This is a genomic window from Mycolicibacterium stellerae, from assembly GCF_003719305.1.
Lineage (GTDB): Bacteria > Actinomycetota > Actinomycetes > Mycobacteriales > Mycobacteriaceae > Mycobacterium > Mycobacterium stellerae.
Genome location: NZ_RARC01000004.1, coordinates 112,546 through 167,427, shown reverse-complemented (window position 1 = coordinate 167,427; position 54,882 = coordinate 112,546). Strand labels below are relative to the sequence as shown.

The window sequence follows — 54,882 nt, the reverse complement described above, 5'->3', positions numbered from 1 at the left end:
AGTCCTTCGCTGCCGAGTCGCGCAAGATCGCCAAGGCACTGGCCCACCGTCCCGCGGGCGAGATCAAGCGCGTGATGCGCGGCGTCACCACCACCGAGGCCGTCTCCGCCTTTGCGCGGTTGTGGGTTTCTGACGAGCACTGGACCGCCGCCGACAAGGTGATGAAGCGCGACAAGTAAGTCTCCTCGCGCTGAGAAGGCTAGCCGCCAAGCACCCGAATCGGGTTCGTGCCGTCCCACTCAGCCGCGGCGTCGTGGATGAATATCGCGTTCGCAGCCGTTACCTCGGTGAGCTCGGAGATCTCGATGACGGCCGCAGGCGCATTCGGTGGCTCGACGTAGGCGAACCGCACTCCGTAGCCTTCGCCGCCAGACCACACGACTGGCCAGCGGGCCTTGTTCACCTCGCTCATCGTGGCTGCGAAATCCGTTGTCCAGTAAGCCAGCTGGTGTAAGCCTGGGCCATGGGCCGCGAGGAACTCGGTGAAGATGCTCGGCGTGGTATCCAACTGCTGGATCAGCTCGATCTGCATCTCGCCGCTGTTGGCGCAGGCGAGCGACAGCGTGGTCTCACACGGTTCGCCGCGATAGTCGGCGCGCAGGGGCAGGCCGCGGATCACGAACCAGGGGCCGACGCCGAGCTCCAGCCATCCGGCCATCGCCTGGTCCAGATCGGTTACCACGTAACCCATCTGGCGAACCGGACCCGGCAGGGCCGTCATGAGGCGCTCGGATGCACGACGACACGCGGCGGCCCCTGGCCTTTGCGCACTTGCTCGATGGCGCCAGGCACGTCGTCGAGCCCGATGATCCTGCCGATGCAGGGTGACGGATCAAGCCGGCCCTCGGTCACCGCGTTCAGCGTGCCGTACCAGTCTTGGGGATGCGGTCCGCCGCCGAACTGCATCGTCACGCCCCTGTGGGTGGCAGCGGTGCAGTCGATCGTCCCCGCGTCGTACCACCCACCCGCGGAGTACACCCGCGCCATGAACTCGCAATTCTCGACGATACTCTGCAGCAGACCGTTGCGGCCGACACATTCGAAAATGACCTGGGTCGTCTGGAAGTTGTTGGTCCGAAACGTCTCTCGCCATACCTCGTACGGATCGCGCGATGACGGGTCGACCAGGATGTCGGCGCCGAACTTCTTCGCGTAGGCCAGCCGGTCGGCGCTGTAGTCGGACACCACGATCGGGGCGACGCCGCGTGCGGCCAGCGCGGCCACGGTGGACAGGCCGATCGCGCCAGCGCCGATCACCAGCGGCAGCTCGCCGGGCTTGATTCCCGAACAGCGAACGTAGAACTCGCCCACCGCGAAAGCGTCCACCACCGCCACAGAGTCGTTCGGGACGTCGTCGGGCACCTTCCGTGCCATCACCTCCGACACCAGCATCAGCTCACCGAAGGCACCTGGCGCATCCGGATGGTGCCCGATCACGAGCGGCTCCTCGCCGTGCCGGATCATGATCGGCAGGCTGGTGACGCGCGCACCGACCGGGATGTCTCCCGAGCAGTCCGGACCGTGGCCGACGACTTCACCGATGAACTCGTGGCCCATGATGGTGTCCCGGTCGGAGTCCCACACGAACCGGTCGGCCGAGTTCGGATGGTCCATGTAGTGCACGTCGGACGCGCAGATCGCCGCGCTGAGCGGCTTGATCAGCAGTTCGCCCGGCCCGGGCGACGGGTCTGCCGTCTCGCGCACATCCAGCTTCCCGTCACGAAGTACCACCGCGCGCATCTCAGGTCTCGCTCTTGCTCGCGAAATCGATTGAGGCTGCGCTCATCATCTCGACCAACGTGCGACGGTCGACCGTCCATATCTGGGATGCCACCGCCCGGTTGTTCTCGCCGACGACGTGGACGGGCCCGTTGCCGATGTTCTCCGTGATCTCGCGTGCGACGTCCTCCGACAGCATCTGCATCGCAGGGTCGTACCGGATACCCATCCGCTGCAGCGCGGGCGTATATGTCGCGCCGAGAGGTGTGCAGCACACTTCGACGCCGAACTCACGCAGCTCGGCCCAGAGCCCCTCGGCGAAATTGTGCTGAAACGCCTTGACCGCCGAGTAGACCGCCAGGGTCGCCGAGCCCGCGACACAAGCCAGTGATGCGACCAGCACGATGCCGCCCCGCCCGCGATCGCACATGGCGGGCGCGAATTGGTCCACCAGCGCGACGGGGCCGATGCAGTCGAGCTTGATTTGCTTGAGCGCATGGTCGAAGCCGTTTTCCAGGAACGAGGTCGTTCGATCGGTTGCGCCTGCGTTGTAGATGACAAGCCCGATCTCGAGCCCGTCAGTCGCTGCGGCCAACTTCGCCGCCACCTCTGAATCCGTCAAGTCCTGTACAACAGCTCTGGCCTCGACGCCATGGCGTTCGCGCACTCCCGCCGCGACTTCGTCGAGCAGCGCCTCACTACGGGCGATCAGCACGAGATTCAGCCCGCGTTCGGCCAATTGGTCGGCCAGGCTGGCGCCGACTCCCTCAGACGCGCCTGCAATGACGGCCCACGGACCGTAGCGCTGCGCGAAATCATCCGTCACGATGGCGCGCCACCCCCGGTGAGCATCCGCGGAGTGTTGGTGGTGCGACGGCGAATTCGCCATCCGTCGGTGCCGCGCACGAGTTCGTCGTCGTAGTGTCCGATGACGTCGACCCATGGGCCTTTGTCGTCCGGAGTCACCATGAGCACGGCGTGTACGTAGGTGCGTGCGGTCGCCGTGTCGCCGTTGACGTCGATGACGAAGTTCGAGAGTCGGTGATATGTGGGCCCCATCGGGTTGTGCAGCTGTGCGAACAAGTCGGTGAAGGCGTCGGGGTCGGTGAACGTTCCGACCTCGCCGTAGTCGAGGTCGACCTCGTCGGTCCAGCAGCTGCGGAACAGCGCCCAGTTCTTCGAATCGATTCCGGTTGCGTAGCGGATGAGCACGTCGGTGATCGCTGTCCTGTCGGCATCCACACGGGCAGGCTAACCCAATGCCATGGTCTGGACCGCGTGTTCTCTCTGGACGAGAATGTCATTTCCGATTAGTGTCAGCCTGGTGTCGACACCGCAGAAGGCGCTCGCGCCCGAGATCTCAACCTGGCCCGACGAGAGCCCGCAGCTGATCGGCAGCCGCTGCGGTACGTGCGGCGCCACCACCTTCCCCGTCCAGCAGCGCTGCCCCAGGTGCAGTGGCGGCGACATGTCCGATGTGAACCTGCCTCGTCGGGGAACGCTGGTCGCGTGGACGACGCAGGGCTTTCCGCCGGGAGCGCCGTACAAGGGTCCGACCGGCAAGGACTTCGTCCCCTTCGGAGTGGGACTTGTGCAGCTCGACGACGTCATCCGCGTCGAGGGCCGGCTCACCGAGAACGATCCGGAGAAGCTGCAGTTCGGCATGGATGTCGAGCTGACCATGATCCCGTTCACCACCGATGACGAGGGCAACGAGCTCGTCACGTTCGCCTTCCAGCCGGTCTAGAGAGGACGCCATGACCAACGACGTCGCCATCATCGGCGTGGGGCTTCACCCCTTCGGCCGGTTCGACAAGACCGCGATGGAGATGGGCGCCGACGCGATCCAGTTCGCGCTCGAGGACGCGGGTGTCGAGTGGAAGGACATCCAGTTCGGCTTCGGCGGTAGCCATGAGGTGTCGAATCCGGACGCGGTGACCAGGCTGGTCGGCCTGACCGGGATCACGTTCACCAACGTCTTCAATGCCTGCGCGACGGCAGCGTCGGCCATTGCGCAGACCGCCGACACGATCCGACTCGGCAAATACGACATCGGCATCGCCATCGGGTTGGACAAGCACCCCCGCGGCGCGTTCACCGACGATCCGGCAAAGCTGGCACTCCCTCAGTGGTACGCCGAGAACGGCCAGTTCGTCACCACAAAGTTCTTCGGGATGAAGGCCAACCACTACCTCAACAAGCACGGCATCTCCCAGGAGACGCTGGCCAAGGTGGCCGCCAAGAACTTCCGCAACGGCGAGAAGAATCCGAATGCGTTCCGCCGCAAGCCGATCTCCGAGGAGGAGATCCTCAACTCGCCGGTGCTGAACTACCCGCTGACGCAGTACATGTTCTGCGCCCCCGACGAGGGTGCTGCCGCCGTCATCATGTGCCGCGGCGACATCGCGCACCGTTTCACCAAGAAGCCGGTGTATGTGAAGGCCACCGAGATTCGGACCCGCACCTTCGGCGCCTACGAGGTGCATGCGACGTTCGCGCCGCTCGACGAGGATGCCTCGCCGACCGTGTATGCCGCGAAGGCCGCGTACGAGACGGCGGGCATCGGCCCCGACGACGTCGACGTGGCCCAGCTGCAGGACACCGACGCGGGCGCCGAGGTCATCCACATGGCCGAGACCGGGCTGTGCGCCGACGGTGAGCAGGAGAAGCTGCTGGCCGACGGCGCCACCGAGATCGGTGGCACAATGCCCGTCAACACCGACGGCGGGCTGATCGCCAACGGCGAGCCGATCGGCGCCTCCGGGCTGCGGCAGATGCACGAGCTGGTGCGCCAGCTGCGCGGCGAGGCAGGTGACCGCCAGGTGCCCGGCGAACCGAAGGTGGGTCTGGCGCAGGTCTACGGCGCGCCGGGTACCGCGTCGGCGACGATCCTGTCGGTCTGACCGCCGGAAAATCTAGCCCGCGATCGCCGAGCCGACGAAGTAGCTACCGAGCAGGCAGATGCCGATGAGAACGACCCACCCGTCGGTGAGTCGACACAGCAAGGCCGGAGCGTGGCGCACCTCCATGAACTCCCTGAAGATGATGCGCACCTTGATGAGTGCGATGACGATCGCGCTCACGGTGACGACCGTGCTTGCCTTGAGTGTTCCGTTCTGATCGACCGAGTGATCCAGCCAGACGTATACCAGCGTCATCGCCGTCAAGATCGCCCAAACGACAAGAAGCCTCTTATTGAAAGTGGTGCTCACGAATCACCTCACGACGTAGAGCAACGCGAAGATCAGAACCCACAGGAAATCGATTGTGTGCCAATAGGTGGCGCAGGTTTCGACCAGCTGCTGTGATCGCCGAAGCGGACTTGACAATTGATAGATGAGAACGCCAAGCACGACGAACCCGATCAGGACGTGTATGCAGTGGATCGAGGTCAAGAAGAAGTAGTGCTGGAAGAACTCGTTGCTGGTGAACGTGTTTCCCATCCGAATCTCTTTGATCCACTCCAGGATCTTCGACACGAGGAACAGCAGCCCGAAACAGATCGTCAGGTAGGCATTGAGATTCGCCGCCCGGTACGCGCCTGCCCGCGCGGCTTGCACGCAGCGCGCGATCGCCCACGAGCTGAGAAGCAGGGCGATGGTGTTGAAGACGCCTATTCGCAGATCCAGATCGGCTTGGGACTGCAAGTACAGTTCCCGATCCTGGGTCCGCGAGATGAGATAGACCGAGAAGTACCCGGTGAAGAGCAGCGTCTCGAAGAGAACGAACATCCACATGTCGGGCTGACCCGGTATGAACCTCGCCGGCTTCCCTTCGACCTGCTGTGGCACGGAATCCGCACCGGCGACGTTCGTCATCGAACCGCCTCCAGTGAATCCGACTGTGCGGCCTCGTGCTTGCCTGGAAGATCCGGCAGTGGGCCGGTTCCGAAATCCTCGCGTTCAATCATCTTCCGCAACAACACGATGAATACGGCTGTGTAGGCAACGAACACCACCATGTTTATCCACCAGGCGATCGCGCCGTTCCAGGAGAAGGCGCCGCGCTGGAAGATCCACGCGGGCGCGACGACGACTTCGGTCAGCGCGTTGCACAGACTCAGGTAGCCGAACCACTTCGGAAACACGCGGTTCTTGTCGAGCAGGACGGCCACCAGCCAGACAAGGGAGCCGATCATGAATACACCCATGGTCCCGCTGAACGACAAGAACGCGAAATCGTAGAGCCACTGGATCAATTGGGGGTCGCGATCCGGCCGAAGCGCCGCGGCGGTCATCGCGATGGACATCACAAGCATGCCGGGAATTCCGGCGAGCGAATAGATGATCAGGTACGAGTAGGCGAACACCGGGCTCACCGACATCCGCCGCATCGAGTACGCGAGAAGTGCGTTCATCGGCGCGCACATTCCGGCGACAAGAAACACGACGGCGAAGCCGGTGAGAATGCCAAGGCCGTGGTCGTCGAACCATCGCACGACCGTCGGGGTGTCCCACGCCGGGCTCGGCGGCGGCTGCACGCGAGTGACGAAGAAGAACAGCACACCGTAGAGCTGGTAGAAGATCACGATCACCCACCACGCGAACCACAACTCGCGTTTGGGATGGTGCCGAAAGTTCCACATCAACCGGCGCATCCGCGGCCCGGCTGGCGGGTCAGGCACTATGCACGGTTGTTCTGTCGCCCTGCTCATGCATCCACCCTGTTCAGCACGCGCTGTTGCCGAATCGTTTGGCCAAGAACAACTCCCATGACGACGATCCATACCGCAACGGCGACATTCTTGAGCCAGAAGGACAACAGGCCGTCCCAGGCAAGTGGCCCCGTTGAGGCCAGTGCGGTGAACGCGGCGGGCGCCAGCGCCGCGGCGACGAGCAGGTTGAAAACCGCCACCCACGGCCTGAAGACCGGTTGGTCCTGCCGGTCCCAGAAGATCGCGAGAGCCAGCAGAAGGCACTGCGCGATCAAATACGGCACCAGGGTCGTGAAGGTGAGCCAGGCCAGGTCGTTGAGCAACTGGGTCAGTTCGGGTGCGCGATCGGGGCGGAAGGCGCCGAGGAGCCAGAACATGTTGGCGATCAGGAAGAGTGTGGGCGGACCGCCTGCACAGGCGATCAGGCTGTAAGTCAGGATCGGCGTCCGGAATGCCATTCGGCGGATCTGCATCGCCAACAGGATCACGATCGGGATCAGACCTACGCCGAACCAGTTGAACAAGATCATGCTGTATCGGATCCGCGCTGTCTCGTCGCGATAGAAGTTCGCGACCTGCTCAGCGGACAAGTCGGGCGACATCGGGTGCAAGAAGCCGGGAAACAGGAAGAACGCGGCGATCCAGATGATCGCCACCACGGGCAGTGTCCACAGGAGGACCAACTCACCGTCAGTTCGTCTCATCGTTGAATCCTCATCGCGAGTGCCTTTGGTTGCCGATCGGCAACTGGGACGGTAGCCGATCGGCAACTGCACGGTCAATGCCCGGCTACCCTCGTCGTTGTGCCGTTCACACAGCAGGACCGCGGGTTCAATGCGATCACACGCACCGCTGCCCAAACCCGCGTGCTGGACGCGGCATTGGAGCTGATCGTGGAACACGGTGTCAGTGGGACGTCGTTGCAGATGATCGCCGACGCCATGGGGGTGACGAAGGCGGCCGTCTATCGCCAGTTCAAGACGAAGGAAGAGATCGTCATCGCCATCACCGAGCGCGAGATGGGCCGACTGGAGGATGCGCTCGAGGCCGCCGAGGCCCAGGGACATCCCCTGCGGGCGCGGGAAGTCCTGCTCGACAGGATGATCGAACAAGCCATCGACCGCCGCGGCGCTTACAGCATTCCAATGTTCGACCCCGTCATCATTCGCCTTCAAGCGCAGCACGAACCGTTTCAAAGCTTCATCGAACGCCTCTATGCGGCCTTGCTCGGCACAGAGGCTGGTGTCGAGGCGCGCTTACACGCGGCAATGCTGTCGAGCGCGATCAGCGTCGCCGTCATGCATCCGTTGATCGCCGACGTCGACGGTGACACTCTGCGCGCCTACCTGAAGGAGATGACGCGCCGGATGATCGGCCTCACCCAGTGACGGGGGGACGTTGATCTCTGAGCGAGTAGTACGCCAAGGGTGTAGGTAGTCGCCGACCGAGAATTCGGCTCGAAAGCGAGTGCCTGGCTACTCGGTCCGACAGGCGAATTCGCGCCGAAACTTTCGATGTAGAGGCGCCGTCAAGGCGCACATCCCCATCGAAAGGGAAGGCCATGAACACCCTCACGAAGGTTCTCGCAGCATCCGCACTCTCAATCTGCCTGGCGGGTTTCGGCGCGTTCGCGGGCGGCACCGCTGCTCTCGCGGCGCCCGACAGCGGGACGTATGACGATCAGACGGACCTCGCACAGGAGACCTGCTGGGGATCTGTCTCCCTGCCGGTCGCGTGGGAGGTCGGCGACCCCGAATCCGCGGGTTGCGTCCATTCACGCACAGCCTCCCAATGACGATCCTGGCAATCTGACCGTGTTGATCGCCCTGGACCGATACCGTCGGTTGGATGATTCGCTATTCCTGTCGGAAATCTTGTTCTAAAATCCGGAAATGATGTTTCCGGCAGGCTGTGCGACGCTGCGCGCCCGACTGCTCAGCGCAACGGCGGTCTTGGCGATGCTGATGGCAGCCGCCACCGCTGCGCCCCCCGGCGTCGTGCGGGCCGACCCGGCGGATCCGGCTCCCCCGCCACTGCGGCACGTCCAGTACACGGTGTGGACAGAGCAGCCGTACGGCAACGCCGAGATCTACTACCGCGACACCGATCCGCCGAACTGGGCGGAGTACAGCCACAATCCCTATCTCTACAGCCCCAACGTCGAGGCCCAGGTCGGCCCCGACCAGAAGTGGAACCTCGACGTGTATCTGGCCAACCCCGACTCGTGGGCGATGGTCACCACAGGCATCCAGAGCGACTCGACTGCGATGCCGAACTTCCACTGCGTGCTCGCGGTCGACGGCGTCGTCGTCAAGACTGCGCAGGGACCCAAGGGAGCGCTCTGCTCGATCCGCACCTGGTGAGTCGGTCAGCTGTGCGCGGCCGTGACGGCCGCCGCAGAATCGGCCGGCTCCCCTTCAAGCTGGCGCAGCCAGGCCTCGACGAACTCCAGCGTCTCGGCGTGCCCCGTCGACATGCCAAGCGCCGTCTCCATCACGAGGATGCGAGACAGGCTGGTCGCAAACACCGCCCATACGACGGGCGGCACGTCGGTCGCGTCGATGCCGTAGCGCTGCAGCGTCTCGGTGAGCACCTCACGTTCTCTGCGCCGGAACATTTCGCCGTAGCGCGCGAACTCCGCCCTCAGCTCGTCGCGGTGGCTGGCCAGCGCCATGAACTCGACGGTGAACGCCGTGATCCTTGGATCCGAGCTGTATCGCCACAGCGCCCACAGCGGCTGCGCCGACTCAAGCGCCTTGGCCTGCGCCTCGAGCCCCTGCTCGGCTCGCCTGCGAAACACGGCCAGGTACAGGTCGCCCATTGTGCGGAAGTAGTAGTGCACCAACTGGGGCTTGAGCCCCGCCTTCTCCGCGACGCGACGCGACGTCACCGCGCCGTAGCCCTCTTCGAGCATCAACCGCTCGGCGGCGTCGAGCAGCACGGTGCGATTCTTCGCGTCCGGTGCTCCGATCCTGCGCTCCGATGCCATCCCTTTACTTTGCCTTCCTCGCCGCCGACCAGCAGGTTGACCGCCCGAAACGCCGATATTAGCCGCCACCGGGCACGTCGCCTTGACCCTGACCTTAGCGCCATGCTAAGCAGGTGCTCAGCATATTTGCGTCATTCGACGACGATCACGGTTCCGGCCCGGGAGGCACGCATTACATGACCACAGACTTTGATTCGGTGGACTACTTCACTGATCCGTCTCTCGTGCCGGACCCACACCCGTATTTCGATCATCTGCGGACGAAGGACGCGGCCTGCTGCCCCATCAACCACGGGGTGCTGGCCGTCACCGGCTGGGAAGCGGCCAACGCCGTCTACAAGGACACCGAGAACTACTCGTCGTGCGTCGCGGTCGCAGGCCCGTTCACCCCGATCCCGTTCACCCCCGAGGGCGACGACATCTGCGCACAGCTCGTAGAACACCGCGCGGAGATCCCAATGTTCGAGCACATGGTCACGATGGACCCGCCGTATCACACCGACGCGCGTTCGCTGCTGAGCCGGTTGCTGACGCCCAAGCGGCTCAAGGAGAACGAGGACTTCATGTGGCGGCTGGCCGACCGCCACATCGACGAGTTCATCGCCGACGGCAAGTGCGAGTTCCTCGCTGCCTACGCAAGGCCGTTCTCGCTGTTGGTGGTCGCCGACCTGCTTGGTGTTCCCGAGGAGGACCACGAGGAGTTCCGCGAGGCGTTCGGCGCGCAGCGGCCCGGTACCAGCATCGGCGGGCTCGACCACGAGCCGATCGCGGCCAATCCCCTGGAGTGGGCCGACGAGAAGTTCTCCCACTACATCGAGGATCGCCGCAAGAACCCCCGCGACGATGTGCTGACGGGCCTGGCCACCGCGCTCTACCCCGACGGGTCGACGCCCGAGGTTGTCGACGTGGTTCGCACCGCCACCTTCCTGTTCGGCGCGGGTCAGGAGACCACAGCCAAACTGCTCAGCGCTGCGCTGCGGGTGCTCGGCGACCGGCCCGACATTCAACAGCAGCTGAGAGAGGACCGCACCCTCATCCCCGTGTTCATCGAGGAGAGTCTGCGGATGGACAGCCCGGTGAAGAGCGTGTTCCGGATGGCGCGCAAATCGACGACGCTTGGCGAGACCGTCGTGCCCGCGGGCACGACGGTGATGGTCAGCCCCGGCGCCGCCAACCGCGATCCCAACCGATTCGACCAGCCCCACGAGTTCTCACTCGACCGCAAGAATGTGCGCGAGCACATCGCATTCAGCCGCGGCATCCACTCCTGCCCCGGCGCACCGCTGGCGCGGGTTGAGGGCCGGGTCAGCATCGAGCGGATCCTGGATCGGCTGGTCGACATCTCGATCGACGACGAGAAGCACGGCCCGGCCGACGCGCGCGCCTACAACTACGAGCCGACATTCATCTTGCGGGGGCTGACCGAGATCAACATCAGGTTCACCCCGGCGCAGTGAGCGTTACAGGTCGCCGCGCTCCCAGCGGGTGGCGCCGTTCTGGGCGACGCAGGTGAGGAAGAGACCGTCTGGGGCCTGGGCGACGTCGCCGTCCTGCCCGAAGCAGTAGTCGCCTTCGAGTTTCACGCCGTGCATCTCGGGTGCCCGGAACCACCGCGAGTCATATCTGCGCGGCGACCCGCAGAACACCAGCCGGCCCCAGTCGGTGACGCCGAACGCCCAATACGTGGAGTTGCCACAGTACGAGCCGAGCACGACGTTGGGCTGGATGCCCGGCGTGCAATCGGGGTAGTTGCACTCGGGTGCAGCCGGCGGAACCGGCTCGGCTGCCGCGGGCGGCGCGGCGGTCAGCAGGCCCGCAGTCATCAACCCAGCGAGCACCGCAACGACAGATCGCACACTGTCATTCTCACATACGGCGGGAACGAAATTCTCCCTTTTGGAGAGCATTGCTCTGGGGGGCGTTAGGCTGATCGCTATGCGCGCAGTGGGTGTCATCGGCGGCGTCGCGGCGACAGCGATCGCCGTGCTCGGAAGCCTAGGCGTTGCGCCTGCGGCGCACGCCTCGAATTTCGGGATTGAGCTCAACGGCACCTGGCGTGTCATGAGCAACGGCGAATGGGCCAGGACGAATCAGGTCCTCATCGACGAGAAGGTCGTGATCCAGAACTGGACCATCTCCTCCAGCTGTGTGAGCCCGCTCGAATGCACCGGAACGGTGACCAGCGACCAAGGCTGGACCGCCCCCATCAACTTTGTCAAGGTGTACTGGATCGTCAACCGCGACATCCCCAGCTGGGCGCCGTGCCCCGACGGTACCTTCGCCACCGGCCACGACAAGTGGACGGTCTGGGGAATCAACCCCACCGTCAACGAGCGCGACCTGAAGATCACCGACCTTCTCGCCGGCCACCAGATCACCGAAACCGACAGCGGTGCCTGCGGCATCAACAAGCCCCTCGACATCGAGATACCCGTCAGGATGGAGCGGATTTCCTAACCGCCCCTGCCTCCGCGCCTCCGCGGACGGCGATTAGATCGGGAGCAGGTCTTTCCACGACTTCGGCGCGCCCCCAGCTGCCAGATTCTTCACCTGCTGCAACTGACCGTCTGGCGTGATGTACTCGCCGGTGTTCGGGTCGTAGTGCGCAGTCGCCACCGTAGGTCCGCCAGCTTGCCCAGAAGCATTGCCGTTGAACGCACTTGGCGCAGCCGGGACGGCCCCGTCGCCAGGAAGCGGTACGACGGCCGCGTCGCCGGGCGGCGTTGCGACGGGTGGCGCAGCCGCAGGTATCGGTTCTCCGTTCAGCGAGTTCCCCGGCGGCGGCGGAGGCGCGGCAGGGCCCTGGACAAACGGAGCCTGCAACGGTCCCGGTGCAGGGCCGAGCGGGACAGGCGCACCCGGTGGCGGCGCGTCGGGAGGCGCTCCTGCCGGGACAAACGCCACCACCCCTGGCGGCATGGGCGTGCCTTCGACAGGCGCGTGGATCCGGTCGTTGAAGTCGACACGGTCGTCGAGCGGGATGCCTTGGGCGACAAGATTCGGGTCGAATGGATAGGGCCCGATGTAGTGCTGGCGGATCGCCGTCGGCTGGAAGCCCCTCGGGTCGTTGCAGAGTTCGACCGTTGGAGCCCGCTTACCCGGGTGTCCCATGCACGGATAGTTGCGGGCACCGCGAACCGAGATCGGCGAGTCCTGTGGCAGCTTGCAGTAGAGCCCGTCTGGTGTGTCGATCACGGTCTCGTCGGCCGGATTGCGCCACTGCGACGGAGGAAGGAACCCGACCGTGCACGGCGGCGGGTCGCTGATGGTCAGCGCGAAGTCACCCGACGGCAGACCCGTGGGGTTGTTCTTGGGAAGACCGAAGGACTGCTGTGCCGCGATGATTCCGGGGAAGATCACGAGGAGCTGTTCCAGTGACGGGTTGTACGTGACAAGGATCTGACCAATTGTGGTGAGGTTCGCCAGCAGGATCGGCAGAGTTGGCTTCACCTGCTCCAGCAGCGACGAAACCTCCTGCGCGAAGCCGGGTCCGCGTTGCAGGATCGAGCGCACTTCCGGATCGTTCTGCGCGATCTGTGCAGTCACACCCGAGAGACTGCGCGCCCACGTCCGAATCTGCTCAGCGGTCTCCGCCTGCGAATCCAGCAGCGGCCCACTGTCATCGATCAGCCCCCGCGTCTGGTCGGATACGCCGTTGATGTCACTCGACAACTTCGCCGCGGAGTCGACCAGCGACTGGAAATCCGGGCCTGCGCCGTTGAACGCCTTGAACGATTCGTCGAGCAGGTCCGAAATCCTACCCTCCGGAATGCTGTCCACAAGTGAGCTCACTTGATCGAGCATCGGACCGACCTCTTGCGGGATGGTGGTGTTGTCCTTTTCGATGACCGAGCCGTCGGAGAGGAACGGACCGGAATCCGTGCGCGGACGCAGGTCCACATATTGCTCGCCGACCGCCGACACGCTGCGAACCTCGGCCTGCAGGTCCGCGGGAACCTTCGGCGACGTGTCCAGCGTCAGCGTTGCCTCCGCGCCGTTATCGGTGAGCTTGACATCGGTGACCTTACCGATCTGCACACCGCGGTAGGTGACGTTGGAGAACCTGTACAGTCCGCCCGCCGCGGGCATTTCCATCTTCACGTCGATCTTGCCGATGCCCAGCAATGTGGGTACCTGCATGTAGGCGAACAGCATGACGGCCACGCCAACGATCGACGCAATCGTGAAGATAATCAACTGGTTTCGGACGAAACGCGTCAGCATCAGCCACCGCCTCCCGGCGCAGGAGGTACGTCGGGCGGTGCGGCGGCGGGCTCCGCGGGCGGTGGCGGTGCGTCCGCACCGAACGGTCCCGCGAAGATCGACGATGTAGGGCCGGCCTGGTTTTGGATCATCTGCGGTGCCGTCGGCGGCGGAGCAACCGGCAACACCGGCCCGAGGATCGGCGGTGGCGCGCCGTCCGGCGACGGCGGAGGTGCAGGCAGGGCCTGATCCGGTGGTGGTGCGACACCGACCGATATCGGGTTGTACGAATAGTTCAGGTAATAAGGATCGCCTGGCGCCGGAATGAGTTTGGCGTTCTCGTCACCCCACCGGGTGCCGAGCAACAACGTCTTCTTCAACCGTGGATAGGTCAGGTCGAAGACGGCAACCAGGTTGATGTAGTCACCGCGGGTGATGGTGTCGGCGAAGCCTGGCCCGTACGGGAACGCCGTAGCCCAGATCAACGCAGACGACAAGTCCGGGCCGATGTCGACCAGCGCCTTGAGGGCCGGTTCCAGGCTCTTCAAATCGCTGACCAGGTCGTCACCGGCGTCGTTGACCAGACCTGTTGCGGTATCGCTGAAAACCCCCAACTTCTTCAGTGCAGTCGTCAGCTGGGGCCGTTGCTTGATCAGCACGTCCAGTGCGGGCGGGATGTCCTTGAGCGCGCGCTCGATCACATCGCGCTGCCCGGCGAAGGTACCGGCAACCCGGTTGAGCTGTTGGATGGACGCGACGATGTTGTCGCGTTGGGCATCGAGGACGCCGACGAAGTTATCCAGCCGGGTGAGCAACTCGCGGATCTCGGGTTCACGCCCGCTCAGCGCGGCACTGAAGTTGTGGATGATGTCGCCGATCTGACCGAGTCCGCCACCGTTGGCGACGGTCGACAGGGACGACAACGTCCGCTCAGTGGACGGATACGTAGACGACTCGTTCAAGGGGATGGTGGAACCGGGTTTCAGTTGGCCGCTTGGCTTTTCGCCCAGCGGCGGATTGAGCGCCAGATGCATCGACCCCAACAGACTGGTCTGTCCCACAGTGGCAACGGCATTGGCGGGCACGACGACATCGGGCTTGACCGATATCTCCACGTCGGCGTGCCAGTTGTCGACGGTCATCTTGCCGACACTGCCGACGACAACGTCGCTCATCAACACCGGCGAATTCGACTCCAGCGTCCCGACGTTCTGGACCTCAACGTGGTATGTAGCGGCGTCAGAGCCCCGGCCGACCGCACCGGGCAGCGGCAGGGAGTTCAGGCCCTGAAAGGAGCACCCCGTCATCGTCAGCGCGACGCAGGAGCCGACGACGACCAGCCATCTTGTCCGACGAATCATGGTGACGGTGTCCCTTCCGCAGGCAACAGCGGTGCGTTGGGGTCCGGCGGCGGTGGCACCGCGGTCTGCGGAAGCAGCATCCCCTCGACGGTCGACCCTTGGGCAGGCACGTTGGAGATGATGTGCGGCTCGACCAGGGGTGGCGCGTTGGGGATCAACGCCGGGCTCGGGGTGGACGGTGCGTCGTTGCCGAGCGGAGGTGCATACATGCCCCGGTAATCGTTCGGCGGCCCGTTCCAGCCAGGAGGCGGCGGTATGTCACCCGCGCCGGTGTAGGCCGACACCGTCGGCGGCGGCTCGGGCGCGTCGCCCGGTCCTGCGCCGCCGGGTGCCAGCTTTGGATCGGTGTAGATGATCCGGTCGGGATTGATTGCCGGACGCAGGTATTGGTTGATCGGGAACGGGATGCCGTTGAAGTTCGCGAGCCGCAACGCCGGGCCGAGGTATTGCGCGCACAGCTTCGCCGTTTCGGGTGCGGTGGTGTTCTCGACGGCGCCGATCATCCCGCAGATGGCCTGCACCGGGTTGGAGAAGTTCACGAACGAGAAGGCGCCGGTCACCGAACCGCCGTTCGGGTAGTAGATGTTGTTGAAGTTGGCAATGGCGTTGGGCGTGATGTGAAGAACGTTCTCGAACGCCATCTTGTTGTCGACGACGACCTGGGTCAGATTGCCCAGCCGCTGAATCTGCTCGGCGGTCTCGTTGCGGCTGCCCGCAACGAAGCGCTGCACCTCGCCGAGCGCCGTGGACAGATTTGTCAGCGCGGCGTCGAGGTCGGACCTGTTGTCGTTGAGGACACTGCTCAGAGTCGCGAGCCGGTTCTCGAAGAGAACGATCTGCTCTTTGCTGTCACGCAGCGCGCTTACGAAGGTCTGCAGGTTCTTGATGATGTCGACGATGTTGCCGCTGCCTTCGGCGAATATTCGCGCGACGCCGGACAGCTGCGCCAGTGTCTCGCGAAGCTTCTCGCCGTTACCGCCCAACGCGTTCGCGGCGCTGTCGATGAACCGGGAAGTAGAGGTACCCGAGACTCCGCCCTGCCCGCCTTCCTTGGGGCCCAATTCGGTTGCCAGACGCATCAACTGGGTCTTGACGTCATCCCACTCGACGGGGACGGCGGTACGGTCGGCGGGAATCACTCCGCCGTCGCCCATCTTCGGCCCCTCATTGTTCCGGTAGGCGGGCGTGAGCTGGACGTAGCGGGCAGCGACCAGGTTCTGGGCCACGATGATGGCCTTTGCGTCGGCGGGGACCGGCACATCACGGTCGACCTTGAGGGTCATCTTCGTCTGCGTGCCCTCCGGCGTGATCGCATCGATCGTACCGACCTTCACACCCGATACCCGGACTTCATCTCCCGGATAGACGGCCGTTGCGCTCGTGAAGTACGCCGTGATGGTGCTCGGCCCGAAGAACACTTGGCGGACCAGGAACGCCACACCGGCAACCAGCGCGACGGCTAGGGCGATGGCGGCGATGGTGACCAAAGGTTTACGGCGCGGGTTCACCGGGGTCTCCATCGTTCGGCAGGTCTCCTGGCTGAGGGATGCTGTTGACGGGGAACGGCAGCTCGGCGCGCGGTCCGGCGTTGTCGGGTGGCTGGCCCGCGTTCACACCGCGCCTGAAGCCGAACGCGTAGTCCATGAACGGCTGAAGGAGCTGTCCGAACACAAGGTTCGGCACCAGCGCGTTGTAGTACGCGCCGTTGGACACGATTTCGCCCTGTGTCAGATAGTATTTCGCGGCACCGGGCAGCACCGCAGCCAGGGCATCCCGGTTCTTCTCCAGCATCGCAGTGACATCGTTCAACCGCCTCAGTGTGGGCGCCAGCTCTTTCTCGTTGTTGGCGACCAGGGTGGAGAGTTCGCGAGAAACCGCCGCCGTGGCGGCAAGCAAGCTGGTGATCGCGTACCTGCGGTCGTTGAGCACCCCCAGCAGGTCGTTGGAGTTGAGGATCAGCTCGTTGATTCCCTGGGTGCGGTCGAAGAATATCCCCGAGACGTCGCCGGCGGTCTTGAGCAGCTCGGCCAGACTCTCGTTGCGGTTGTTGAGGGACCGCGACAGCCGCGCCACGCCGTCGAAGGTCGGGCCCAACTGCGGAGCGACTTGGTCGAGTGTCTCCGACAGCGTATCCAACGACTGGTTGAGCGACTCGGTGTTGGTGCCAGCGGTGTTGGAGGTGAGTTCGCTGACCGCATCCGTCAACGAATAGGGCGAGGTGGTCCGCGAGACCGGGATCACCTGACGGGGGTCGAGCGTGCCGCTACCTTCCGACTTCAGCGCCAGTACCCTTTCACCGAGCAGTGATCCAGTCTGGATGTGCGCAGAGGTATCTGATCCCAGTGCGTACTTTCCCGCGATGGTGAAGCGGACTAGCGCATCGCCGTTCTGTAGTGAAATCTTGTCCACCGTACCGACTTTGATGCCGGACACCGTCACGTCGTTGCCCTCGCTCAGCCCACCCGCCTCAGAGAAGAGCGCCTGGTAACGCAGCGACGTCGCCCACTGCGCCAGTCGCTCGGGCTGCAGCCCGATCGCGATGACGAGGATGGCCAGGACAACGCCGATGATGCCTGTCCTGACGAGGTTGTTTCCGCGATACTTCTGCATCTACTCTTCCCTGCACCTTCCCGTTTCCTGCTTGATCCATGGGAAGACCACGGTCCTGCCTTGCAGGTCGCTCGCACGCACGGTGACCGCGCAGATGTAGTAGGGGAAGAACGCGCCGTACGAGCCCACCCGCGCGAGCTTCTTGTAAATGCCCGGCAGACGCTGGAGGGTGGCTTCGAGGCGGTCCTTATCGTTGTCCAATATCGGCGCTAGCTTGTCCAGCTGGTCGATCGTGCCGTCCAGCGGTGGGTTCGCCCGGCCGAGCAGGTCCGCCAGCGACGTTGTGCCGTTGTTCAACGATTCGATCGCGGTGCCGATGGGATCGCGGTCCGCCGACAGCCCGGAAACCAGCTTCTGGAGCCGGTCGATCGCGCCGCCGAACTGGTCACCATCCTTGGACAGCGTGACGAGAGTGGTCTTGAGGTCCTCGATCAACTGCTCGATTACCTGGTTGTTGTCGGCTAGTGAGTTCGTAAACGACGACGACTTCGAAAACAGCGATTCGAGGGTTCCACCTTGGCCCTGCAGTATTTGGATCAGTGACCCGGTGAGTGCGTTGACGTCCTGCGGATTCAGGCCCTGGATAACGGGTTTGAGACCGCCGAGCAGCAGGTCGAGATCGAGTGCCGGCGCGGTACGGTCCTTTGGTATCTGTGCACCGGCGGGAAGGATTTTCGTCGCATCCGCGGGAGAATCAACGAGTTCCATGTAGCGATCCCCGACGAGGTTGAGATAGCGGATCGCAGCCTTGGTTCCGGTGGTCAGCTTGATGCTGCGGTCGGTGTCGAACTTGACGAGGACATTCTTGTCAGCCTGAAGCTGCACGTCCCCGACGGTGCCGACTCGAATGCCGGCGATCCGCACGGTGTCCCCGGCTTTCAGCCGCGACGCGTCGGCGAAAACTGCCGAATAACCGTTCGTCGCGCCGGTTCTCGTCTGATTGAAAACCAGGAACAAGAATACGGTGAGCAGCGCCATCACCAGCCCGAAGGCAGTGAACTTGATGAGTGTGCCTGTTGATCGCGTCATCCCGGCTGCCCGATCTGTGCGGTGTTGCGCGGCGGCCCGTCGAGCGGGCCGAACAGCCACTGCTTGAGCGCATCTGAGTTCAGCAGGATGCCCTGGTTCCCGTACCTCGCCGGGTTCGAGCCGACGTCACCGGCGACGAATGGCGGCACGAAGTTGGGGGGTAGCTCGGGCAGCCCAAGGGCCTCGCAGTAATTCGCGCCACCACTTTTGGCCGCCACCTTCGGCAGGTCGCCCGGGTATCGATACCGCTCGACTCCCATCGTCAGGCCGGACGAGGTGATGATCGACGAATACTGCGGCGGCGACTTCGCAAACGGCACAAGGCCGCCGAGGCCGCAGCGAAGCGAGTCGTGGTACTCAGCGAGCAAGCCGGTCGTCGGCACCAACAGATGCGCCACATCGGTAAGCCCCTGCCGGTTGGCGTCGACGACCTCGTTGCCGAGGTCAGCCAGACCGATTGCGCTGACCAGGAACTCATCGAGATTGTGCTGCTGATCGACGAGGGAATTGCTCAGTGTTGTCGTGTTCTGAATGGTCGAGATGAGATCCGGTGCCGCGTCGCCGTAGGCGGTGAACGTCGGCACGGACGCCTCGATGTCGTGTGAGAGGTTGGGCAGGCTCGGCTCGATCTTGGCCAATAGCGCGTTGAAGTCGACCAGCGTCTGGCCGAACTTCTCACCGCGACCGTTGAACGCCGTCGCGATGGCGCCGAGTGTTTCATTGAGCTTCGCCGGGTCGATCTTGTCGAGCACCGCAACCAGCTGCTGGAAGACCGTGTTGATCTCAACGGTCACGTGCTGGCTCTGAATCACCTGGCCCTCGTGCAACTTCTGCGGGGAGGGGTCCGGCGGGGGTTTGAGCTGGACGAACTTCGAGCCGAAGACCGTGCTCGACGTGATGTCGATGAGGACGTTGGACGGGATGAGTTTCAGCTGCTCGGGATCCATCGCAAGGTGCAGGACGGCCGTTCCGTCTGCCCGGTTCTCGATCCTGTCCACCTTGCCGACCTGAACGCCGCGCATCTTCACCTTGGCGTCGGGATCCATCACAAGGCCAGCACGCTCCGAAACGACGCTCACCGGAACGGTTTCGGTGAAGGTCCCGCGGAACAGGCCGACGGCGAGCGCGAAGATCAACAGGATCGCCACGACGAGGCCAACGCCCGCCAGCGGGCGCACCGCACTACCTTTCATCGACTGGTGTCCCCTATCCCGACAGGTTGAAGTTGCCGTTGGCGCCATAGATGGACAGCGAGACCAGCAGCGTCACCGACACCACCACGATCAGCGAGGTGCGCACCGCGTTGCCCACCGCCACCCCGACCCCCGAGGGCCCGCCGGTGGCGAAATAGCCGTAATAGGTGTGGATCAACAGGATCGTGATCGCCATCAACACCGCCTGCAAAAACGACCACAACAAGTCGATCGGGTTGAGGAACGTGTTGAAGTAATGGTCATAGAGCCCACCAGACTGACCAAACAACACCACCGTGGTGAACTGGCTGGCCACAAACGACAAGATCACCGCGATCGAATACAACGGAGTGATCGCGATCATCCCCGCGATGATGCGGGTGGACACCAAATACTCGATCGGACGGATCGCCATCGACTCCAACGCGTCGATCTCCTCGTTGATCCGCATCGCCCCCAACTGCGCAGTCACCCCCGCACCGAACGTGGCCGCCAATCCAATACCCGCCACCACCGGGGCGCTGATCCGCACATTGATAAACGCCGCCAAAAACCCCGTCAACGCCTCAATACCGATATTGCCCAGCGAGCTGTACCCCTGCACCGCCAACGTGCCGCCCGCCGCCAACGTCAAAAACCCGACGATCACCACGGTGCCGCCGATCATCGCCAACGTGCCCGCACCCATAGAAATTTCGGCGATCAGCCGCACGATCTCCTTACGGAAATGCACCCCCGCATGCGGGATACCGCCCAACGCCTTGCCGTAAAACAACACCTGATCGCCGATCCGGGAGAAAAAATCCACCGGCCGACGCGCCTCCCGGAACACCCGGGGATAGGTAGCCCGCAACGCCATCGCGTGATCCCCTGCCCTATCCCGTGGTCATCCGGATACCGATCGCGGTCACGATCACATTGATCACAAACAACGCCATAAACGCATACACCACCGTCTCGTTGACCGCGTTACCCACCGCCTTGGCGCCCCCACCACTGATCGTCAACCCCCGATAACACGCCACCAACCCCGCGATCAGACCAAACAACGCCGCCTTCACACACGAGATGATCACCTCAGGAACACCGGTCAACAACGTGATCCCCGCAGCGAACGCACCCGGATTCACATCCTGGATGAACACCGAAAACATGTAGCCACCCAAAATCCCGATGATCACCACCAGACTGTTGAGCAACAACGCCACCAAACCCGACGCCAAAAACCGTGGAGTCACCAACCGCTGCACCGGATTAATGCCCAACACTTCCATCGCATCAATCTCTTCACGGATCGTGCGCGACCCCAAATCCGCACACATCGCCGTCGACCCCGCACCCGCCACGATCAACACCGTCACCAACGGCCCGATCTGGGTCACCGCACCAAACGCCGCACCCGCACCACTGAGATCGGCAGCACCCAACTCACGCAACAAAATATTGAGCGTAAAACTCACCAACACCGTAAACGGAATCGCCACCAACAACGTCGGCGCCAACGACACCCGCGAAATAAACCAACACTGCTCCAAAAACTCCCGCCACTGAAACGGCCGCTTAAAAACAAACCGAACCGCATCAGCCGACATCGCAAACAACCCACCAATAGCCTGCATCGGGCCCGACAGGTTCTTGCCGATCGTGATGCCTGGAGACCACCTATCTGCCACGGGCAACCGGTCCTTCCAGAATCGTGACCGCAGACACCGCAGTCGGACCGCCAAGATTGTGCGCCAGGCCGATTCGCGCGCCGTCGACCTGGTTGACGGCCTCGCCCCGAAGCTGCGCGAAGAGCTCGACGCACTGGGCCACACCGGTGGCGCCCGGCGGGTGGCCCTTGGCCTTCAATCCGCCGCTGGTGTTCACGGGCAATGCGCCGCCGATGGTCGTTTCCTCCGCCTCGAGAAGCTTGTAGGCCCCGAAACGCTCGGCGAAGCCCAGATCTTCATAGCTGATCAACTCGATGCCGGTGAAAAAATCGTGAACTTCCGCGACGTCGACATCGGATGGTGTCATACCCGCCATCGAAAATGCCTGTTTGGCGGCGCGCACCGAAGCGGTGAATGTCGTCAAGTCCGGTTTGTGCTGATGCATGACGGAGTCCAACCCGATGCCGACACCACGGATCCACACCGGCCGGTCGGTGAATCGGTCGACAACGTCCTCGGCGGCGATCACCAGCGCGGCGGCGCCGTCGCTCGGCGGTGCACAGTCATAACGCCGGAATGGCGTGACGACCGTCGGCGCCGACATGGCCTGCTCGATGGTGATCTCGAAGCGCAGTCGGGCCTTCGGGTTGTTCACTCCGTGCCGGTGGTTCTTCACCGCCACCATCGCCAGGTGTTCCTCGGTGGCTGGAGACTCGTGCAGGTATCGCGCAACGTGCAGTGCGAAGCCGGCGGGAGACACCAGACCGAGCGGGTAGTCCCACGCCATGTCGCGGGCCATCGCCTCCCACTCCCAGAGCATGTCCGCCGACGTCGTGTCGCGCAGCTTGTCGGCGCCCATCACGAGGGCGACGTCGAACGCGCCCGAGGCAACCCCGAACAACGCGTTGCGGACGGCGTCGTTGCCGGTCGCGCACGAGTTCTCCACTCGGGTCACGAGCAGGTCGGGCAACCCGAGCGAGTCGGCAAGGATGCCCGACGGGAAACCGTCGGCGGTGCCCATCGCCCCGAACCAGGCAGCCTGCAGGTCCGACTTCTGCAGACCCTTGTCGACGCTGGCGGCGCAGTCGGCGAACGCCATCGGCAACAGGTCTTTGATGCCGAGCGCGAAGTGCTCGCCGAACGCCGTCATACCGGCGCCAACGATCGCGACGTTCCTCATGCCTCGGCTCCCGCTCGTCCCCTGCCCTGCGGGCGTGGGCCCACCGGGCCTCGCTGCGCTGCGATCCTCACTCGCGCTCGCCTTCGGGTCCTCATGCCGCCGCAGCTTCCGGCTCAAACGCATAGCCGTAGTCCGGCACTCCGGACCGCACCGCGACGCGGCGCAGCGCCATTCGACCACGGTCGCCGATGCCGACCGTGCCCGGCCGCGCCCCTGTCACCTTCACGAGTGCGCGAACCGCCACACCGTCCAGTTCGACGATCACCAGGGAGTACGGCGTGCGCAGCCCGGGAACCGGAATGTGCACCGTCGTCTCGGTGTAGACGGTTCCGGTTCGGGGCAGCGGCACCAATTCGTACCGGGTGGCAAGGCTGCCGTCGTCGGAGACGCGGTACCTCGGCGGGAAGTCCAACTGCTCGGAGTCCGCGAAATATCCTGCCTCCCAACGAACTTTGGCCTCGAAGGCTCGTTCGTAGGCGGCCAGCGAGATTGGGATCTCGACGTCGGCGATGAAGCGGCCGTCGGGCAGAGGGCGCGCGGCGGGCTCGCGGCGATGGATCGGCGCCTTGCCGCCCGCAACCGTGATACCCGACAGGATGGCCTGCTCGACCGCGACCAACGGCCCGGTTGCCCCCCGCTCACTCATACCCGCAAGAGCGAACAGGCTCGAGCTCGCGCCGGTCGTCGGCAGCACCGGTGGATTCTCCCTGCACAGGTCGCTGGCGCGCTGATGATCGATACCCGCCACCGCCGCCGGGGTGTCCAGCCATGCGGCCTCCAGCGAGGCGATCAATCCCCGCTCGTGCAACAGGCGCGGGTCGCCGTAGTCGTGCACGGCGCCGGTGGTGTTGCGGGTCCGCACCGGCAGGCTTCGCGATACCCGCGCCGCGGTCCGGATCTGCAGCCCGTGGTCGGCGGTGATAATGGCTGCGGCGCCTGCGGGATCCAGGTCCGCGCCGATGATCATCGTCCTCGGCCGTGCCGAGCTGACGGCGTCGACCGTGGCGGGCGCGCCGCCGAGCCGCTCGTCCACTTCGAGCTCGGGGTCGAGCCCGAGCCCGGCCAACAACACCGCGGCGTTACTGCTCTCCAGCAGCGGCATGTCACGGCTGACCAGGACGACGCGCTCGACGGCGTCACCTGAACTCAGGGCGGCGCGGCCCGCCTCCACCGCAAGGGTGATGGCGTCCTCGTCGTCGCCGACCACCCGGTGCCGGGGACCTCCCCAGCACGGCAGGTAGGTGCCGATCGAAGCGACGTAGGGCATGTTGTCCTTCGCAATCTAGGTGACGGCGCCGGCCGTTTTGAGCTCGATGATGCGGTCCCAATCCAAACCGAGTTCCAGCAAGATTTCGTCAGTTTGCTCTGCAAACGCCGGCGCGGGACCGGAATGGGGTGCGGTGACATCAAACTGCACCGGATTCGCCACCAATTCGAGCTCACCGGCCTGCACGAGATACTCGTTGGCCCGGATCTGTGCGTCCTCGACGGCCTGCAGGGTGTCTTGCACCGGCGCCCACGGCCCTAGCAGTGTCGCGAACCGCTCGCTCCACTCCGCCAGCGGCCGTTTGGACATCGCCGCGGTGAGAATCTCCGCCGCCGCCGCGGTGTTCTCGGCGATCGACTCAACGGTGGCGAACCGTGGATCGTCGGCCAGGTCGTCGAGGTCCATGTGGTTGCAGACATCGGCCCAGAACTTTGTCGGCTGCATCATGACGAACGAGATGTAACGCTCATCGGCGGTCGCATACAGACCCACAAGCGGGTTGATCGGCGAACCGTGCACCCCCGGCGGGAACGCCTCCATCCGCTGGCCGAGGTGCTTGGTCAGCGCCACGGTGTGGCCCAATGACCAGAACCCGCTGCCCAGCAGCGAGACGTCGACGATGGACGGCTCACCGGTGCGCTCTCTCTTGAGAAGCGCGGCCGCGATACCGCCGGCGAGGTTGGTGCCGCTGATGGTGTCGCCGTACGCCGGACCGGGCGGCCCGATCATCCCGGGCATGCCCGGCGGGGTGATGGTGGCCGCGGTTCCTGCACGGCACCAGAAGGCGGTCATGTCATAGCCGCCCTTCACCGATTCCTCACCGCGCGGGCCCAGTGCACTGCCCCTGGCGTAGATGATCTTGGGGTTCACAGCGCGGATGTCGTCGACGTCGATGCCGAACTTCGTCCGGTGCGCAGGCAGAAAGCTGGTCAGGAAGACATCGCTGCGCCGGGCGAGTTCGTAGAGCACTTCCTTGCCCTCGGGCACCGACATGTCCAGGCCGATGCTGCGCTTGTTGCGATTGGCGTGCTCGATGTTGGGGTTGGGGTCACCCTCGACCCGCAACAAACCGGTCTGGCGCAGACCGCGCTGCGGGTCGCCGGTGATCGCGTGCTCGACCTTGATGACGTCGGCACCCCATTCGGTCAGCACGGCGCCCGCCGACGGGACGAAGCCGTACATGGCGACCTCGAGAACGCGGATTCCGTCCAGAGGAGCGCTCATCAGTACTGTCTCCTCTTCGCGCAAGCGTCCCCCGCAAGCGGGCGGTGCCCCCACATCAGCCGACCACCGTCGCGATCGTCTTGCGCTCGAAGAACTCCTCGAGCCCTGCGGCGCCCATCTCCCTGCCGATACCCGACTGCTTGTAGCCACCGAACGGGCTGTCGGGCGCGAAGAACATGCCGCCGTTGATCGAGAGGCTGCCGGTACGGATGCGGCGCGCCACCGCGATGGCGCGGTCCTCGCTGCCGAACACGGCACCGGACAGACCGTAGATGGAGTTGTTGGCGATGCGCACGGCGTCGTCGTCGTCCTCGTAGCGGATCACGACGAGCACCGGCCCGAACACCTCATGCTGGGCGATCTCGCTGTCCGGGTCGACGTCGGTGAGAAGCGTTGGCTTGTAGAAGAATCCAGGGCTCACCTTCTCGCCACCGGTGACCAGCGTCGCGCCCGCCTCGACGGCGCGTTTGACCATGCCGTCGACCTTGTCGCGCTGCTTCTCGCTGATCAACGGGCCCGTGTAGGTGCCCTCTTCGGTGGGGTTGCCGTAGTTCACCACCCCGAAGTTGTTCCTCAACTTCTCGACGATCTCGTCGTGGTGTGCGCTCGGCACCAGAATCCGTGTGGTGATCGCACAACCCTGGCCGGAGTGGCTTGCTGTGGCGAACGCGGTGAACAGCGCTGCCATGTCGAAGTCGCCGTCGTCGAGCACGATCGCCGCCGACTTCCCACCGAGTTCGAGAAAGACACGTTTGCACGTCTCGCTGGCCGCGGCCATGATCGCCCGGCCGGTCGGGGTCGAGCCGGTGAAGGTGATCATGTCGACGTCGGGGCTCGTCGTCAGGGCGACACCGACCTGAGGGTCGGTACCGGAAAGCACGTTGACGACTCCGGCCGGGATGTCAGTGTGTTCGGCGATGAGTTCGCCCAGCGCGAGCGTGATCAACGGGGTGTCCGGTGCGCCCTTCAGCACGACGGTGCAGCCTGCGGCGAGCGCAGGTGCGAGCTTGGCCAACGCCAGTTGGGTCGGGTAGTTGTAGGCGATGATCGCCGCCACCACGCCGGCGGCCTCTTTCTCCACCCAGCGGTGGTGCTGCATGCCGTGGCTCTCGCTGTTGCCGAGATCCTCGGTCAGCGGGTACGTCTTCAGCAGGTCGGCGTAGTAAGCCACGATCGCGATCGGCGCGTCGAGTTGGGCGCCTGCGCACATCGCAGGCGTCGCACCGACCTCGGCGACGGTCAGCTCGGCGAGCTCGTCACGGTGGTCGGCAAGGGTCCGGTGCAATTGGTCGAGACAGCGGATCCGAAACTCGGTGTTGGTGGACCAGTCGGTGGTGTCGAACGCCTTCCGCGCCGCGGCGACCGCGGCCTCCGCATCGGCGACCGTCGCATCCGGCGCGTGGCCCACCACCTCTTCGGTGGCGGGATTGATGGACGGAAAGGTATGCGCCGTCTCGACCAAGGCGCCGTCGATAAGCATCCGCCGATCAGCGTTTTCTGCAGGTGTGCCCCGCGAGATCGTCGCCGCTTCTGTCATCCATACTCCCTATGTGATGGAAACTTCATTCTCATCCTCGGCGAATCATACATTCGCAGCATGAGAACTCAAGGAAATGAAGATGGCCTAGTCATGTGCCCTGATTGAGGCGTTGGGCCGGGAACGCATGCGACAAATTGGAAGGTTTTGTCTTGCGATACCGCACCTGCCGAGAGTACCGTTCTCCTATTCGGAAAGGTTGATTCTTGATGATTGAGATGGGCGCCGCCGCGTGAAGACCGCCGTCGTCACCGGCGGCGGTTCGGGCATCGGCCAGGCCGTCGCGAACCGGCTGCGGTCAGATGGCTACCACGTCGCCACCCTCGACCTCGCCGAGTCCGACGAGACGTTCGCGCACACCGCCGACGTGACGGACCGGGCCGCGGTCGACACCGCGCTGAACGCCGTCCGAGATCAGCTCGGCCCGGTTTCCATCCTCGTCAATGCGGCGGGCATCGAGCGCTTCAAACGCTTCACCGACCTCACGTTCGAGGACTTCCAACACGTTGTCGACGTCAACCTGAACGGCGTCTTCCACTGCGTGCAGGCGGTGTTGCCGGACATGATCGACGCCGGCTGGGGCCGGATCGTCAACATCTCTTCGTCCAGCGCGCAGTCGGGGCAGCCCTACATGTCGGCATACGTGGCGGCGAAATCCGCGGTGAACGGTCTCACCAAGTCGCTGGCTCTCGAGTACGGGCCGATGGGAATCACGGTCAACGCGGTGCCACCCGGCTTCATCGACACCCCGATGTTGCGCAAGTCGGAGGAGCGTGGGCGGCTCGGGGGAACCGTCGAGGAGCACATCGCCCGGACCCCAGTGCGCAGGGTCGGCAGGCCGGAAGACATCGCCGCCGCTTGCGCCTTTCTGATCTCCGAGGACGCCGGCTACATCACCGGCCAGATCCTCGGCGTCAACGGTGGCAGAAACACCTGAGATAACACCTGAAATTTTCGACGGAAACGAAAGGACAACGTTCACGTGGGTCGCGTTCAAGGAAAAGTCGCCTTCGTCACCGGGGCCGGGCGGGGGCAGGGCCGCAGCCACGCGGTCCGGCTCGCCGAGGAGGGCGCCGACATCATCGCCGTGGACCGGTGCGCGGACTTCGCGACGGTCGGCTACCCGATGGCGACTCCGGAGGACCTCGAAGAAACGGCGCAGTTCGTCGAGAAGACGGGACAGCGCGTCATCACCGCGAAGGTGGATGTCGCCGACGCAGGCGGCCTGAAGTCGGTCCTCGACGACGGCGTCGCCGAGCTTGGCAAGCTCGACATCGTGGTCACGGCCGCGGGGATCGCGGGCATGAAGGGGTCAGCGGATCTCGCGGCCTGGATCGACGTGATGAACACCAACCTGATCGGCACCCTCAACGCGATCCACGCCGCGCTGCCGCATCTCGGCGAAGGCGCCTCGATCGTCGCCACCGGCTCGACGGCTGCGCTGATGGACGTCGCCAAGAACGACAACCCCGGCACCGACCCCGGCGGCGCCGCATACCTGCACTCGAAGAGGTTGCTGTCGCAATACGTGCACAACCTCGCGGCTGAGCTGGCGCCCAGGGGAATCCGCGCCAACGTGGTGCATCCGACGAACACCAACACGCCGATGCTGCAGAGCGCACCGATGTACAAGTCCTTCCGGCCGGACCTGGAGGAACCGACGCGGGCCGACGCCGAACCGGTGTTCTACGTGCAGCAGGCGATGAAGGTCCCGTGGGTCGAGCCCGAGGACATCAGCAACATGGTGCTGTTCTTGGCATCGGACGAGGCCCGCTACGTCACCGGCACGCAGCAGCGCGTCGACGCAGGCGGCTATCTGAAGTGGTACGACTACCACGTCTAACGGAGGTCTGGAAGTGAAGGTTTTCGTCGACTCGCAGCGCTGCCAGGGGCACACCCTGTGCGCGATGATCGCTCCGGATTCGTTTCAGCTCAGCGATATTGACGGCACCTCGTCGCCGGTGAACGAAGTGGTACCGCCCGACCAGGACGACGCGGTGCGCGAAGCCGTGCACTCGTGCCCCGAGCAGGCCATCTCGATCGAGGAATGAGAAGACAGATGAGCACCGTCGACGACTTCGCCGGAAAATCAGCCGCCGACCGCAACCGCAAGAAGAATCAGTACCACTTCGACCGGCACACGCCCGAGTACCGGATGCAGTTCGACCAGATCACCGAGGAGATGCAGGCCAAGTGCCCGATGGCCTGGACCGACACCTACAACGGACACTGGGTCGCCGCTGACAGCAAGCATGTCTTCGAGCTCGCGCGCTGTCCGGTGGTGTCCAACGACCACGACATCAACGGTGAGCGCAAGGGGTATCAGGGCATCACGATTCCGAAGGCACAGCGAGCCACCGTGGTGCGCGGAGGAATCCTGGAAATGGACGAGCCCGAGCACAGCCTCTACCGCGGCGCGCTGAACCCGTACCTATCCCCCGCCGCCATCAAACGGTGGGAGCCGTTCGTCGACGAGATCGTGCGCGCCGCCATCGACGAGAAGATCGAGTCCGGCCGGATCGACTTCGTCGACGACCTCGCCAACATCGTGCCTGCGGTGCTGACGCTCGCGATGATGGGCATCGAGCTGAAGAAGTGGCCGGTCTACAGCGAGCCAGCGCACCTCTCGGTATCCACCCCGGAGCACTCGCCCGACGCCGCGCGCGTCGCCGAGATGAACCGGCAGATGGGCATCGACATGATCAACACCATGATGGAGATCCGCGATAATCCGCGACCCGGCCTGGTGAACGCGCTGCTGCAATTGCGCATCGACGGCCAGCCGGCTCCCGATCTGGAGATCCTTGGCAACCTGGGGCTGATCATCGGTGGCGGGTTCGACACCACCACCGCGCTGACCGCGCACTCGCTGGAGTGGCTCTCGGAACATCCGGATCAGCGCGAGCTGCTCAGCCGCGAACGTGACACCCTGCTGAACCCGGCGACAGAGGAATTCCTGCGCTTCTACACTCCCGCGCCGGGCGACGGTCGCACCTTCTCCGACGACGTCGAGGTCGAGGGCACCAAGTTCAAGGAAGGCGAGCGGCTCTGGATCTCGTGGGCGATGGCCAATCGTGACCCCGCGGTGTTCGAGAAGCCCAACGAGCTGATCATGGACCGAAAGGGCAACCGGCACTTCAGCTTCGGCATCGGCGTGCATCGCTGTGTCGGGTCCAACGTCGCCAGGACGGTGTTCAAGTCGATGTTGACCGCCGTGCTCGACCGGATGCCCGACTACGTGTGCGATCCCGAGGGCACCGAACACTACGAGACCATCGGCGTCATTCAGGGCATGAAGCATCTACCCGCCACCTTCACACCCGGCAAGCGACTGGGTCCCGGACTGGACGAGACGCTCGAGAAACTCCAGCGCATCTGCATCGAGCAGGAACTCGCCCGGCCGATCACCGAGCGCAAGGAAGCAGCCGTCATCGACTGAAACGCCAACCCGGCCTTCAGGCCGGATGGTTTGATAAGCAGCCAGCACGCGACCGGGAACGGAGAGACGCTCATGAAGCCTTTGAAGGCTGCGATTGCGGCGGCCCTGCTCACCGCGGCGGGGACGGTCGTCGCCCCGCCCGCGGGCGCCATGATGCTGCTTGGCAATTACGACGTGCTCACCAACAGGTACAACATGGCGTCGTGGGCCTGGTACGTCTCGGCGTGCATCCCGGAGAAATCGGTGGATTGCATCGACGTCAGCGGGATTTCGCGGTTGAAGTACTACTACGAGTACAGCGGCAAGGCGCACCTTTCCGGCGACACCTATACGTTGGTGGTCGACGTGCCCGACGGGCTGCGCTGCCCCTTGGGCGAGATCCTGCCCTCCCGCGACACCTACACGTGGAACCAGGTCACGCTGGCCGGCGAGATCAACTCGAGCTACGACGTCGGCTGCTTCGGAGGTCCGCCGGGAACACAGTTCTGGACCTTCGCCCTACAGAGACTCTGACGGCGGCTCACACCCCCGGCGGTGCGACGAACCCGCCGAGCAGCCCCTCGACCAGACGTCCGACGGCGAGGGTGGTGCGGTCCTCGAGATAGGGACCCACGATCTGGATGCCGACCGGCAGGCCCGAAGCCGTGCGACCGATCGGGACGACGGTGGCAGGCAGGTGAGTCAATGTCGCCAACGCGATCCAGGCCATCAGATCGGTGTAGGGCCGCATTTCGCCGTCGACGCCGATCACCCGTTCGGGGAACGGTTCGCTGTGGTCATGCGGAATGGCGGGCACCATCGCCACCGGCATCAGCAGTGCGTCCACCCCGACGAAGAACTCCGCCATCAGCGCCCTCAACTGCTCTCGCTTCTCGTTGGCGAACGCCCAGTCCCGGTAGCGCTGGGTGGCGAACCGCGCCGTGCGCGCCAACGGACGGTCGTCGTCCTGCGGCAACGACTCCGCCGTTACGACCATTTTGTCGAATGCACGTTTCGCCATGGTGGACAACAGGATCGGATATAGGAACTGCTGATACAGCCGGACCACGTCCGGCATCACGACCGCGGGCCGAGCGTCGATCACCCGCGCGCCGCCCGCGCGAAGCGCGTCTGCCGCCGACTCGAGCACCGCCGAAACCTCGGCGCCGACCGGATAGGAAGGATCGTCGAGCCAGAACGCCAGTCGCAGATCGCCCAATGTCGTGGCGCGCGGCGCCGGCAGCTCCAGACGCCACCCGACGGCCGCATGGCCCGCCGCGCCCGCGAGCACTCCGAGCGCGATCTCGAGGTCGGTGACGTCGCGCGCCAACGGGCCGACGACGGACAGATCGGTGGCGGCGAGCGTGCCAGGCGCAGGCGGCAGGTGGCCCGCCTGCGACGCGATGCCCCATGTCGTCTTGTGTCCGCACACGCCGCACCAGTTCGCCGGGAAGCGGATCGAGCCGCCGATGTCGCTGCCCAGCTCGAGCGCCGTCATGCCGGTGGCCACGGCGGCCGCAGCGCCACCCGACGAGCCGCCGGTGGTGAGCGTGGTGTCCCACGGGTTGTTGCTCGTGCCGAAGATCGCGTTGTAGGTCTGCCAGTCCCCGGCCAGGGTCGGGGTGTTGGTCTTGCCGAAGATCACCGCACCCGCCCCGCGCAGCCGCCGGACCGCCTCCGCGTCGTGCTCGGGCACGTGGTCCCATGCGGGCAGCCCGCACGTGGTTCGCATGCCTGCGGTCTGGTAGGTGTCCTTGACGGTCATCGGCACGCCGTGCAGCGGGCCGACGTCGTCGCCGCGGGCCAGCGCCGCGTCGGCGGCGTCGGCGGCAACGCGCGCCCCGCCGGGTTCGAGCGTGACGACGGCATTCAGTGGGCCATTGAGCGCTTCGACGCGGGCCAGGTAGTGCTCCAGCAGTTCGCGGCTCGACACGTCACGACGACGAATAGCCTCGGCCAGCACATGTGCGGGCTGCAATGCGATGTCAGACATGCGAAATGCCACGGTGCTGGCAGAGATCAACCAACGTGTCGGTCACCCGCCTCACGGTATGCCGTTGCAGAGGGTTCGGCTATGTACCGCTTTCACGCGAATCACACCGATCGACGTTGTGCAGCGATCCTCTCGCACGTTTCCTGCAAAACGTGGGTCGACGTGACAGGTGTTGCAGAGCCGGAATGCGCTGACGCCCTTCTTTTAAGCAAACAGTACAAACACCCCCAACGCGTTCCGGCGCTGAAAGACTGGCTGCGTGTCATCGAGCACCGAAACAACGTCCACCACAGGGTCGATCTGACCGATGCCGAACCCACCCCGACGTGGACCGTGCGGGGCTGGAAGTCGATGCCTGCCGTGCAGGACGAAACAGACGAGACCGAGGGAGAAGTGCATGCCTGATTACGACTTCGAAGAGATGAAGAAGGAAGCCGAGCAGTACATCAAGTTCGAGAAGGACAAGAAGAACCGCATCGCCTACATCACGTTCGACCGGCCGGATGCGCAGAACTCGACCACGCTCGGCATGCGGCAGAACTACGCCGACCTGATCCACAAGTGCAACGTCGACGATGACGTCAAGGTGGTCGTGATCCGAGGTGAGGGCGAGGATTTCGGCAGCGGCGGAGACCTTCCCGAGCAGCGCGGCATGCTGGAGAACCCCGGCATGCCGCTGCTGCACGAGCTGGCGATCAACGACGACGAGGTGACCTACCCGCCGGGCGGCTCGTATCGCTACCTGTCGACCGTGACCGACTTCTACGCCAAGGCCCGTGCGGGCAACCGGCCGCTGCAGGAGCTGCGCAAGATCAGCATCATCGAGGCGAAGGGCTATTGCTACGGCTGGCACTTCTATCAGGCGGGCGACGCCGACCTTGTCGTCTCCTCCGACGACGCGCTGTTCGGCCATCCGGCGTTCCGCTACGTCGGGTGGGGGCCGCGGCTGTGGTGGTGGGCCGAGACGATGGGGCTGCGCAAGTTCTCCGAAATGCTGTTCACCGGACGGCCGTTCAGCGCCAAGGAGATGTACGAATGCGGTTTCATCAACAGCGTCGTACCGCGCGATCAACTCGAGAAGGAAACCGAGAAGTACGCGCTCGCGTGTTCGAGGTCGCGTCCCACCGACACGGTCGCGGTGCAGAAGACCTTCCTGGAGCTCTACAAGCAGCACAAGGGTGAGTACTTCGGCAGCCTGCTCACCGGCATGGTCGAGGGCATGCTGCCGCTGATTCAGAACGACCAGCGCAGCGACGTCGACCTCACCGACGGGACGTTCGAGAAGGGCCTCAACAACGTCGTGAAGGACAACGACATGAACTTCCCGCCCGAATGGCGACTGAGCCGCTCGGGTCGCGCGAAGCCCTGAGCCGAACAAGAGCCATGTCGGCACGCAGCGGCGTCCGGATCGTCGAAATGGCCGAGTCGGTGCCAGCCGGTTCCGGTGAACCCCATCGAAAATCGGCCCTCACTGCGGGGGCGGTGCTCCGTCGGCCGGTGCGCCGTCGGGCCCAGGCAGGTATTGACCGAGGCCGGACGGAATGTTGGTGCCGGGCGGCGGTGCCGTCCCCGGCAGCGGCTCACCGAGTTGCTCCTGCGGCACCTGTCCCAGCAACCCGCCCTTCAACATTCCGGCGCGGTACATGTCGATGTAGCGCCCCATCCATGTTCTGGCGTTGACGTCCGCGTTCTCCTCCCCCGGCGCCACGTCGAACTGCTCGCCCTCACCCGGCGCCGACGGAACCAGGTTCTGCTGCGGGCCGTAGGCGTTGTTGAAGGCGTGCAGGTTCGGGGTGACTCCCGGATCGGCGCCCGGCGCCGACGGCGCCGCGTTCTGACCCAGCACGGTGGTGCCATCCAGCCCGGGGACGTTCGGTGCGCCAAGGGGACCGGGGGCCGGATCACCCGCCTGTCCCAGCACCGCCAGCCCGTTGGGCCCTAGGTCGGAGCCGAGCACCGGCACCGGCACCGGCGGTGCAGGCTCCACGGGCGGGGGTGGTGGCGGGGCCGGGTCCGCGGCCGCCACCGCCGGCCCGAGAACCGCCGCCCCCACCATGAAACCGCCGATCGCCACGACCGAAGAAATGTTCGGCGCCTTCAGGTTTCGACCACCCACCGGTGTCACACAGCCTTGGTGACGCCGTAGTAGGCGACCACGTCGTCGGTGTCCGTGGTCGAGCTCGTCATCGTCGCGTACGACCGCAGGAACGACTGACCGACACAGCCGTCGACCTTGATGTGCGTGTCCTTGAGCGTGACACGTACCGGCGCCGCCTTGAACGACTTCTTGTCGACGGTGACGTTGCTGACCGTGCCCGGTTTGGCGTGGATCTCGATGGTGCCGGAGATCGGGAAGCTGACGCCCGTCGGCACGATGCCGCCGGTGAGGGAGGAACCCGACGTGCTGACGCCGACGGAGCCGATCAGCCGAACCTGTCCGAGCTCGATGCCGCAACCGATCTGGTAGCCGGCTTCCAGCGTCCCGCCGCTGAGAGTGGTGCTGCCGTGGCCCGAGACCACTCCGGTGAAGGTGCCGCCGACCAGGTACTCGCGCGACGAGACCGCGGTCGTCAGTGGCGCGACCGGCAGCTGCGTCTCATTGCTGGCCGCGACGGTCAGCACCCACCCGTCCGGCGTCGTCACCACACCCGGGTCAGCCGATGCCACCACCCCGGTGTCCGGTGGCGGCGCGGGATCCTCCACCGGCGGATCGGCCGATGCGAGCGGTGCGGTGCCGACCGCGATCAGCAGGCAGGAGGTAAGCAGGACAAAGCGATTCAGCATGAGTTTCTTCCGGTCGAGTTTCACTGTGGTCAGACGGCCTTGGTGACGCCGAGATAGGTGATGACGTCGTCGGTGTTGTCGGTCGAACTGGTCAGGGTCGCGTACGAGCGGATGAAGGACTGGCCGGCACACTGGTCGGTCTTGATCCGGACCCCGGTGATCGTGATGCGGGTTTCGTCGCCCTTGAACGACTTCTTGTCGATCGCGACGGACGTCACCGTGCCCGGCTTGAGGTAGACCTTGCCCTGCAGGCTGGCACCGAAACCGCCGGTGACATTTCCGGTGAACGGAATCGCGATTCCCGGGGTGAAGCTGGCGCCGGGGTTGATCTCGGTCTCGTCGGAGATGATGCCGCAGCCGATCTGCTCGCCCGCCTCCATCGTGCCGCCGGTGAGCTTGGTCTTTCCGCTTCCGGTGATCTTGCCGGTGAAGGTGCCTGCCACCAGATACTCACGGGACGAGATCGCGGTCGTCAGCGGGGCGACCGGCAACTGCGTCTCGTTGCTGCCGACCACCTCGAGATGCCAGCCGTCGGGAGTGTCCAGAATCCCGGGAGGCGCCGACGGCACGGCACCCTCCGGCGGCAGCGGGTTGGTGGCGTCGGCCACCGGCTGCACTGCCGGGTCGGGCGGTGGCGGATCGGCCGTTGCGATGGGCGCCGCCCCGACCGGGACTGCCATGCAGAGGACTGCCGCCAAGGCGGCATAACGTGTGGACATATTCGATTCGGCGCCTCTCGTGATGAATCCAACCGGATCCAAATGTTCTGTCGCCGGGAGCATCCAATGGCGGGATTTCCAGACGGTAAACAGACAGAGAACACTGCAGACTCCGTTGTCGTCCGGTTGGACATGCTGGCGTTTTGATCCGTATCACACTGACTTTCAAGGGATTTCACAGTTCCGGGCAATGAGATGGATGGCCATTGTGATGCTGGCGTTGGTTGGCCGTTCAGGCAACGGACGCTTCGGCGACCGACGGTTGCTCGACACATTCGGCAGGAGGCACATTGAACTCATCGCGCACCCTCATCGGAGGCTTGGCCGCATCGTGCATTGCCGTTGGTGTCGGATTAGCCTCGCCTGCAACGTCTTTCGCGGACGACGCGGGAGCCGACCCGGCCATGCCAGGGCCGGTACAGGTCGCCGCGGTCCCGACCTCCGATGACGCCGACCCCGCCGCGGTCACGGCCTGCTCGGCATTCGCCGAGGCGCTCGACGGAACATCGGTCTACTACGGCGACTTCGCCGACACCTTCGAGGGCTCGGACTACGCCGATCCTGCCGTCAGCGATAGCAACGTGGTCGGCCGCACCGCCCTGCGCCAGGCGGCAGCCGTGGCGATGACCGCCGCAGGTACCCCAGGACTACAGGCTGAGATCGCCGATCCGATGCGGACCTGGTCGGTCGACGCGACCAAACTTCTCGTCAAGATGGGCCTGCGGATTCCCGGCGAAAGCCTGAACACCACAGCCACCAAGATGAACGACGACGCCACGAGGGCACAAGAGGCATGCGCAGCCGCCGGCACCCACGCCTGATATCGCTTCCATGCGTTGTCGGGGCGACCTTTTCGCTCCTGGCGGGATGCGCAACAGCACCCGCCGCCGACGCGCCGCCGAAGTCGGTGAACGAATCGGCGCTGACCGGACTGCTGCTGACTGCCGATGACATCGACGCGGTGATGGCGACCAGCGAAATGACCGCTCACCCACCCGTCGCGCAGATGGCGGATCACCGAAACCTTCTGCCGAACCTGAACTGCCTCGGCGTGTGGCAGGTCACCGAGGCACCCGTTTACGACCCGAGTGGTTGGCAGTCGGTGCGCCAACAGATGCTTCGCACGCCGGACAGCGACAGTTGGGACAGCCTCGTCGTGCAGTCCGTCGTCCGCTACGACACACCCGAGGCCGCGCAACGGTTCTTCACCGAGTCGGCGGACAGGTGGGCCCACTGCACCAACCACCGCGTCAACATCCGGCTCAACGATCAACAGTTGCCCGCCTGGCTCAGCGGCGACCTCTCCGCATCGGACAGCAGGCTCACGATGCCCTATGTCCGGGAAAGCGGCCCGCAGATCCGAACCTGTCAACACGCACTAGCGTTGGCGGCCAACGTGATCCTCGACATTCAGGCATGCAGACCCCAACAGCCGACCGCAGTCACCGAGGCCGCCGACATCGCCGACAGGATCGAGGCGCGACTCCCGAGGTGAATTCGGCAACGGCGACCGATCAGGTCAACCAGCCGACCTCGCGCAGGAACTCTTGGGTGTGGGCGATGCGACCGGTCATCGTCTTCGGGTCACCGGTGCACAGCAGCAACGCCGTCTGCGTGATGAGCTCGATGTCTTCGGTGTCGGTCTTGGCGAGATCCAACGCGCCTGCCCCCGGCGTGGCGACGGGGTTCGTCGGCGCGGCTGCATTCACGGCGATTCCGTCGTCGTACAACTCTGCCGCGAGGCTCTTGGTCATTCGGTTGAGGGCGGCCTTCACGGTGCCGTAGATACCGAAGCCGGCCGAAGAATCGAACCCGGAGAACGGCGGCCCGACTGGCAGGTCGCCGCCGACCGACGTGACGTTGAGCACCCAGCCGCGGCCCCGTTCACGCATGGCTGGGATCGCCAACTGCGTCAGGTGCAGCGGCGCCAGCACATGCATCTCCATCATCAGCCGGACGCGACGGTCTGGAAACTCGTCGAGTGGTCGCAGAAAGGTGACCGCGGCGTTGTTCACCAGGATATCGGGCGCACCGACGCGTTCGACGACTTCACCGAACAAGCCCTCGCGGCCTTCCGTCACCGAAAGATCGGCCCGCACCGCGATCGCAGACCCGCCCGCAGCCTCTATCTCGTCAAGCGTCTGACGAAGGGAGCCTTGATATTTCGGATCGGGCTCCAAGGTGCGTGCGGTGAGCGCGACGGTGGCACCCTCACTCGCCAGCCGTTTCGCGATCGCTTTGCCCAGTCCCCTGCTGGTGCCGGTGACCAGGGCCACCTTGCCGTCACACGGCGTCATGATCGCTTGATCCCGGCCAGCTTGTCGGCGAACTTCGCCTCGGCAACCTCCCGCAGCCGCAACAGGTGCTCAGAGGGGAAAACATCGGGCGCGGGCTTGTACTCCCTGAGCAGTAGCCGGGCCAGCGTGACCTTGTGCACCTCGGTCGGCCCGTCGGCGAGCCCGAGCACGAACGACTCGACCAGGTACTGCACGAACGGCATCTCGTGGGTGGTGCCCAGCGAGCCGTGCAGCTGAAGCGCCCGTGCCGACACGTCGTGCAGCACCTTCTGCATCATCGCCTTGACCGCCGAGATGTCGGCCCGCACGGCCTTGTAGTCGTTGTGCCGGTCGATCTTCCACGCGGTCTGCAGGGTGAGCAGGCGGAACGCCTCGATCTCCATCCACGAGTCCGCGACCATCTCTTGGACGAGCTGCTTGTTGGACAACATGTCGCCCTGCGTGTACCGCGATACGGCGCGTTCGCAGATCATGTCAAAGATGCGGCGGACCAGCCCGACGGTGCGCATCGCGTGGTGAATGCGTCCACCGCCCAGCCGCGTCTGCGCGACGACGAACGCCCCGCCGCGGGGGCCGAGCATGTGATCGTGCGGGACGCGGACGTTCTCATATCGGACGTAGCCCTCGCGGCCGCCGCCGACCGGCTGGTAGCCGAGGCCGACGTCGCGCAGAACGTTGATGCCGGGGGTGGCTCCGGGGACGACGAACATCGAATAGCGCTCGTAGGGTGGGGCGTCGGGATCCGTCAACGCCATCACGATGATGAACGAGGCCATCGAGGCGAACGACGAGAACCACTTCTCGCCGTTGATCACCCAGTGGTCGCCGTCCTGTACCGCAGTGGTGGTGAACACCTTTGGGTCGGCACCGCCCTGGGGCTCCGTCATCGAGAAGCAGGACACGATGCGGTTGTCGAGCAGCGGCTCGAGGTAGCGCTGCTTCAGCTCGGGCGTCCCGTAGTGGGCGAGGATCTCGCTGTTTCCGGAATCGGGTGCCTGCGAACCGAATACGATCGGCGCGCATTCGGACCGGCCGAGGATCTCATTGAGCAGAGCAAGCTTGACCTGACCGTGGCCCGGTCCGCCGAGACGGGGGCCGAGGTGGGTGGCCCACAGCCCACGATCCTTGACGATCTGTTGCAGCGGCGGAATGAGCGCTTGGCGCACCGGATCATTCAGGTCGTGGGACTCCTTGACGATCAGGTCGATCGGCTCGCATTCCGCGCGCACGAACGCCTCGACCCAGACCAGCTGCTCCGCCCATTCCGGGTCGGTGGAGAAGTCCCACGCCATCGGTCGCCCTTCCGTTGAAAGCTCAGTCCCGCGCCCACTTGTGCCGTCGCGCGGCGGCGTCGGCGGTGGCGTGGCTGAGTACCTGGTTGCGGTTCTCCAGCTCCACCGCCGCGTCGAGGCCCGTGGCGTCGGTGTTCACCTGAAGGGCACGCTTGGTCAGCTGTACGCCGAGTGGCGCCAGTTCGGCGATCGCGGAGGCGATCTCGAGGGCTCGTCCCGCCAGCCGGTCGGGTGCCACCAGCTCGCTGACCAAACCGCGGCGGTCGGCTTCGTGGGCAGAAACGGTGCGCCCGGTCAACATCCAGTCGGCGGCGACGCTGGTTCCGACGATCCTCGGAAGGTGGTAGCTCATCCCCATTTCCGCGCCGGACAGTCCCAGCAAGATGGCGGCATTCCCAAATGCGGCCGCGCTGGAGCAGATCCGGATATCGGCTGCAAGGCACAGCGCGAGCCCGCCTCCGACGCAGGGACCATTGACCGCTGCGACAACAGGTTGCCGAAGTTGCCGGATGGCGCGCGGGAGCGCCGCCATCGACTCCTGGAACCGCAGCCGGTCGATGGCGGGAGCGGCGTCGTCGGGCACCCCAGGCCCGAAATCGCGCATGTCGATGCCGGAACAGAAGCCGCGGCCGGCACCGGTCAGCACGACGGCGGTCACGTCGTCGGGCACCGACGCGAACGTCTTGATGAGTTCTCGCCGCATCATGTCGTTGATCGCGTTGAGCCGGCTCGGCCGATTCAGCGTCACGACAAGGACCCCGGCGTGCGGCCGTTCGACGAGCAGCGTCTCGGTCACCGGACTCAACGCCGCGGCAAGCCGAGCACCTGTTGGGCGATGATGTTGCGCTGGATCTCCGAGGTACCGCCTGCGATGGTGCCGCCGAAGCTGCGGGCATAGCGCTCGAACCAGCTCGCGAAGTAGTGGTCGAGGTTCATGTGCTCATAGGGTCCCGTCGACGCGGGATGAAGGAGCCCGTCGGCTCCTGCGGCGGTCAGCGCGTTTTCGAGCGCCTGGCGCTCTGCCTCGGATCCGAACAGCTTGAGCACCGAAACCGACGCGGTGTCCATCTCACCGCGGGCGGCCTTCGCCAGCGCCGCGGAACCCATGGCGCGCAGCGCCAGGTAGTCCATGATCGTCGTGGCGTACTGGTCGCGCTGCAGTGCGCCGCGCGGACGGAAGTCGGCGATCATGTTGTCAATCCGGTCGGCGAAGCCCAGCCACATCATCGTGCGCTCATGCCCGAGCGACCCGTTGGCCACACCCCAGCCGCCATTGAGGGGTCCGACGAGGTTCTCCGCGGGGACACGGGCGTCGGTGAAGAACACCTCGTTGAAGTCCAGGTTGTCCTCGCCGCACATGTCGGCGAACGGACGGCACACCACGCCGGGCGTGTCGGTCGGAATGATCAGCGCGCTGATTCCCTTGTGCTTGGGGGCATCCGGATCCGTGCGCACGAAGGCCAGCAGGAAGTCGGCGTCGTGTGCACCGGAAGTCCACACCTTCTGGCCGTTGACGACGAAGTGGTCGCCAGACGAATCGGTGGTGAGTACTGCGCGGGTGCGCAGCGATGCCAGGTCGGAGCCGGCGCTCGGCTCGCTCATCCCCAGCGATGCCGTCATCTCGGCCTTCAACACCGGCACCGCCCAGCGGTGCTTCTGCTCATCGGACCCGAACGAAATCAGCGACGCCGCAATGATGTTCACACCTTGCGGATTCATGCTGTGATATATGCGGCGCCGGCACAACTCGTCGAGATGTACGAACTGCTGCAGCACCGTTGCGTTGCGGCCACCGAACTCCGGCGGCTGGGCGGGCAGCAGCCAGCCGTTGTCGAACAGTAACCGCTGCCATTTGCGCGCCCACTGCGGCATGTGCGACACCGACCTCGGTCGCTCCAGGGTGTCGGCTTCCGAGGGCAGATGCTCGTCGAGGAACGCCGAGAACTCGGCCCGGAACTCCTCGACGGCGGAATCAAAAGTCAGCTGCATTGAATTCCTCCGCGATCAGCGCGCGATGTTCGGCCGCGCCGCCGAGCAGCAGCTCGCCGGCCTTGGCCCGCTTCAACGCGAACTGAAGATCGTTCTCCCAGGTGAACCCCATGGCACCGAATAGCTGCAGCCCGTGCCGGAACACGATGGCCTGGCACTCCCCCGCCGCCGCCTTCGCCATCGACGCCGCCAGACGGCGGCGCGGATCGTCGGCCGAGATGGTCAGCGCCGCGAAGTACGACAACGCACGGGCCCGCTCGGTGGCGACGTGCATGTCGACGGCCTTGTGCTGCACCGCCTGGAACGATCCGATGGCAACGCCGAACTGCTGGCGCTGTTTCACATGTTCGAGTACGAGGTCGATGATGCGCTGGCATGCGCCGACCGTGGTGACCGCGATCCCGGTGAGCGCCAGGTGACGCGCCTTCTCCGCATCGGTGTGCAGCCGTTCGGTGTCGGCCAGCCGCACCCCCGCGAACGACACGTCGCCGATGTGCAAGACGGGGTCGAAGACCTTGCTGCGACGGATGGTCGCCTCGCCCGCGTCGACGAGGAAGACGCCGCCATCGGTGACCACGGCAAGCCGGTCGGCCCGGTCGGCGTCGAGCACGTGGCGTGCGGTTCCGTCCAGCACCCACCCGTCGGCGTCGCGGTAGGCGGTGATGCCGTCGTAGACCGCCGCGCCCGCCTGCTGAGGATCAAATCGGTCGCCGGCCAAGGGCGCGAACTGGGTCAACGTCGCCAGGAACGGCGTCGGGTCGGTTGCGCGGCCGAGTTCTTCGAGCACGATCGCAAGCTCAACCGCGTTCTCCGGGTCGGTCAGCTCGGTCCAGCCCGCGTCGATGTAGGCCTGCCACAGCGGCGCGGGGTCAAAGTCGTTCTCGGCGACCTCGCGGACCATAGACGGAGGGCACTGCTTTCCGACCGCATCGCGCACGGTGTCCTGCCACAGCCGCTGATCCGCATCGAACTCGAGTAGCATCCGGCGCCTCCTGGTGCGATTACCCGTCGGGCACGAGAATAACATTCTCCTTAGATGTCGTAACTGTTCTCCGAAAGCGACTACACCGTTTCGTTGATCGGCTACCGTGCACGTGACCAGCGCACACCCTGACCTGCGAAGAAGTAAGCGTTACGCTTGAGAACCCAATTCTTGCCAATGAAGAACTTGGCTTTACACTGGCTGTATGTCCGGTTCCGACCGGCAGACATCGGAGGCCATCGGTGATCCAACATCCTGACGGAGCGACGACGCCCGTCATCGACGCGAGCGTGCACATCTTCGCCAAGTCGAACAAGGACCTGCGCAAGAACTGGATGGCCGAGCCGTACCGCAGCCGCGGCTTTCCGGACTACGAGATGGACTGGTACGGCGCCCCCGGCGGCGAGTACGCGAACGGCACCCAGGGACCCGACCGCCAGTACCCCGGTTCGGATCCGGAAATCGTCGGACGCCATCTGTTCGACGAGCGCGGCGTCGACATCGCGATCCTGCATCCGATGACGCGCGGGATCATGCCGGACCGCCACCTGGGGACCGCCATCGCCGCAGGCCACAACGAAATGATGGTGACGCGCTGGCTAGACGACGGTTCCTACCGCGACCGGTTCCGCGGCACGATCCGGATCAATCCGGACGACGTCGCGGGCGCGCTGCGCGAGATCGAGAAGTACAAAGACCACCCGAACGTGGTTCAGATCGGCGTGCCCATGCAGTCCCGTGAGGTCTACGGAAAGCCGCAGTTCTGGCCGTTGTGGGAGGCCGCCGTCGACGCCAACCTGCCGGTCGCCGCGCATATCGAGGTGGGGGCAGGCATCCAGTTCGCGCCGACGCCCTCGGGCACCACGAGGACATACGAGCAGTACGTCGGCTTCATGGCGCTGAACTACCTGTATCACCTGATGAACATGATCGCCGAGGGGGTATTCGAGAGAATGCCCGACCTGAAGTTCGTCTGGGCCGACGGCGCCGCCGATCTGCTGACGCCGTTCATCTGGCGGATGGACTGCTTCGGCCGCCCGCACCTCGAACAGACGCCGTGGGCGCCCAAGATGCCCAGCGACTACCTGCCCGGCCACGTCTTCTTCGTTCAGGGCGCGATGGACGGGCCAGGAGACGTCGAGTTCGCCGGTGAGTGGCTCGGCTTCACTGGCAAGGAGGACATGGTGATGTACGGCTCCAGCTACCCGCACTGGCAGGCCAACGAGCTGGAAGTGCCCAGCGCGTTCACCCCTGAACAGCGCGACAAGCTCTGCTGGCGAAACGCCGCACGGCTCTACGGGATAGACGTCGAGGCCGGTATCAGCGCACAGTGATAGTTAGAGGCTTCGACAAAGGGAGACCACGATGACGTCAACAATCACCACGACAGAGCGCAAGCCCGCTGCCGAGCGCATCGCCGTTCGGTGCGTCGACTCCGACGTCCACCCCACGCCGCGCGCGGGAGAGCTGACGCAGTACATCCCCGAGCCGTGGCGCAGCAAATACTTCCTGACCCGCAAGATCGGCGAGCAGATCTACTACGACGCACCCGACTACGCACACGCCTACGCGATGCGCGTCGACACCTTTCCCGCCGACGGCCAGTTCCCAGGAAGCGATCCGGATCTGGCGTTCAAGCAGCTGATCATGGAGGCGGGCGCCGACATCGCGATCCTCGAGCCCGCCGCTTATCCGGCCCGCTTCCGCGAGCCGAACCACGCGATGAGTTGCGCGCTCAACGACTGGCAGGCCAATCACTGGCTGGACAGCCACAACAACTGGCACGAGCGGTGGCGCGGCTCCATCTGCGCGGCCATCGAGGAGCCGGAAGGTGCGGCCCGCGAGATCGAACGCTGGGCCGGCCATCCCTACATGGGCCAGATCCTGATCAAGGCCGAACCGCGTCCGTCATGGGGTGACCCCAAGTACGACCCGATCTGGGCCGCGGCCACCAAGCACGACATCACGGTGAGCTGTCACCTGTCCCGCGGCCACCACGAGGAGCTGCCGATTCCGCCGGTCGGCTTCCCCAGCTACAACCACGACTTCATGGTCACCTATTCGCTGCTGGCGGCCAACCAGGTGATGAGCCTGATCTTCGACGGGGTCTTCGACCGTTTCCCCACGCTGCGAATCGTGTTGGTGGAGCACGCGTTCACCTGGATCCTGCCGCTGATGTGGCGGATGGACGCGATCTATGAGGCCCGCAAATCGTGGATGGACATCAAGCGCAAGCCGTCGGAGTACGTCAAGGACCACATCAAGTTCACCACCCAGCCGCTGGACTACCCGGAGGACAAGACGGAGCTGACCCGGGCGTTCGAGTGGATGGAATGCGAGAAGATCCTGCTGTTCAGCTCGGACTATCCGCACTGGACCTTCGACGATCCCCGCTGGCTCGTCAAGCACCTGCCCGAGCACGCGCGGGAAGCCGTCATGTTCCGCAACGGCATCGCGACCTACCACCTGCCCGACACGGTTCCGGCCCTCGAGGGCCAAGTGCGGGTGTTCTGACTAGTGCCAGAGGAAACGAAACCGCCCCGGCTGGCACAGGGGCGCGAGCACGTTGTCGCCACCGTCGACGAAATCCCGCCGGGCACACACAAGTTGGTGCCGATCGGACGACACGGCGTCGGCGTGTACAACGTCAACGGCGCGTTCTACGCAATCGCAAACTACTGCCCCCACGAAGGCGGCCCCCTGTGCTCGGGCCGGTCGCGGGGCCGAACCGTCGTCGACGAGAAGGTGCCCGGTGATGCCGTGATGGTCCGTGACCTCGAATTCATTTATTGCCCATGGCACCAATGGGGCTTCGAGCTCGCCACCGGCACCACCGCCGTCAAACCGGAGTGGAGCATCCGCACCTACCCGGTTCGGGTCGTCGACAACGAAGTGCTGGTGCAGGCATGACGACCACGCCGAAGACGGCCGGTCCCACGCTCAGGCGCGGCGAGAAGACCTTCGAGGTCAACGGCGGCGACGTCGTCTACGAAATCCTGGGCAAGGAAGGCGATTTCATCGCCTTGACCCCGGGTGGCCGGTACAGCAAGGACATCGAGGGGCTGCGGCCGCTGGCCAAGAAGCTGGTCGATGGCGGCTACCGCGTGCTGCTGTGGGACCGGCCGAACTGCGGCAAATCCGATGTGCAGTTCTACGGGCAGAGCGAGTCACACATGCGCGCCGAGACGCTGCATGCGTTGATCGCCGGCCTCGATATCGGGCCGTGCATCCTCGCGGGTGGGTCCGGGGGCGCCAGAGACTCGATGCTGACCACGATGCTCTATCCCGACATCGTCCGAAAGCTCGTGGTGTGGAACATCGTCGGCGGGGTATACGGAGCGTTCGCTCTCGGCGCCTACTACGTGATGCCGACCATCCACGCCGCGAGGGCGCTTGGCATGGCGGGCCCGCTGCGGTTGCCCGAATGGAAAGAGCTCATCGAGGCCAACCCCCGCAACAAGGACCGAATACTGGCCCATGACAGCGACGAGTTCCTCAAGGTGATGTTGCGCTGGCTGAACGCATACGTTTCCAAGCCCGGCCAGACCATCCCCGGCGTCCCCGACGAAATGTTCGACGAGATCAAGGTGCCAACGCTGATCATCCGCGGCGGGGAGAACGACTGGGACCACCCGAAGCGGACGTCACTGGAAATCAGCTGCCTGATCAAGGGCTCAAAGCTGATCGACCCGCCGTGGCCCGAGGACGCCTGGGAACGCGCAAGCGAGGCGCGCGCTCAGGGAAAGGTCAAGCGCTTCAACATGTTCGACACCTGGGTCCAGGCGGCGCCTGCGATCCTGAAGTTCCTGGACAAGTGATGCTGCTACGTGGTTCGAATGCGGACTTCGCAATTGAGGGATGCTTCCAGTGCTGTGTGGATCCGACTTTCGGGGACGCGGTCGAGATCCTGTTTGCGCATGGTCACATGGATGACGTCCAGACCGTCTCCTCCCGGAGTTCGGGTGATCTCACCGGTGACGCCGAAACCCGCCAGCACACCATGGGCGTCGTCGTCCGTCCCACGACTGATGTAGGTGACCACGCCGGGGACCGGGCGGGTGCCAAACGCCTTGGAGCACAACTCGACAGCCAGACGCTGGAGCGCCTCGGCGTCATCTCCCGCGATCAACAGCTCAACCTCGCGCCGCTGCGCGGGCATGGCGGCAAGGTTGCCCTCGACCAGTTCAACGCCTGCCGCACCGGCGAGCTCACGGAGCCGCGTCATGCCGTCGTCTAGTTGCGCGGGCGCAAGCTCGCCCGCGGTGTCTACGCCGACACGCACGACCGCTGTCCTCACGCGGATCAGCCTATCCGCGGCCGGGAGGAAGACCTCATGAACTCCACCGCAACCGAACTCACCGTGGCGACGTGGCCCTCGTGCCTGCCACGGCTGCTGCGCTCATCGACCGGTACCGAGGACTACGCCGACTACACCGGCACCGGTGGCTACCAGCGACTCGACGGGCCCGACGCCCTGCTCGATCAGGTAGATCTGTCCGGGTTGCTCGGCAGAGGGGGCGCGGCGTTCCCGATGGCAACCAAGCTGCGCACCGTCGGAGACGCCGGTCGCCGCGGCTCCGAGACCGTGGTGGTCGCCAACGGCGAAGAGGGCGAGCCCGCGTCGGTGAAGGACCGATGGCTGTTGCGCAATCGTCCGCACCTCGTCCTCGACGGCCTGCGGCTCGCGGCCGAGATGGTCGGTGCCCGCCGCGCCTACGTGTACGTGTCGGATGCGCACGCGGCGACCGCCGTGGAATCCGCGCTTGGCGAGGTTCCCGCGGAGGTGTTCGGGGAAACAACGGTCGATGTGGTGGCGGTCCAACCCGGGTACGTCGCGGGCGAGGAGACCGCCGCGGTACGGGTGATCAACGGCGGGCCTGCAAAACCCACGGACAAACCGCCGCGCCCGTTCGAAGAAGGAGTGGGCGGTGTGCCGACGCTGGTGAGCAATGTCGAGACGCTGGCCAACCTGCCCTACATACACGCGCATGGGGCCCAGGCCTTCCGGTCCGCGGGTACGCCGATGTCGCCGGGGACGTTCCTCGCCACCGTCACCGGTGCGGGACGCCCCGCGGCGCTGTACGAGATCCCGCACGGCGCACCGTTTTCCGAGCTGTTGAAGTTGCACGGGCTGGCCGCCGACACCGTCAAGGGCGTGCTGATGGGCGGCTATTTCGCAGGCCTGGTGAACAGCGAAATCCTGGACGTCACCCTCGACCACGAGTCGATTCGCCGGCTCGGTAGCGGGCTGGGCTGCGGCGCTATCTCCATCCTGACGACGCAGGACTGCCCGGTCGCGGTCGCCGCGTCGGTCCTGGAGTATTTCGACCGCGAAAACGCGGGCCAGTGCGGATCGTGTTTCAACGGGACGGCGGCGATGGCCGCGGCCGCGGGGGCCCTGCGGGACGGGACGGCGACCGACGAGGACCTCGGGCGGCTGCAGCGGTGGTCGGTGGTGCTGCGCGGTCGCGGTGCCTGCGCCACGCTCGACGGCGCCACCTTCATCGCCGCCAGCTTGCTGCACCAATTTCCCCAGGCCGTTGCCCGCCACCTCGGAAACGACTGTGACACCTGCAGCGACAACGCGTTCCGGGCACAACGGCCCTACGAAGTGGAGGCGGTGGTGCATCAATGAGCGCCCGAGCAATAACCAAAGGCTTGCGAATCCGTCTCGACAGAACGCTGTGCGACGGCTTCGGCGTCTGCGCCAAGCACGCACCCGACTACTTCTCCCTCGACGACTGGGGCTATGCCTCGCTGGTCGGTGACGGCACAGTGCCCGAGAAGGACCGTGACGCCGTGATGCGGGCGCTGATGGACTGCCCGGTCCACGCGATCATCTACATGGGCGAGCATCGACCGTCCGAGGATGGTGTGCCGCACCCCGAGGCACACGAAGCCCCCGAGCCCGACCCGAACTCCGATGGTAACGAGGCGGTCTGGGGTTTCGTCCGGTGACACGACCGCTGCCGGAGGTCAACGCACTGAACGAGTTCTTCTGGACGGCGGGCGCCGACGGCGTGCTGCGAATCCAGGAGTGCAGGGACTGCGACGCGCTGATCCATCCCCCGCAGCCGGTGTGCCGGTACTGCCGCGGCCGCAACATCGGGGTGCGCGACGTGTCGGGTGAAGCCACCCTGTCGGCCTTCACCGTCAACCACCGGTTCGGCTTTCCCGACCTGCCGCCGCCCTATGTCGTGGCACAGGTCGCGATAGTCGAGGACCCCCGGGTTCGGTTGACCACCAACATCGTTGACTGCGAGCCCGACTCGCTCGAGTTGGGACAGACCGTCGAGGCCCGGTTCGACAAGCTGGAGGACAAGGCGGGAACCGTCTGGCTGCCGGTGTTCACTCCGACCGTCGAGAAGAAGACAGGGCCGCAGCCCGTCGACGAGATCGCACCGCAGGACTTCGCCAAGCATGTCTCGCCGATGCTCACCAAGGAGAAGTTCGAGGACGCGGCGGCGATCACCGGAATCGGAATGTCCAAGATCGGCAGGCGACAGATGGTGCCGCCGCTGTCGTTGACGATCGACGCCTGCGAACAAGCGGTGGCCGATGCAGGCCTGACGTTCGACGACATCGACGGGCTCTCAACGTATCCCGGGCTCGACATCGCGGGCATGGGTGAGGGCGGGGTGACGGCGCTGGAGGGGGCGCTTGGTCTGCGTCCGGCGTGGATCAACGGTGGGATGGACACCTTCGGTCCCGGCGGCTCGCTGATCGCTGCCGTGATGGCCGTCGCCACCGGTCTGGCCCGCCATGTGTTGTGCTTTCGCACACTGTGGGAGGCGACCTTCCAGCAGTTGATGAAGGAGGGCAAGATGTCGCCGCCGGGGGGTGCCCGAACCTCGAGTTGGCAGATGCCGTTCGGCGCGACATCGGCTGCGCACACACTCGCGTTGAACGCACAGCGCCACTTCGACCGGTACGGCACCACGAGGGAGACCCTCGGCTGGATCGCGCTCAACCAGCGGGCCAATGCGGCGCTGAACCCGACCGCGATCTACCGCGATCCGATGACCATGGACGACTACCTGAACGCCAGGATGATCACCACACCGTTCGGGCTCTACGACTGCGACGTGCCGTGCGACGGCGCGGTCGCGGTGGTCGTGTCGGCCGTCGACGCCGCGAAGGACATGCCAAACAAGCCGGTGCTGTTCGAGGCGGTCGGCACCCAGATCGTCGAACGCACCGACTGGGACCAGACCACGATGACCCACGAGCCTCAGGTGCTGGGTCAGTCTGCCCACTTGTGGACGCGCACGTCGTTGCGGCCCAAGGATGTCGACGTGGCCGAGCTCTACGACGGCTTCACGTTCAACTGCCTGTCGTGGCTGGAGGGGCTCGGCTTCTGCGGGATCGGCGAGGCGAAGGACTTCATCGACGGCGGCAAGGCCATCGCACGCGACGGCGTGATTCCGCTGAACACCCACGGCGGTCAGCTCTCGCATGGACGCACGCACGGCATGGGGTTGATCCACGAGGCCGTCGTGCAGCTCCGCGGTGATGCAGGCGAACGCCAGGTGAGAGACGCCCGCGTCGGGGTGGTCAGCAGCGGCGGCCTGACGCCGAGCGGTGCCATTCTGCTGAGGACGGATGAGTAGCGCGCCGCGTCCACGCGTCGTCCTCGCCGACGGCGTGCCGATGTCGGCGTTGGTCGCTTCCGCGCCGGCGCCGAGGGCCGTGATCGTCGCGGTGCACGGGGGCGCCACGTCGGCGGCGTACTTCGACTGCCCCGGCCATCCCGAGCTGTCCTTGTTGCGCGCGGCGGCCGCCGACGGCTACACGGCCATCGCGCTGGACCGCCCCGGCTACGGCGCGTCGGCGTTCTACCACGACGATATGACCGAGGCGGAAAGGCGGGTCGGCTTCGCGCTTGGCGCGGTGGACAAGATTCTCGGCGAGAGTTCCCGTGGCGCAGGACTTTTCCTGCTCGCGCACTCCGCGGGATGTGAACTCGCGTTGCGCATGGCGGTCGACGAGAGAGCCGGCGATGTGCTTGGCGTCGAATTGTCGGGGACCGGATTACGATACGGGGAGGCGGCGAAGGCCATCATCAGTGAGGCCACCGCAACATCGCGTCCCGCGGGTCTGCGTGATCTGCTTTGGCAGCCCACCGGCCTCTATCCGCCCGAGGTGCTGACCGGCGGCCTGTCGGCGCCTGGCGCACCGTATGAAGCCGACGTCACCGCGAACTGGCCCCGCCGCGACTTCGGTGAGATCGCGGGCCGGGTGACGGCGCCGGTCGAGTTCAGCGTGGCCGATCACGAGCGTGTCTGGGAGTCGACATCGCAGGCCGCGCAAGCCGTCGCGGCGTTGTTCACGTCGTCGCGACGGGTCGTCGTCAACGAGATGGCCGACAGCGGACACAACCTCAGTGTCGGCTGGAGCGCGGGCGAATACCACCGGCGGGTGCTGTCGTTCGTCGACGAATGCGCAACCGCGCGTGAAGAGCTGGAGGCGGGTTGATGCGCGTCGGCTTCATCGGACTTGGCAGCCAAGGTGGCCCGATGGCGCGACGGATCGTCGAGGGTGGGTATGACCTCACTTTGTGGGCGCGCAGGCCCGCTACCCTCGAACCCTTCGCAGGCACCGCCGCGAAGATTGCGGACTCGCCTGCCGAGCTGGCGGCCGCCAGCGACCTGGTCTGCCTGTGCGTCGTCGGCGACGACGACGTGACGGAGGTCCTTACCGGTGACAGCGGCGTGCTGGCCGGATTGGCATCCGGCGGGATCGTGGCGATCCACAGCACCGTCCATCCCGATACGTGCCGCGATCTCGCCGAATCTGCTGCAGATCAAGGTGTTTCGCTGATCGATGCGCCGGTGAGCGGTGGAGCGCCTGCCGTCGGGGAGGGACAGCTGCTGGTGATGGTCGGCGGTGAGGCCGACGTCGTCGAACGCTGCCGACCGGTATTCGCGACATACGGCGACCCCATCGTGCATCTCGGACCGCTTGGCAGCGGACAGGTCGCCAAGATCCTCAACAACCTGTTGTTCACCGCGAACATGGGCAGCGCCGTCAGCGCGCTGGAACTGGGCGAAGCCCTCGGCATTCCGCGTGACAAGCTCGGCGAGGTCGTCACCCGCGGTTCCGCCAACAGCAAGGCCTTGTCGAGCATCGCCGCGTTCGGCGGCCGGACAGACCAACTCGCGGCCATAGCCGGTGCGCTGTTGCAGAAGGATGTCCGGCACGCCGCGAGCATCGCCGATGCCGCGTCGGCGCCGCAGGGTGCGGTGTTCGATGCGGCCGACGCCGCGCTGAGCGCACTGGAACATCCGCGGTGACGCGGGTCGGCTTCGTCGGCACCGGGCGAATGGGTGCCCCGATGGTGCGTCGCCTGCTCGACGCGGGCCACGAGGTCCGCGCGCTGGGCCGAACCACCGAAAAGTGCCAGGCGGTGCGCGATTTGGGCGCCTCCCCCGTCACCGAGCCTGCCGCTGTCACCGAGGGTGCCGATGCCGTCATCGTCTGCGTGTTCACCGACGAACAGGTTCGGCAGGTGTGCCTTGACGACGGCCTGGTCGAGGCCATGTCTCCGGGTGCCGTGCTCGTCGTACACACCACGGGAAGCCCACGCACTGCCCAGGCGATCGCTGCTCGCGGCGTCGACGTGGTCGACGCCCCGGTCAGCGGAGGTCCGCATGACATCGCAGCGGGCCGGGTGACGCTGTTCGTCGGGGGGGAAGACGACCCCGTGACGCGCGTGCACCCGCTGCTGAGCACCTACGGTGACCCGGTCCTGCATGTCGGCCGCACCGGTGCCGGTCAACTGGTCAAGCTGATCAACAACGCGCTCTTCGCGGCGCAGATCGGGCTGGTGGCCGAGGGCGTGCGATTGGGTGGCCTACTCGGCATCTCCGAACCGGCACTTCTCGAGGCGTTGACACACGGAAGCGCGGGCAGTCGCGCGCTGGGCCATATCACCAGGGCGGGCTCGGCCACGGCGTTCATCGACGCCGTCGGCGACTTCATCGGCAAGGACGTCGGGGTGGTCAGGGAGACGCTTGCCGACCTGGGCGGCGACCTCGGCGCACTGGACGACGTGGTCGACGCAGGACTGCGACAATGAGACACATTGCGCGAATGTCTCATTCTCTTTTGTGGAAACGGCATTACCGATAGGGTTACAGGCTAACAGCCATACGTAATGCATCGAATGCCGTTCGCACAGCTCAGGAGTACTCAGTGACCAAGGCGAAGCTTGTTTTCGACCCGTTCTCGATGGACTTCTTCAACGGGGCTTACGAGACGTATCGCCGGATGCGCGACGAAGCGCCCGTCTACTACAGCGACGAGCACGATTTCTACGCGCTGACCCGGCACGAAGACGTCGCACCCGCGTTCAAGGACTTCGACACCTACTCGTCGGCGTACGGCATCGACCTGGCTACGATCAGGAACGGCATGCCCACCGAGTCCGGGCCCCGAATGATCATCTTCATGGATCCGCCGTCGCACCGGAACATGCGCAGCCTGCTAAACAAGGTGTTCACGCCGCGCGCGATCCAGGCGCAGACGGAGAACGTCGTCGACAAGATCGAGAAGTATCTGAGCCGACTCGATCCGGACGGCTTCGACGCGGTGCAGGAGTTCACCGCACCGTTCCCCGTCGAGGTGATAACCACGATGCTCGGGGTGCCAGAAGAAAGCGCCCAGCAGGTACGACACTGGATCGACGACTCGTTGCACCGCGAGGTCGGTCAGGTCGAGACCGGCGAACAGGCGATGAAGGCCAACATCGACCAGGCGATGTTCTACCTGGACCTGGTGGCCAAGCGCCGTGCCGAACCACGGGACGACCTCTTCACCAAGCTCGTTCAGGCCGAGCTCGAACGTGAGAACGGCGAGATGGACCGGCTCGACGATCTCGAGATCGCCGCCTTCGCAAGCCTGCTCGGCGGTGCGGGCGCCGAGACGGTCACCAAGCTGGTCGGCAACGCGGTCTACATGTTCGCCAAGCACCAAGACCAGTGGCAGATGATGCGGGAGGACCGCAGCATGATTTCCGGTGCCGTCGAGGAGCTGCTGCGCTATGAGGCGCCCTCGCAGTACAACGTGCGCCGCAACATGCGCGACGTACACCTGCATGGCACGACGATCCCCGAGGGCAGCCCGGTGTTCCTGATCGCAGGCTCGGCGAACCGCGACGAGCGAGCCTGGACCGACGCCGACAAGTTCGACATCACCCGCGACCGCGCCCAAGCGCAGAACCTCGGCCTCGGGTACGGCATCCACAGCTGCCTCGGCGCCGCGCTGGCGCGCCTGGAAAGCTCCATCGCACTGGACAGGCTGCTCGATTTCATGCCGCGCTTCGAGGTCGATTTCGACAAATGCACACGCGTCCAGATGCAGAATGTGGCCGGGTGGAAAAACGTTCCCGTGAAGGTTTTGCGATGAGCGCTTGCGCGAAGAGCGGACGACAAAGATGAGCAAGGTTGAAGTCGACTTCGGCTTGTGTGAGAGCAACGGGATTTGCATGGGCATCATCCCTGAGGTGTTCGACCTCGACGACCAGGACTATCTGCATGTCCTCCAGGACGAGGTGACCCCGGAGAACGAGGACCAGATCCGCGAAGCCGTGCGCCAGTGTCCGCGGCAGGCCATCTCCATCCGCGAAGACTGACGCATCCATAGATGCGGTTCGTCTTCGTGCACGGTGGTTTTCACGCCGCATGGTGCTGGGACCACACGATCGACGAGCTGGGACGGCTCGGCCATCACGCTGTCGCCGTCGACCTACCGGGACATGGCGCGCTCGTCGACGAGGAGTCCACGCTGGCCAACCGCAGGGCTGCGATCGTCGCCGCGATTCGACCCGGCGACGTCCTCGTCGGCCACTCCGGTGGCGGCTTCGACGCCACGCTCGCCGCCGACGCGGTACCCGAGCAGATCAGCCACATCACCTACCTCGCCGCCGCGCTGCCTCGGGAGGGCCGCACCTATCCGGAGGCCATGGCCATGCGCGATTCAGAGGAGGGCGAGTTCGAAGCAGACGTCGGAGAGATGTTGGGCTACTTGAAGTTCGACGACGAGGGCGCGATGACGTTCGCCGACTTCGACGGCGCGTGGAAGTACTTCTACCACGACTGCGACGAGGCGACCGCCCGATGGGCGTTCGATCGCCTCGGCCCGGAGCGGTTCGGCGATACAACGGTGACCCCGGTGTCCGTGCCGAACTTCTGGGCGGCCGACATCCCGCGCAGCTTCATCCGCTGCCTGCAGGACCGCTCGATGCCGCGCTGGCTGGCCGACACGGTCACGCGCAGGCTCGGCGTCGAACAGTTGACCATCGACTCGTCACACTCGCCGTTCCTCAGCAGGCCGCGCGAACTCGCCGAGTTACTGGTGCACGCAACGACCACCAAGCCGACGGGACCGCTGATCCCGGACTAGGGCTCTCAGCCCAGGCCGGTGAGGATGGCGCCCTTGCAGTCGGCCGCGGCCTGCCGCACCTTGGCCGCTTCCTGATAGGCGTCGGAGTTGTACCACTCGCGGGCGGCTTCCACCGACTCGAACTCCAGCAGCACCGTCTGGGTGCCGTGCCACTCGCCCTCGATCTGCTCGGCGTTCGGGTCGAAGGCGAGGATCGTCGCCCCTGCCATCGTCTTGCTGGCGAGCTTGGCATACTCGCCCATCCCTGCGGGGTCCTTGACGTCTTCGGTGATGACCACATAACCCTTTGGCACGACAATCTCCTCGGTAGGACGCCGGCACCGCCGACGCGGCTCTTCAGTCGGTTTCGACGATGGCTTGTTCGGGGCAGTTCACGATGGCCTCTTTT

64 protein-coding genes (2 of these 64 cut by a window edge) are annotated in these 54,882 nt (G+C 65.2%); 30 read left to right on the top strand and 34 right to left on the bottom strand.

All coding sequences use genetic code 11. The annotated features are described in order from the left end of the window. Positions 1 to 179: the end of an enoyl-CoA hydratase/isomerase family protein gene (locus D6M19_RS08075; RefSeq protein WP_164478384.1), read on the top strand. The gene continues 538 nt to the left of window position 1, outside the view; only the last 179 of its 717 coding nucleotides appear in the window; the start codon falls outside the window, past its left edge; it ends in the stop codon at positions 177 to 179. 20 nt (positions 180 to 199) lie between these two features. On the opposite strand, the gene D6M19_RS08070 is transcribed toward D6M19_RS08075, so the two are convergent. The 4 genes from D6M19_RS08070 to D6M19_RS08055 are packed head-to-tail and all read right to left on the bottom strand — an operon-like array spanning position 200 to position 2,961. Next, positions 200 to 721, bottom strand: a complete 522-nt coding sequence (locus tag D6M19_RS08070; protein WP_123024668.1) for a VOC family protein — start codon at positions 719 to 721, stop codon at positions 200 to 202. After that, positions 718 to 1,740 (bottom strand): zinc-binding dehydrogenase, encoded by a 1,023-nt coding sequence (locus D6M19_RS08065; RefSeq protein ID WP_206428475.1) that lies wholly within the window; start codon positions 1,738 to 1,740, stop codon positions 718 to 720. Before D6M19_RS08065 ends, D6M19_RS08070 begins: the two co-directional genes overlap by 4 nt. Before the next feature lies 1 nt (position 1,741). After that, positions 1,742 to 2,545 carry an SDR family NAD(P)-dependent oxidoreductase gene (locus D6M19_RS08060; protein WP_164478383.1) on the bottom strand — a complete coding sequence of 268 codons (804 nt, stop codon included), beginning with the start codon at positions 2,543 to 2,545 and terminating at the stop codon, positions 1,742 to 1,744. Beyond that, positions 2,542 to 2,961, bottom strand: a complete 420-nt coding sequence (locus tag D6M19_RS08055; RefSeq protein ID WP_123024666.1) for a nuclear transport factor 2 family protein — start codon at positions 2,959 to 2,961, stop codon at positions 2,542 to 2,544. Before D6M19_RS08055 ends, D6M19_RS08060 begins: the two co-directional genes overlap by 4 nt. A 55-nt stretch (positions 2,962 to 3,016) precedes the next feature. On the opposite strand from D6M19_RS08055, the gene D6M19_RS08050 reads away from it, so the two are divergent. Then, on the top strand, positions 3,017 to 3,466 hold the full coding sequence (locus D6M19_RS08050) for a Zn-ribbon domain-containing OB-fold protein (protein ID WP_123024665.1): 450 nt from the start codon (positions 3,017 to 3,019) through the stop codon (positions 3,464 to 3,466). 10 nt (positions 3,467 to 3,476) lie between these two features. Then, positions 3,477 to 4,622: a thiolase family protein gene (locus tag D6M19_RS08045; protein ID WP_123024664.1), complete on the top strand. Its 1,146-nt coding sequence runs from the start codon at positions 3,477 to 3,479 to the stop codon at positions 4,620 to 4,622. Between the two features lie 12 nt (positions 4,623 to 4,634). Here the strand turns inward: D6M19_RS08045 and D6M19_RS08040 are convergent, their stop codons facing one another. From D6M19_RS08040 to D6M19_RS08025, 4 genes are read right to left on the bottom strand one after another with little or no spacing between them, the layout of a single operon-like run. After that, positions 4,635 to 4,931: a cytochrome C oxidase subunit IV family protein gene (locus D6M19_RS08040; RefSeq protein ID WP_123024663.1), complete on the bottom strand. Its 297-nt coding sequence runs from the start codon at positions 4,929 to 4,931 to the stop codon at positions 4,635 to 4,637. A gap of 3 nt (positions 4,932 to 4,934) precedes the next feature. Beyond that, complete coding sequence (locus D6M19_RS08035; protein WP_123024662.1) at positions 4,935 to 5,537, bottom strand: cytochrome c oxidase subunit 3; 603 nt, start codon at positions 5,535 to 5,537, stop codon at positions 4,935 to 4,937. Then, on the bottom strand, positions 5,534 to 6,373 hold the full coding sequence (locus tag D6M19_RS08030) for a hypothetical protein (protein ID WP_234834751.1): 840 nt from the start codon (positions 6,371 to 6,373) through the stop codon (positions 5,534 to 5,536). The genes D6M19_RS08035 and D6M19_RS08030 overlap by 4 nt, the downstream gene beginning before the upstream one ends. Further along, on the bottom strand, positions 6,370 to 7,077 hold the full coding sequence (locus D6M19_RS08025; protein WP_123024788.1) for a hypothetical protein: 708 nt from the start codon (positions 7,075 to 7,077) through the stop codon (positions 6,370 to 6,372). The genes D6M19_RS08030 and D6M19_RS08025 overlap by 4 nt, the downstream gene beginning before the upstream one ends. Positions 7,078 to 7,176: 99 nt before the next feature. Between D6M19_RS08025 and D6M19_RS08020 the strand changes: the two genes are divergently transcribed. The 3 genes from D6M19_RS08020 (at position 7,177) to D6M19_RS08010 (ending at position 8,736) form a co-directional block, all read left to right on the top strand. Further along, on the top strand, positions 7,177 to 7,761 hold the full coding sequence (locus D6M19_RS08020) for a TetR/AcrR family transcriptional regulator (protein ID WP_123024660.1): 585 nt from the start codon (positions 7,177 to 7,179) through the stop codon (positions 7,759 to 7,761). A gap of 173 nt (positions 7,762 to 7,934) precedes the next feature. Next, on the top strand, positions 7,935 to 8,168 hold the full coding sequence (locus D6M19_RS08015) for a hypothetical protein (protein ID WP_123024659.1): 234 nt from the start codon (positions 7,935 to 7,937) through the stop codon (positions 8,166 to 8,168). A gap of 97 nt (positions 8,169 to 8,265) precedes the next feature. Further along, entirely contained in the window at positions 8,266 to 8,736 is a 471-nt protein-coding gene (locus tag D6M19_RS08010; protein ID WP_123024658.1) for an Rv2576c family protein, read from the top strand. Positions 8,737 to 8,741: 5 nt separating this feature from the next. Here D6M19_RS08010 and D6M19_RS08005 read toward each other — a convergent pair whose 3' ends face one another. After that, on the bottom strand, positions 8,742 to 9,362 hold the full coding sequence (locus D6M19_RS08005; protein WP_123024657.1) for a TetR/AcrR family transcriptional regulator: 621 nt from the start codon (positions 9,360 to 9,362) through the stop codon (positions 8,742 to 8,744). Positions 9,363 to 9,538: 176 nt separating this feature from the next. Here D6M19_RS08005 and D6M19_RS08000 point away from each other — a divergent pair, with 176 nt between their 5' ends. Continuing rightward, complete coding sequence (locus D6M19_RS08000) at positions 9,539 to 10,819, top strand: cytochrome P450 (protein ID WP_123024787.1); 1,281 nt, start codon at positions 9,539 to 9,541, stop codon at positions 10,817 to 10,819. 3 nt (positions 10,820 to 10,822) lie between these two features. On the opposite strand, the gene D6M19_RS07995 is transcribed toward D6M19_RS08000, so the two are convergent. Then, complete coding sequence (locus D6M19_RS07995) at positions 10,823 to 11,218, bottom strand: hypothetical protein (protein ID WP_123024656.1); 396 nt, start codon at positions 11,216 to 11,218, stop codon at positions 10,823 to 10,825. Between the two features lie 79 nt (positions 11,219 to 11,297). Here D6M19_RS07995 and D6M19_RS07990 point away from each other — a divergent pair, with 79 nt between their 5' ends. Continuing rightward, complete coding sequence (locus D6M19_RS07990) at positions 11,298 to 11,819, top strand: Rv2253/PknI dimerization domain-containing protein (protein ID WP_206428474.1); 522 nt, start codon at positions 11,298 to 11,300, stop codon at positions 11,817 to 11,819. Positions 11,820 to 11,852: 33 nt separating this feature from the next. Here the strand turns inward: D6M19_RS07990 and D6M19_RS07985 are convergent, their stop codons facing one another. From D6M19_RS07985 to D6M19_RS07930, 12 genes are all read right to left on the bottom strand, one after another. Continuing rightward, complete coding sequence (locus tag D6M19_RS07985; protein ID WP_123024655.1) at positions 11,853 to 13,586, bottom strand: MCE family protein; 1,734 nt, start codon at positions 13,584 to 13,586, stop codon at positions 11,853 to 11,855. Beyond that, positions 13,586 to 14,926: an MCE family protein gene (locus D6M19_RS07980; RefSeq protein WP_123024654.1), complete on the bottom strand. Its 1,341-nt coding sequence runs from the start codon at positions 14,924 to 14,926 to the stop codon at positions 13,586 to 13,588. The genes D6M19_RS07985 and D6M19_RS07980 overlap by 1 nt, the downstream gene beginning before the upstream one ends. Then, positions 14,923 to 16,446, bottom strand: coding sequence for an MCE family protein (locus D6M19_RS07975; protein ID WP_123024653.1), 1,524 nt, complete (start codon positions 16,444 to 16,446; stop codon positions 14,923 to 14,925). The genes D6M19_RS07980 and D6M19_RS07975 overlap by 4 nt, the downstream gene beginning before the upstream one ends. Beyond that, a complete protein-coding gene (locus tag D6M19_RS07970; RefSeq protein WP_123024652.1) occupies positions 16,418 to 17,536 on the bottom strand; it encodes an MCE family protein in 1,119 nt (372 codons plus the stop codon). The genes D6M19_RS07975 and D6M19_RS07970 overlap by 29 nt, the downstream gene beginning before the upstream one ends. Further along, positions 17,537 to 18,565, bottom strand: a complete 1,029-nt coding sequence (locus D6M19_RS07965) for an MCE family protein (RefSeq protein WP_123024651.1) — start codon at positions 18,563 to 18,565, stop codon at positions 17,537 to 17,539. It abuts the gene before it with no gap. Further along, positions 18,562 to 19,758, bottom strand: coding sequence for an MCE family protein (locus D6M19_RS07960; RefSeq protein WP_123024650.1), 1,197 nt, complete (start codon positions 19,756 to 19,758; stop codon positions 18,562 to 18,564). Before D6M19_RS07960 ends, D6M19_RS07965 begins: the two co-directional genes overlap by 4 nt. Positions 19,759 to 19,771: 13 nt before the next feature. After that, on the bottom strand, positions 19,772 to 20,617 hold the full coding sequence (locus tag D6M19_RS07955) for an MlaE family ABC transporter permease (protein ID WP_123024649.1): 846 nt from the start codon (positions 20,615 to 20,617) through the stop codon (positions 19,772 to 19,774). A gap of 16 nt (positions 20,618 to 20,633) precedes the next feature. After that, positions 20,634 to 21,377 carry an MlaE family ABC transporter permease gene (locus D6M19_RS07950; RefSeq protein WP_234834773.1) on the bottom strand — a complete coding sequence of 248 codons (744 nt, stop codon included), beginning with the start codon at positions 21,375 to 21,377 and terminating at the stop codon, positions 20,634 to 20,636. Positions 21,378 to 21,420: 43 nt separating this feature from the next. Further along, positions 21,421 to 22,590, bottom strand: a complete 1,170-nt coding sequence (locus D6M19_RS07945; RefSeq protein WP_123024647.1) for a thiolase C-terminal domain-containing protein — start codon at positions 22,588 to 22,590, stop codon at positions 21,421 to 21,423. A 91-nt stretch (positions 22,591 to 22,681) separates the two neighbouring features. Beyond that, a complete protein-coding gene (locus tag D6M19_RS07940) occupies positions 22,682 to 23,857 on the bottom strand; it encodes a Zn-ribbon domain-containing OB-fold protein (protein ID WP_123024646.1) in 1,176 nt (391 codons plus the stop codon). Positions 23,858 to 23,872: 15 nt separating this feature from the next. Beyond that, positions 23,873 to 25,081, bottom strand: a complete 1,209-nt coding sequence (locus tag D6M19_RS07935; protein ID WP_123024785.1) for a CaiB/BaiF CoA transferase family protein — start codon at positions 25,079 to 25,081, stop codon at positions 23,873 to 23,875. A 55-nt stretch (positions 25,082 to 25,136) separates the two neighbouring features. Then, a complete protein-coding gene (locus tag D6M19_RS07930) occupies positions 25,137 to 26,618 on the bottom strand; it encodes an aldehyde dehydrogenase family protein (RefSeq protein WP_123024645.1) in 1,482 nt (493 codons plus the stop codon). 232 nt (positions 26,619 to 26,850) lie between these two features. On the opposite strand from D6M19_RS07930, the gene D6M19_RS07925 reads away from it, so the two are divergent. The 5 genes from D6M19_RS07925 (at position 26,851) to D6M19_RS07905 (ending at position 30,570) form a co-directional block, all read left to right on the top strand. Continuing rightward, the gene (locus D6M19_RS07925; protein ID WP_123024644.1) at positions 26,851 to 27,555 is read left to right on the top strand and encodes an SDR family NAD(P)-dependent oxidoreductase; all 705 of its coding nucleotides are present in this window, start codon (positions 26,851 to 26,853) and stop codon (positions 27,553 to 27,555) included. 45 nt (positions 27,556 to 27,600) lie between these two features. Next, on the top strand, positions 27,601 to 28,461 hold the full coding sequence (locus D6M19_RS07920) for a mycofactocin-coupled SDR family oxidoreductase (protein ID WP_123024643.1): 861 nt from the start codon (positions 27,601 to 27,603) through the stop codon (positions 28,459 to 28,461). Between the two features lie 13 nt (positions 28,462 to 28,474). Continuing rightward, complete coding sequence (locus tag D6M19_RS07915; RefSeq protein ID WP_123024642.1) at positions 28,475 to 28,669, top strand: ferredoxin; 195 nt, start codon at positions 28,475 to 28,477, stop codon at positions 28,667 to 28,669. Positions 28,670 to 28,677: 8 nt separating this feature from the next. Next, entirely contained in the window at positions 28,678 to 30,057 is a 1,380-nt protein-coding gene (locus D6M19_RS07910) for a cytochrome P450 (protein ID WP_123024641.1), read from the top strand. Between the two features lie 72 nt (positions 30,058 to 30,129). Then, on the top strand, positions 30,130 to 30,570 hold the full coding sequence (locus D6M19_RS07905) for a hypothetical protein (RefSeq protein WP_123024784.1): 441 nt from the start codon (positions 30,130 to 30,132) through the stop codon (positions 30,568 to 30,570). A 7-nt stretch (positions 30,571 to 30,577) separates the two neighbouring features. Here D6M19_RS07905 and D6M19_RS07900 read toward each other — a convergent pair whose 3' ends face one another. Next, entirely contained in the window at positions 30,578 to 32,029 is a 1,452-nt protein-coding gene (locus D6M19_RS07900) for an amidase (RefSeq protein ID WP_123024640.1), read from the bottom strand. An 81-nt stretch (positions 32,030 to 32,110) separates the two neighbouring features. Here D6M19_RS07900 and D6M19_RS07895 point away from each other — a divergent pair, with 81 nt between their 5' ends. Continuing rightward, positions 32,111 to 32,434 carry a hypothetical protein gene (locus tag D6M19_RS07895; RefSeq protein WP_123024639.1) on the top strand — a complete coding sequence of 108 codons (324 nt, stop codon included), beginning with the start codon at positions 32,111 to 32,113 and terminating at the stop codon, positions 32,432 to 32,434. Then, entirely contained in the window at positions 32,427 to 33,398 is a 972-nt protein-coding gene (locus tag D6M19_RS07890) for an enoyl-CoA hydratase/isomerase family protein (RefSeq protein WP_123024638.1), read from the top strand. Before D6M19_RS07895 ends, D6M19_RS07890 begins: the two co-directional genes overlap by 8 nt. Before the next feature lie 99 nt (positions 33,399 to 33,497). On the opposite strand, the gene D6M19_RS07885 is transcribed toward D6M19_RS07890, so the two are convergent. Genes D6M19_RS07885 through D6M19_RS07875 form a run of 3 tightly spaced genes read right to left on the bottom strand, consistent with a single transcriptional unit; the run spans position 33,498 to position 35,532 of the window. Then, entirely contained in the window at positions 33,498 to 34,154 is a 657-nt protein-coding gene (locus D6M19_RS07885) for a hypothetical protein (protein WP_206428483.1), read from the bottom strand. Continuing rightward, positions 34,151 to 34,813 carry an MspA family porin gene (locus D6M19_RS07880; protein ID WP_123024782.1) on the bottom strand — a complete coding sequence of 221 codons (663 nt, stop codon included), beginning with the start codon at positions 34,811 to 34,813 and terminating at the stop codon, positions 34,151 to 34,153. The genes D6M19_RS07885 and D6M19_RS07880 overlap by 4 nt, the downstream gene beginning before the upstream one ends. A gap of 29 nt (positions 34,814 to 34,842) precedes the next feature. Next, entirely contained in the window at positions 34,843 to 35,532 is a 690-nt protein-coding gene (locus D6M19_RS07875) for an MspA family porin (RefSeq protein ID WP_407665313.1), read from the bottom strand. 404 nt (positions 35,533 to 35,936) lie between these two features. Between D6M19_RS07875 and D6M19_RS07870 the strand changes: the two genes are divergently transcribed. Together D6M19_RS07870 and D6M19_RS07865 are read left to right on the top strand one after the other, a co-directional pair. Then, on the top strand, positions 35,937 to 36,353 hold the full coding sequence (locus D6M19_RS07870; RefSeq protein WP_327389783.1) for an Rv2240c family protein: 417 nt from the start codon (positions 35,937 to 35,939) through the stop codon (positions 36,351 to 36,353). Further along, positions 36,326 to 37,027, top strand: a complete 702-nt coding sequence (locus D6M19_RS07865) for a sensor domain-containing protein (protein ID WP_123024636.1) — start codon at positions 36,326 to 36,328, stop codon at positions 37,025 to 37,027. The genes D6M19_RS07870 and D6M19_RS07865 overlap by 28 nt, the downstream gene beginning before the upstream one ends. 19 nt (positions 37,028 to 37,046) lie before the next feature. On the opposite strand, the gene D6M19_RS07860 is transcribed toward D6M19_RS07865, so the two are convergent. From D6M19_RS07860 to D6M19_RS07840, 5 genes are read right to left on the bottom strand one after another with little or no spacing between them, the layout of a single operon-like run. Further along, positions 37,047 to 37,829: an SDR family NAD(P)-dependent oxidoreductase gene (locus D6M19_RS07860; protein ID WP_123024635.1), complete on the bottom strand. Its 783-nt coding sequence runs from the start codon at positions 37,827 to 37,829 to the stop codon at positions 37,047 to 37,049. After that, entirely contained in the window at positions 37,826 to 39,121 is a 1,296-nt protein-coding gene (locus D6M19_RS07855; protein WP_123024634.1) for an acyl-CoA dehydrogenase family protein, read from the bottom strand. The genes D6M19_RS07860 and D6M19_RS07855 overlap by 4 nt, the downstream gene beginning before the upstream one ends. A 22-nt stretch (positions 39,122 to 39,143) precedes the next feature. After that, a complete protein-coding gene (locus D6M19_RS07850) occupies positions 39,144 to 39,917 on the bottom strand; it encodes an enoyl-CoA hydratase/isomerase family protein (protein ID WP_123024633.1) in 774 nt (257 codons plus the stop codon). A 5-nt stretch (positions 39,918 to 39,922) separates the two neighbouring features. After that, positions 39,923 to 41,110: an acyl-CoA dehydrogenase family protein gene (locus D6M19_RS07845; protein ID WP_123024632.1), complete on the bottom strand. Its 1,188-nt coding sequence runs from the start codon at positions 41,108 to 41,110 to the stop codon at positions 39,923 to 39,925. Beyond that, complete coding sequence (locus D6M19_RS07840) at positions 41,094 to 42,092, bottom strand: acyl-CoA dehydrogenase family protein (protein ID WP_123024780.1); 999 nt, start codon at positions 42,090 to 42,092, stop codon at positions 41,094 to 41,096. Before D6M19_RS07840 ends, D6M19_RS07845 begins: the two co-directional genes overlap by 17 nt. Before the next feature lie 242 nt (positions 42,093 to 42,334). On the opposite strand from D6M19_RS07840, the gene D6M19_RS07835 reads away from it, so the two are divergent. The 4 genes from D6M19_RS07835 to D6M19_RS07820 are packed head-to-tail and all read left to right on the top strand — an operon-like array spanning position 42,335 to position 45,910. After that, positions 42,335 to 43,426 carry an amidohydrolase family protein gene (locus tag D6M19_RS07835; protein ID WP_123024631.1) on the top strand — a complete coding sequence of 364 codons (1,092 nt, stop codon included), beginning with the start codon at positions 42,335 to 42,337 and terminating at the stop codon, positions 43,424 to 43,426. 31 nt (positions 43,427 to 43,457) lie between these two features. Further along, the gene (locus D6M19_RS07830) at positions 43,458 to 44,606 is read left to right on the top strand and encodes an amidohydrolase family protein (protein WP_123024630.1); all 1,149 of its coding nucleotides are present in this window, start codon (positions 43,458 to 43,460) and stop codon (positions 44,604 to 44,606) included. A gap of 3 nt (positions 44,607 to 44,609) precedes the next feature. After that, positions 44,610 to 45,002 carry a Rieske (2Fe-2S) protein gene (locus tag D6M19_RS07825; protein WP_123024629.1) on the top strand — a complete coding sequence of 131 codons (393 nt, stop codon included), beginning with the start codon at positions 44,610 to 44,612 and terminating at the stop codon, positions 45,000 to 45,002. Then, on the top strand, positions 44,999 to 45,910 hold the full coding sequence (locus D6M19_RS07820; protein WP_123024628.1) for an alpha/beta fold hydrolase: 912 nt from the start codon (positions 44,999 to 45,001) through the stop codon (positions 45,908 to 45,910). Before D6M19_RS07825 ends, D6M19_RS07820 begins: the two co-directional genes overlap by 4 nt. 5 nt (positions 45,911 to 45,915) lie before the next feature. On the opposite strand, the gene D6M19_RS07815 is transcribed toward D6M19_RS07820, so the two are convergent. After that, complete coding sequence (locus tag D6M19_RS07815; protein ID WP_123024627.1) at positions 45,916 to 46,389, bottom strand: hypothetical protein; 474 nt, start codon at positions 46,387 to 46,389, stop codon at positions 45,916 to 45,918. Between the two features lie 36 nt (positions 46,390 to 46,425). Here D6M19_RS07815 and D6M19_RS07810 point away from each other — a divergent pair, with 36 nt between their 5' ends. From D6M19_RS07810 to D6M19_RS07770, 9 genes are all read left to right on the top strand, one after another. Further along, positions 46,426 to 47,727, top strand: coding sequence for an NADH-ubiquinone oxidoreductase-F iron-sulfur binding region domain-containing protein (locus tag D6M19_RS07810; RefSeq protein ID WP_123024626.1), 1,302 nt, complete (start codon positions 46,426 to 46,428; stop codon positions 47,725 to 47,727). 23 nt (positions 47,728 to 47,750) lie between these two features. Further along, the gene (locus D6M19_RS07805; protein ID WP_206428480.1) at positions 47,751 to 48,050 is read left to right on the top strand and encodes a ferredoxin; all 300 of its coding nucleotides are present in this window, start codon (positions 47,751 to 47,753) and stop codon (positions 48,048 to 48,050) included. Further along, on the top strand, positions 48,047 to 49,702 hold the full coding sequence (locus tag D6M19_RS07800; RefSeq protein WP_123024625.1) for a thiolase C-terminal domain-containing protein: 1,656 nt from the start codon (positions 48,047 to 48,049) through the stop codon (positions 49,700 to 49,702). The genes D6M19_RS07805 and D6M19_RS07800 overlap by 4 nt, the downstream gene beginning before the upstream one ends. Then, complete coding sequence (locus tag D6M19_RS07795) at positions 49,695 to 50,567, top strand: alpha/beta fold hydrolase (RefSeq protein WP_123024624.1); 873 nt, start codon at positions 49,695 to 49,697, stop codon at positions 50,565 to 50,567. Before D6M19_RS07800 ends, D6M19_RS07795 begins: the two co-directional genes overlap by 8 nt. After that, entirely contained in the window at positions 50,567 to 51,385 is an 819-nt protein-coding gene (locus D6M19_RS07790; protein ID WP_123024623.1) for an NAD(P)-dependent oxidoreductase, read from the top strand. The genes D6M19_RS07795 and D6M19_RS07790 overlap by 1 nt, the downstream gene beginning before the upstream one ends. Continuing rightward, a complete protein-coding gene (locus D6M19_RS07785; RefSeq protein ID WP_123024622.1) occupies positions 51,382 to 52,170 on the top strand; it encodes an NAD(P)-dependent oxidoreductase in 789 nt (262 codons plus the stop codon). Before D6M19_RS07790 ends, D6M19_RS07785 begins: the two co-directional genes overlap by 4 nt. Before the next feature lie 116 nt (positions 52,171 to 52,286). Continuing rightward, complete coding sequence (locus tag D6M19_RS07780; protein ID WP_123024621.1) at positions 52,287 to 53,498, top strand: cytochrome P450; 1,212 nt, start codon at positions 52,287 to 52,289, stop codon at positions 53,496 to 53,498. Between the two features lie 28 nt (positions 53,499 to 53,526). Beyond that, positions 53,527 to 53,724 (top strand): ferredoxin, encoded by a 198-nt coding sequence (locus D6M19_RS07775; RefSeq protein WP_123024620.1) that lies wholly within the window; start codon positions 53,527 to 53,529, stop codon positions 53,722 to 53,724. Positions 53,725 to 53,735: 11 nt separating this feature from the next. Further along, positions 53,736 to 54,494, top strand: coding sequence for an alpha/beta fold hydrolase (locus tag D6M19_RS07770; protein ID WP_123024619.1), 759 nt, complete (start codon positions 53,736 to 53,738; stop codon positions 54,492 to 54,494). 5 nt (positions 54,495 to 54,499) lie between these two features. Here D6M19_RS07770 and D6M19_RS07765 read toward each other — a convergent pair whose 3' ends face one another. Both D6M19_RS07765 and D6M19_RS07760 read right to left on the bottom strand, forming a co-directional pair. Beyond that, on the bottom strand, positions 54,500 to 54,787 hold the full coding sequence (locus tag D6M19_RS07765) for a DUF1330 domain-containing protein (RefSeq protein WP_123024618.1): 288 nt from the start codon (positions 54,785 to 54,787) through the stop codon (positions 54,500 to 54,502). 43 nt (positions 54,788 to 54,830) lie between these two features. After that, positions 54,831 to 54,882, bottom strand: partial view of a ferredoxin gene (locus D6M19_RS07760; RefSeq protein ID WP_123024617.1) — the end only. It continues 140 nt past the right edge of the window; 52 of the gene's 192 nt are visible here — the last part of the coding sequence; its start codon lies off the right edge, out of view; its stop codon occupies positions 54,831 to 54,833.

Coding starts and splice junctions, on each gene's coding strand:
- D6M19_RS07770 (WP_123024619.1), top strand. CDS start 53,736: ATGCGGTTCGTCTTCGTGCACGGTGGTTTTCACGCCGCATGGTGCTGG.
- D6M19_RS07795 (WP_123024624.1), top strand. CDS start 49,695: ATGAGTAGCGCGCCGCGTCCACGCGTCGTCCTCGCCGACGGCGTGCCG.
- D6M19_RS08010 (WP_123024658.1), top strand. CDS start 8,266: ATGATGTTTCCGGCAGGCTGTGCGACGCTGCGCGCCCGACTGCTCAGC.
- D6M19_RS07940 (WP_123024646.1), bottom strand. CDS start 23,857: ATGCCCTACGTCGCTTCGATCGGCACCTACCTGCCGTGCTGGGGAGGT.
- D6M19_RS07900 (WP_123024640.1), bottom strand. CDS start 32,029: ATGTCTGACATCGCATTGCAGCCCGCACATGTGCTGGCCGAGGCTATT.
- D6M19_RS08030 (WP_234834751.1), bottom strand. CDS start 6,373: ATGAGCAGGGCGACAGAACAACCGTGCATAGTGCCTGACCCGCCAGCC.
- D6M19_RS07975 (WP_123024653.1), bottom strand. CDS start 16,446: ATGGAGACCCCGGTGAACCCGCGCCGTAAACCTTTGGTCACCATCGCC.
- D6M19_RS07985 (WP_123024655.1), bottom strand. CDS start 13,586: ATGCTGACGCGTTTCGTCCGAAACCAGTTGATTATCTTCACGATTGCG.
- D6M19_RS07865 (WP_123024636.1), top strand. CDS start 36,326: ATGCGCAGCCGCCGGCACCCACGCCTGATATCGCTTCCATGCGTTGTC.
- D6M19_RS07860 (WP_123024635.1), bottom strand. CDS start 37,829: ATGACGCCGTGTGACGGCAAGGTGGCCCTGGTCACCGGCACCAGCAGG.
- D6M19_RS07880 (WP_123024782.1), bottom strand. CDS start 34,813: ATGCTGAATCGCTTTGTCCTGCTTACCTCCTGCCTGCTGATCGCGGTC.
- D6M19_RS07895 (WP_123024639.1), top strand. CDS start 32,111: ATGTACCGCTTTCACGCGAATCACACCGATCGACGTTGTGCAGCGATC.
- D6M19_RS07870 (WP_327389783.1), top strand. CDS start 35,937: ATGCCAGGGCCGGTACAGGTCGCCGCGGTCCCGACCTCCGATGACGCC.
- D6M19_RS08000 (WP_123024787.1), top strand. CDS start 9,539: ATGACCACAGACTTTGATTCGGTGGACTACTTCACTGATCCGTCTCTC.
- D6M19_RS07775 (WP_123024620.1), top strand. CDS start 53,527: ATGAGCAAGGTTGAAGTCGACTTCGGCTTGTGTGAGAGCAACGGGATT.
- D6M19_RS08045 (WP_123024664.1), top strand. CDS start 3,477: ATGACCAACGACGTCGCCATCATCGGCGTGGGGCTTCACCCCTTCGGC.
- D6M19_RS07840 (WP_123024780.1), bottom strand. CDS start 42,092: ATGCTACTCGAGTTCGATGCGGATCAGCGGCTGTGGCAGGACACCGTG.
- D6M19_RS07945 (WP_123024647.1), bottom strand. CDS start 22,590: ATGAGGAACGTCGCGATCGTTGGCGCCGGTATGACGGCGTTCGGCGAG.
- D6M19_RS07810 (WP_123024626.1), top strand. CDS start 46,426: ATGAACTCCACCGCAACCGAACTCACCGTGGCGACGTGGCCCTCGTGC.
- D6M19_RS08025 (WP_123024788.1), bottom strand. CDS start 7,077: ATGAGACGAACTGACGGTGAGTTGGTCCTCCTGTGGACACTGCCCGTG.
- D6M19_RS07830 (WP_123024630.1), top strand. CDS start 43,458: ATGACGTCAACAATCACCACGACAGAGCGCAAGCCCGCTGCCGAGCGC.
- D6M19_RS07980 (WP_123024654.1), bottom strand. CDS start 14,926: ATGATTCGTCGGACAAGATGGCTGGTCGTCGTCGGCTCCTGCGTCGCG.
- D6M19_RS08005 (WP_123024657.1), bottom strand. CDS start 9,362: ATGGCATCGGAGCGCAGGATCGGAGCACCGGACGCGAAGAATCGCACC.
- D6M19_RS08065 (WP_206428475.1), bottom strand. CDS start 1,740: ATGCGCGCGGTGGTACTTCGTGACGGGAAGCTGGATGTGCGCGAGACG.
- D6M19_RS08070 (WP_123024668.1), bottom strand. CDS start 721: ATGACGGCCCTGCCGGGTCCGGTTCGCCAGATGGGTTACGTGGTAACC.
- D6M19_RS07950 (WP_234834773.1), bottom strand. CDS start 21,377: ATGCAGGCTATTGGTGGGTTGTTTGCGATGTCGGCTGATGCGGTTCGG.
- D6M19_RS07990 (WP_206428474.1), top strand. CDS start 11,298: ATGCGCGCAGTGGGTGTCATCGGCGGCGTCGCGGCGACAGCGATCGCC.
- D6M19_RS08035 (WP_123024662.1), bottom strand. CDS start 5,537: ATGACGAACGTCGCCGGTGCGGATTCCGTGCCACAGCAGGTCGAAGGG.
- D6M19_RS07935 (WP_123024785.1), bottom strand. CDS start 25,081: ATGAGCGCTCCTCTGGACGGAATCCGCGTTCTCGAGGTCGCCATGTAC.
- D6M19_RS07855 (WP_123024634.1), bottom strand. CDS start 39,121: ATGGCGTGGGACTTCTCCACCGACCCGGAATGGGCGGAGCAGCTGGTC.
- D6M19_RS07875 (WP_407665313.1), bottom strand. CDS start 35,532: ATGTCCACACGTTATGCCGCCTTGGCGGCAGTCCTCTGCATGGCAGTC.
- D6M19_RS07960 (WP_123024650.1), bottom strand. CDS start 19,758: ATGAAAGGTAGTGCGGTGCGCCCGCTGGCGGGCGTTGGCCTCGTCGTG.
- D6M19_RS08015 (WP_123024659.1), top strand. CDS start 7,935: ATGAACACCCTCACGAAGGTTCTCGCAGCATCCGCACTCTCAATCTGC.
- D6M19_RS07965 (WP_123024651.1), bottom strand. CDS start 18,565: ATGACGCGATCAACAGGCACACTCATCAAGTTCACTGCCTTCGGGCTG.
- D6M19_RS07905 (WP_123024784.1), top strand. CDS start 30,130: ATGAAGCCTTTGAAGGCTGCGATTGCGGCGGCCCTGCTCACCGCGGCG.
- D6M19_RS07820 (WP_123024628.1), top strand. CDS start 44,999: ATGACGACCACGCCGAAGACGGCCGGTCCCACGCTCAGGCGCGGCGAG.
- D6M19_RS07955 (WP_123024649.1), bottom strand. CDS start 20,617: ATGGCGTTGCGGGCTACCTATCCCCGGGTGTTCCGGGAGGCGCGTCGG.
- D6M19_RS07890 (WP_123024638.1), top strand. CDS start 32,427: ATGCCTGATTACGACTTCGAAGAGATGAAGAAGGAAGCCGAGCAGTAC.
- D6M19_RS07970 (WP_123024652.1), bottom strand. CDS start 17,536: ATGCAGAAGTATCGCGGAAACAACCTCGTCAGGACAGGCATCATCGGC.
- D6M19_RS08050 (WP_123024665.1), top strand. CDS start 3,017: ATGTCATTTCCGATTAGTGTCAGCCTGGTGTCGACACCGCAGAAGGCG.
- D6M19_RS07845 (WP_123024632.1), bottom strand. CDS start 41,110: ATGCAGCTGACTTTTGATTCCGCCGTCGAGGAGTTCCGGGCCGAGTTC.
- D6M19_RS07930 (WP_123024645.1), bottom strand. CDS start 26,618: ATGACAGAAGCGGCGACGATCTCGCGGGGCACACCTGCAGAAAACGCT.
- D6M19_RS07910 (WP_123024641.1), top strand. CDS start 28,678: ATGAGCACCGTCGACGACTTCGCCGGAAAATCAGCCGCCGACCGCAAC.
- D6M19_RS07790 (WP_123024623.1), top strand. CDS start 50,567: ATGCGCGTCGGCTTCATCGGACTTGGCAGCCAAGGTGGCCCGATGGCG.